Here is a 57,245-nt window from a genome sequence, read left to right as displayed (position 1 = left end):
TTTGGACACGGCCAAATCATTAACCGCGCTGCGACGACAAGATCGCACATAAACGATCCAGTTCATCAAGATCCTTGTAACTGATCGTCACCGAACCAGTTTCACCGCCAGTCTTGTGATCAATCGATATCTTCATCCCCAAATTAACCGACAGATCAGTTTCAAGTGCGCGTGTATCGCTATCCTTTGAGGGCGCAGAAAGTTTCAACGCGTTTTTTGGTTTTAAACCCTTTTTCGCCAACGCTTCCGCCTGACGCACCGACATGCTTTTCTTGATTATTTCGCGCGCCATTGCGCTTGCGTCATCATTGCCAACCAAGGCGCGCGCATGACCTGCCGACAATTGACCTTGGCGCAGATATGTCAACACATCCGCGGGCAAGTTCAACAAACGCAACACGTTCGCGATATGGCTTCTGCTTTTGCCAAGCGCGCTGGAAACTTGTTCTTGTGTATGGCCAAACGAATCCATCAAGGCACGATAGCCAAGCGCTTCTTCAACCGCATTCAAATCTGCACGTTGTACGTTTTCGATGATCGCCACTTCCAATACTTCGCGATCGGACATCTTGCGCACAAGAACAGGAATTTCATGAAGCTGCGCTTTTTGCGATGCACGCCAGCGACGTTCACCCGCAACGATTTGATAATCACCTTGGTGCAACGGATCATCACGCACGATGATCGGCTGGATCACGCCGCGCTCTGCAATCGACGCAGCTAGATTTTCCAATTCCTCGGGATCGAAATCGCGGCGCGGCTGATCTGGGTTTGGATGAATGCGTTCAATTGCAACACGCATTTCACCAACGCGTTGTGGCGGTGCGTTTTGAACATCTGATGCGGTTGCTGGCTCAATATCGGCCATTAATGCGCTTAACCCACGGCCAAGGCCTCTTTTTTCTGGTTTTTTAGACATTTATTCAACCTTTCCAATGGGTTAGTACTATTTTTGGCCTGCGAGAAATTCATGCGCCAGCGAAACATAGGCGCGCGCACCTTTTCCGTATTGATCATAATGCACGGCGGCCTGTCCATATGATGGTGCTTCTGAAATACGGACGTTTCGTGGAATAATCGCCTCATAAACCAAACCACCCAAATTTTCGCGGGCATCTTTTTCAACCTGTTGCGATAGCTTGTTCCGACGATCAAACATCGTCAGCAAAACGCCTTCTACCCGCAAGGTTGACCCCAAGCTTTCGCGCACATCTTTGATGGTCAGCAATAATTGCGATAGTCCTTCCAGCGCAAAAAACTCGGATTGCAGCGGTACCAATACCGTGTCACTCGCAACAAATGCATTTACCGTCAGCAACGACAATGATGGCGGGCAATCGATGAAAACATAATCAAAGTTTTCTTTGGCAAGGATTGGATCCTGTAGGGCCTTTTTCAGACGCATAACACGCGCCTTATCCTCGATCATTTCAATATCAGCAGAGCTAAGATCCGTTGTCGATGGCACCAAACACAGGTTATTCACCTGGGTCATCACTGTCGCTTTGGACAGGGGCTCATTGTCGACCAACACATCATAGAGCGTCAATTTGCGATCTGGCGCCAAGTGCCCCAACCCAGTTGATGCGTTACCTTGCGGATCAAGGTCGAGGATCAAAACCTTTTTCCCAAGATCCGCCAGCGCCACGGCAAGATTGATAGTGGTGGTAGTTTTCCCCACGCCACCTTTTTGGTTTGCGACAGAAATAATCTTCATTTTTGGGCAATCCCTGTTATTTTTACGATCCGCGCCTCTTGTTGGGTCACGCTTGGAAAAGTCTCGGCACTGAATGAATGACTCTGCCGTGCCGCTTCCAATTCTGTATCACAGCCTTGGCCTTTCAAAAACAAACAATTACCGTTTGAAGCTAAGATTTTGTCACAATAGGTCAGAAGCTGTGAAATCGACGCCAAGGCGCGTGCGGATACAACATCGAATTGCTGATTTTCGACGGCCTCTATGCGCTGTGTCAAAATGTGAACATCAACACCAACCGCTCTTGCGGTATTTCGCAAAAACGCACATTTACGTGCATCACTCTCAATGAGCGTTATCCGCAACTCTGGCCGTTTTTCGCTGGCAACAATAGCAAGAACCAGCCCAGGAAACCCGGCGCCAGAACCGATATCAGCCCAAGATGTAGTGGTTGACGGCACATGAGCCCATATTTGTGCCGAGTCCAAAAAGTGCCGTTGCCATTTTTCGCTCAGCGTCGTTTTTGACACCAAGTTGATTGTTGGGTTCCACTTTTCAAGCAACGTCGCATAGGTTTCCAATTTGCACATTGTTTCACGTGAAACATTTGTCAAAGATGTTATCAGTTCTTTCGCATCAGCCTCGCTCATGCACGTTTCTCCGCAACACCGCGGCGAAGACGCGCCAAAATCAAAACCAGCGCGGCAGGTGTCATGCCATCAATCCGACCAGCTTGGCCAACTGTTGCGGGGCGGGCGTGGGCAAGCTTGGTCTGTAACTCTTTTGACAGCCCAGAAATTCCAGCATATTCAAAATGATCTGGAATCGACATGTTTTCATCTTTGCGCAATGCCGCGACATCGGCCTTCTGGCGATCAATGTACTGCGCATATATTGCGTCGCGCTCAACTTGAACCGCTATATCCAGATCAATACCGGCTAGTTCTGGCCAAACCTTGGACAAGGATTGCAGTGTTACATCTTTGTAAGCAAGGAAATCATTCCCATTGCGCCGAACGCCGTCCTGATTAATCGCGATGCCGTTTTTCTTGGCTTCGGTTGGTGTCATCACCAACGCGCCTAACGTTTCTTTGGCATTTGTCAGTTTGTTCATTTTGGCGTCGAACGCCTTTTGGCGGGTATCCGAAACACAGCCCAATTCAATTCCAATCGGAGTCAGCCGCTGATCGGCATTATCAGCGCGCAAACTTAATCGATATTCAGCGCGGCTCGTAAACATGCGATATGGTTCCGAAACGCCGCGCGTAGTTAGATCGTCTATCATCACCCCGATATAGCTTTCCGCACGACTGAAAGTAATGGAATCCGCACCCTTGGCACGACGTGCAGCGTTTAATCCAGCCACCAGGCCTTGTGCCGCTGCTTCCTCATATCCTGTGGTTCCGTTGATCTGACCCGCAAGATATAGTCCCGAAACGTCTTTCAATTCCAACGTAGGGCGCAAAGCGCGCGGATCGACATAGTCATATTCAATCGCATAACCCGGCTGTAAGATCGTAACGTTTTCCAAACCCAGCATCGAATGTACATAATCATGCTGCACATCTTCGGGTAGGCTGGTTGAAATACCGTTTGGATAAACAGTGTGATCGCTCAAGCCCTCTGGCTCCAAAAACACCTGATGGCTGTCTTTATCAGCGAAACGCACGATTTTATCTTCGATGGATGGGCAATAGCGGGGGCCAACCCCATCAATGTGTCCGCCGTACATCGCACTGCGTGACAGGTTTTTTTCGATGATCTCGTGTGTTTTCGCGTTTGTATGCGTGATGCCACAAGAAATCTGTTTGGGGTGCTCGCCTTTTTTCGCCAAAAACGAAAACAGCGCAGGATCTTCATCTGGCCCTTGGCTTTCCAATATGTCCCAATTTATTGTACGCCCATCCAAACGCGGGGGTGTGCCCGTTTTTAATCGACCCATTGGAAGGTTAAAGCCATCCATCCGTTCCGCCAATTTGATCGACGCATCATCACCCATGCGACCACCAGAATGGCTTACATCGCCAATATGGATCAAACCGCGCAAGAATGTACCCGTTGTTAAAACAACTGCTGGCGCTGAAATTTGTGATCCATCACGCAGGACAACACCCTTACAAGTGTCAGAATCCATCATTAGATCCGCAACTTCGGCCTCGATGACATCCAAACCGTCACGATTTGTAAATTCGCGCTGCATTGCTGCACGGTATAATGCACGGTCCGCCTGGGTGCGTGGACCCTGTACCGCGGGACCTTTGCGGCGGTTAAGAAGTCGGAATTGAATGCCCGCCTGATCGGCCACTCGTCCCATGACGCCATCAAGCGCATCGATTTCGCGTACAAGGTGGCCTTTACCCAGACCGCCAATCGCTGGGTTACACGACATTTCGCCGATGCGGTCAAAACGGTGAGTGATCAACGCGGTGCGCGCGCCACTGCGCCAAGCAGCCTGAGCCGCGTCGGCACCTGCGTGACCGCCTCCGATAACGATGACATCAAAATGTTTCACGTGAAACAATCCTATTGTTGTGGTTGCGTTGTCTATACGTCGAAACACGCCTCCAATGGAAGGGGCGAAAAATGTTTCACGTGAAACATTTGCGATTACTTGCCGAGGCAAAAGCTCGAGAAAATTTCATCAAGTAGGTCTTCTACATCAACCTTGCCAATGATTCCGTTTAAACATCCGATACCTTGGTGAAGTTCTGCTGCTGCGATCTCTGAAACTTCGGGGCCCTCTAAAATCAGGCCTCGGCCAGTTTTGAGGAACACCAATGCCTGTTCCATGCCGATTCTATGGCGTTCACGAGTCGCAGTCTGTGCAAAAGCGGCTTTGTTTGAAAGTGAAGAATCGATGATTTTGATAAGTTTATCAATACCTTGGCCTGATTTTCCCGAAATTTGCAATCCCTCAGAGCTTGCTGAGATATCAGACTTGCCTATTGCTACGATATCATCGACGAGAGGCGTCATTTTTAGATCATCGATTTTACCATTTTCTGTCAAAAACACGCGAAGGTCCGCCGCTTCGGCACGTTGCCGCGCCAAACCAACACCGAGCTGTTCGACCTGATCTTGGGTTTCGCGAATACCAGCGGTATCAAGTAGAGTGACCGCAAGTCCGTTAATGTCCATGCGCACCTCGATCACATCGCGGGTGGTTCCCGCAATTTCAGATGTGATCGCTGCTTCGCGACCCGCAAGCGCATTGAGGAGGGTTGATTTACCAACATTTGGTTTTCCAACAATTGCGACCTCGAATCCATCACGAATCCGTTCAGCGGCAAAGCTACCTCTAATTTCTGATTCTAAATCCGCGCTCACGCCATCGATCAAGGATAGGACTTCTGGGCTGACATCGGTTGGGATATCTTCGTCGGCAAAATCAATCGTCGCTTCGATCAACGATACGGCGCGAATCAGATCGCGGCGCCATCCGTTAACCTTGTCAGACAAAGCACCCGTCATCACATTAGATGCAAGTTTTCGCTGTGCCTCGGTTTCAGCATCAATCAGATCGGCGAGCCCTTCGACTTGAACCAAATCAAGGCATCCGTTTTCCAATGCCTTGCGTGTGAATTCACCGGGTTCAGCCATACGTGCATTTTGGTGGTTTCCAAGAATGCGAAGCAGGGCGGATACCACCGCCGTTGATCCATGACAGTGGATTTCAACAACCTCTTCACCAGTAAAGCTCGCACCTTTGGCAAAGGTTAAAATCAGAACCTCGTCTATAAGTTCACCACCAGATTTAAATTTACGCAATGAACGATCTGGGGTTTTTAACCCGTTTCCGACAAATTCTTCGACCAGTGCCACAGCACCACGACCAGACAGGCGCAACACCGCGACACCAGCGCGACCCTTGGCGCTGGCGAGTGCAAAAATAACATCTGACATAATATTAACCCGTTGTTTTAAAACGAAATTATGTATTCATCGAATCAAAGAATTCACTGTTTGATTTTGTTTGTTTTAACTTACCAAGCAAGAATTCGATCGCATCTGTTGTCCCCATTGGGTTCAAAATACGACGTAAAACGAAGGTTTTTGCCAGATCCGCTGGATCGACCAACAAGTCTTCCTTACGCGTACCAGATTTCAAAATATCAATCGCTGGGAACACGCGTTTATCTGCAATCTTACGATCCAGAACGATTTCAGAGTTACCAGTGCCTTTGAATTCTTCAAAGATGACTTCGTCCATGCGCGAACCCGTATCGATCAACGCGGTCGCGATGATCGTCAACGAACCGCCTTCTTCGATATTACGCGCCGCACCAAAGAAACGTTTTGGGCGTTGCAATGCGTTGGCATCCACACCACCGGTCAAAACCTTGCCCGACGATGGCACCACGGTGTTAAAGGCACGACCCAATCGCGTGATGGAATCAAGTAAGATCACAACATCACGTTTGTGTTCAACCAGACGTTTTGCTTTTTCGATAACCATTTCCGATACAGCAACGTGACGAGTGGCGGGTTCATCAAATGTAGATGACACAACCTCGCCCTTTACAGAGCGCTGCATGTCGGTCACCTCTTCTGGGCGCTCATCGATCAACAATACGATCAGATAGCATTCAGGGTGGTTCTTTTCGATGCTCGCGGCAATATTTTGCAAGATAACCGTTTTACCCGTGCGCGGGGGTGCCACGATCAACGAACGCTGTCCTTTACCAATCGGAGAAACCAGATCGATAACGCGTGCCGATTTATCCTTGATCGTCGGGTCTTCGATTTCCATCGTCAGACGTTCATCAGGATAGAGCGGGGTAAGGTTATCAAAATGAACCTTGTGTTTCACCTCTTCTGGATCGGAGAAGTTAATCGATGTAACCTTTGTCATCGCAAAATAACGCTCGGCGTCTTTGGGTGAACTGATCCAGCCCTCGACCGTGTCGCCTGTGCGCAATGAATGGGTGCGGATCATTTCAGGGGAAACATAAATATCCTCTGGTCCCGCAAGATAGTTTGCTTGTGGTGAACGCAGAAAACCAAACCCGTCTTGCATGACTTCTAAAACGCCATCACCCGATACTTCTGCGCCTTCTTCTGACATTTCTTTCAGAATGGCGAACATCATTTCGCCCTTGCGCATCGTGCTCGCGTTTTCGATTTCCAGCTCTTCTGCTTGTTTCAGCAAATTCGCCGCTGATAACGCTTTTAGCTCTGACAGGTTAATTTTATCGTTTTCCATTAGTCACATCCATACAGATCATCACGTACCGTATTGGCACATGGGAATATTTCATTTTTGAGGAACGGTTTATACTTGCGGTGGGAGACACCAAACCGTGTTTCCCAATCCATACGTGAAACACAGGGTCAGAGTCAAACCGTTTAAAACGGACGTACGATCACCATGATAACAATGATTATCATTAACACGGTCGGCACCTCGTTTAACATACGATAGGCTTTGCCAGAATAAGGGCGCTGACCAGCGGCTAACAGCTTTCTTTGTTTACTAAGGAAGCCATGAAATCCTGACATCAAAATCACCGAAATTAATTTGACCCAAATCCAACCTTGGCCCCAATCAATGATCCCAGGCGTCATCAGCATTAATATCCCACAAATCCAAGTGACCGCCATTGCAGGATTAATGATGCGTTTGATTAATAAATATTCCCAACGCACCAATGTTTCATCCGCATTGATATGCGTAGGATCTGTTTCAACATGATACACAAATAATCTGGGAAGATAGAGCATTCCAGCCATCCAAGAAATCACTGCAATTACATGTATCGATTTTACCCAAGGATAAATTGTTGAAAGAATATCCATTTTCTAAGCCTGATTAAGAGAAGGTCTTTCTTCCTATCTATAATAAATAAGAAAGAAAGAGAATTGTTGTTGTTGTAGATACCCATGAATATCGTGGATCAAATTTTATGCACAGTTTTGCGCACAAAATTTGGAATAATACACTATGTGGATTAAATATCTCCATTGGTTTGTAAAATGAACTAAAAAGATTATTTATCAGTAAGTTAAATCATTAATATTTCTGTGGATAAACTTGGGATAAGTCCAAATTTATAAACTATCTACGATTCCATGATTGAAAATATTCAACGTTATTCATTGTGTGTGAAAAACCGAATGTCGGGGAATGGTACGTGGATTATTTTGGATTGTTTAAATCCATTCACGTTGTTCAAATTTCATCTCTGTTTCATACATCGGTTATCCACAGGGTTGTGAGGATAAAACTGTACTTCATCTCTATGATTTCCGTGGCTATAACAGCGCGATGAAACACACTGTTATTCTTGCCTCTGGATCGAAAACCCGCGCTGATTTATTGCGTTCCGCTGGGGTATCTTTTGATGTTATCCCTGCAAAAGTTGACGAAGCCGCAATCAAGGCATCGCTATTGTCAGAGGGTGCAAAGCCAAATGATATTGTTGATGCGTTGGCTGAATATAAGGCGCTTCGTATTGTTGGCAAACATCCATCGGGTTTGGTCATCGGATGTGATCAGGTTTTGGTTTGTGAAAATCAAATATATGACAAGGCAACGACATTGGCCGAGGCGCGCGAAAAACTTTTGTCGCTGCGCGGCAAGCCACATCAATTATTATCGGCGGCTGTGATATTTGAGGATGGAAAACCTGTGTGGCGCACCGTCGGTCGTGCACAGCTTTTTATGCGTGAATTTTCAGATGAATTTCTGGATGGGTATCTTGCACGTGGCGGCGAGGATTTATTGCAATCGGTTGGGTGCTACTTTTTGGAATCCGAAGGTGTTCAATTATTTTCGCGTATCCAAGGTGATTATTTCACCGTGCTTGGCTTCCCTTTATTAGAGGTGGTCGCTTTTTTGCGCACAAGAGGAGTGATCGAAACATGATCAAAGCGGGTGTAATCGGTTGGCCAATATCCCAAAGCAAATCGCCAATTATCCACGGCTATTGGTTGGATAAACACGGGCTTGATGGCAGCTATGAAAAAATTGCGTTATCTCCTGATGAATTTTCAGATGGTATCAAGCGATTGATTGATGATGGTTACGCGGGTGTGAATGTGACCGTACCACACAAAGAATCCGCATTGGCGATTGCGGACAATGTATCAGATCGTGCTGACAATATTGGTGCTGCTAATACGCTGGTTTTTCAGAACGGAAAAATTCATGCAGATAACACCGACGGCGAAGGTTTCATCAATAATGTGATGCAGCGTGCGCCCGAATGGAATGTTGGCGCGGGTCCGGCATTGGTGTTGGGCGCGGGGGGGGCGGCGCGCGCGATCCTATCTGCATTGATCGAGGCAGGTGTGCCGGAAATTATTTTGGTTAACCGCACACGAAGCCGTGCCGAAAATCTGGCGACACATTTTGGGCGCCGCGTGGTTGTGGCGGATTGGGCAGATGCCGCACCTGCGTCGGTTGCTGTTTCAACGGTGGTGAACACAACGTCGCTTGGAATGGTGGGCAGCGATCCGTTGGAATTTTCTTGTGCCAATCTGAACCCATCAACATTGGTGACGGACATTGTTTATAATCCACTGGAAACCGAATTATTAAGAAATGCAGCGCAACAGGGTTGTGCCACCGTGGATGGGTTGGGCATGTTATTGCATCAGGCGGTGCCTGGGTTTGCGGCGTGGTTTGGCGTACGCCCCGTTGTTGATGAAACGCTACGCCAACGTGTATTGGATGCGCTATGAGCAAACTTTATGTTTTGGGGCTGACGGGTTCCATTGGAATGGGAAAAACGACCACGGCGAATATGTTTCGCGATGCACAGATTGCTGTGTGGGATGCGGATGCGGCGGTGCATGAATTATATACATCGCATACTGATACGATTGAAAAGATCGCCGCGCTCGCACCCATTGCGGTGGATGGCGATGGTGTAAACCGTGATCGGTTGCGCAATGTGTTACAGGCGGATACGTCACTATTTGCGAAACTGGAAAAGATCGTGCACCCCGCCATTCGTATGCACCGCGATGCGTTTTTGGATAGATGTCGCGAATTGAACCTACCACTTGCTGTGGTGGATATCCCGCTTTTGTTTGAAGCGGGTGCGGATGAATGGGTGGACGGTGTGTTGGTTGTGTCAACAACTGTGGATGAACAACGCGCCCGTGTATTGAAACGTGGCATGGATGAGAAATCATTCGAAATGATCCTGTCGCGCCAAACCCCCGATGCAGAAAAACGTGAACGCGCAGATTTTGTGATTGAAACGAATTCACTGGAACAGGTTCAATCAGACGTGCATAATTTAATCGAACAATTGACCAAGGATTAATCATGCGCGAAATCGTTTGGGATACGGAAACAACTGGTTTTGATCCAGCATCGGGTGATCGGCTGGTTGAAATTGGTGCGGTTGAATTGCATGAACATTTGCCAACGGGGCGTGTGTATCACCAATATATCAACCCCGAACGCGATATGCCCGATGACGCGTTTCAGGTGCACGGGTTATCGATTGATTTCCTAAAGGATTACCCAACCTTCAAAGAGGTTGGTCAGGCATTTTTGGATTTCGTGGGTGATGGCGTGTTGATTGCGCATAACGCCAACTTTGATATGAAATTTATCAATGCTGAGTTGGGGCGTGCAAATTTGCCAACGATCCCCATGTCGCAATCATTGGACAGCCTTGAATTAGCGCGGAAAAAATTTCCAGGTGCACAAAATTCATTGGATGCGCTTTGTCGTCGCTTTGGTGTTGATAATTCATCGCGTGAAAAACACGGCGCGTTGCTCGATTCCGAAATTTTGGCAGAGGTATATTTGGAACTTATCGGTGGTCGTCAGCCTGATTTTTCACTGAATGTTGTGGCGGGCACCGATACACAAGTGAAGCAATCCGATTGGGTGGCAAAGCCGCGTGAAACCCCATTGCCCAGCAAACTGACGCCAGATGAAATTTCCGCACATGCTGAATTTATCGGCAAAATTGGTGATGGCGCGTTGTGGAATAAGTTTTCAAAATAAAAGGGTGGCCAAATTGACCACCCTTAAAATTCGCAAAACGACTAATTAGTTTTTTGTCGCTTCTTCTGCAGCGCGGCGTTGCAGCTCTGAACGGTACAGCGCCAGATAATCGATGTTGTCCACGTTCAGCGGAGGGTATCCACCATCTGCGGTCACATCGCGCACAATGCGGCGCATGAATGGGAACAACATGCGTGGGCATTCGATCATCAAAAACGGATGAAGCTGATCTTCGGGTACGTTTTGGATCACAAACAGACCCGCATAATCCAATTCCATCAAGAATACGGTTTCGTCATCTGTTTTCGCAGAGACGGTCAGTTTTTGGATAACTTCGTATTGATCGTCGCCACCTTTGCGCGCATCAAGATTAACTTGAACGCTGATTTCAGGCTGAACAGATTTGCCGATGTTTTTTTGGGCTGCGATATTTTCAAAAGACATATCGCGAATGTATTGATTTACGCATTGCATTGACGGTGCTTGTGGCGCCGCCGCTTCTTCATTTTTAGCCATCAGATAAGCTCCGTTTACAAAATTCAGCCTGTGTCTAACAACTATTCAATCAATGGACAATCAGTGTTTCGTCCAACCTGAATTTCCAGGGTCTTGGTCATCGTCAATGACACTGAAATCTCCCTCAACCGTGTTGCTTGGTTCGCGCTGTTGGGGTTGTTCGGGTTGATTGGAATAGATGTGCACATTTGCAGAGTTTAGCATCTTGGCGCCACCCCATTTGATGATCGCGGCGCGAACAGGTGGGATCAACAACAAGATACCAACTGCATCTGTGAAAAACCCTGGGGTTAACAACACGACGCCTGCGACTAGGATCAGCGCACCATTGACCATTGGGTTTACGGGACTTTCGCCGCGCGCCATGCTGTTTTGCAATTGCCCCATGACGGCAAAACCTTGGCTTCGTAATAATGCAGTACCTGCAAAAGCAGTTAAAATCACGATCGCAAGAGTTGGCCACAGCCCCAAAAACCCGCCAACTTGAATAAACAGAGCGATTTCAATGATCGGAACCAGCACAAGGATTAAAAATAGCCACATGGGACACCTCAATTTTACGTCAGTTTAGTGGACTAAGCCCGCTATGTGACTTAGATAGGAGCAAAGGGCGCGATGCAACAGGGTGATTGCGCAAATGTGAAGAGGTTAAAATGGGCTCTGCAAGTACACAACTGATTGTATTGGCGATTATCGCAGTGTTTCTGATACTGAAATTGCGCAGTGTTTTGGGCACGCGGGATGGATTCGAACCAAAAAAGGATCCAACGGCAAAATCAGCCGCGGCTGATCGCAAAGGTCCAAACCTGACGGTTTTGGATGGCGGTGTCGATGCCGATATCGCGGATCATGTTGATGTGAAATCAATGGCCGGCAAGGCATTGGCCGCAATGAAACGCGCAGAACCATCATTTACCGTTGATGAATTTTTGGCAGGGTCACGCCAAGCCTATGAAATGATCCTGATGGCATTTGAGAGCGATGATTTGGAAACATTGAAAATGTTCCTGTCAGAAGACGCCTATGAAAGCTTTAAGTCCGTGATCGATGCCCGCCAAGAACAAGGGCTAAAGGTTGACGCGCAATTCGTTGGCATTCGTCAAATGGAACTCAAAGACGCAAGTTTCGATGGGTCCACCAAAACGGGTGAAATCACCGTGTTCTTTGAATGTGAATTGACGTCTGTTGTTAAAAATGAAGCGGACGAAATTATCGAAGGCGATAAAACCTCAATCAAACGCCAGCGTGATGAATGGACATTTGCACGCGCCATGGGCAGCGATGATCCCAACTGGGAATTGGTTGAAACGGGCGGATGATTGTTGCGCGCCTGATCGTTGGACTGGCGTTGGTTTTCACGCCAGCAAGTGTTCACGCAGACACGCCCGCTGATGGCGCGTCATTTCGTAAGGTTCCGTTTTCCGCGCTGAAAGGCTGGGAAACGGATAACCACACTGCCGCACTTAAGGCATTTCAAAAAACATGTTCCAAGGCACGCACAGCGCATTTTTTTGATGCTGATGTTTGGAAACCGATTTGCCATATCGCAAAATCAAATCCAAATGCGAAACAGTTTTTTGAAACCCTGTTTCACCCTGTGCTTGTCGGCGAAGACGCGGCAACAATGTTCACAGGATATTATGAACCTGAAATTGCGGGGTCGCGCACGCGCGGGGGTAAATTCCAACATCCGATTTATCGCATACCTCCCGAAATCAAACAGGGCATGGTGTGGAAAACACGCGCGGAAATCCAAGCGGGAATTTTGGATGGGCGGGGTTTGGAAATCGCCTATCTTGCCGATCCTGTCGAAGCGTTCTTTTTGCAAATCCAAGGTTCGGGGCGGATTAAGTTCCCCAATGGCAACGGCATCCGCGTTGGCTATGCTGGGTTTAATGGGCATAAATACAAATCGATTGGCAAAGAATTGGTGCGTCGTGGTACGATGAATATTCATCAGGTTTCTGCGCAAAAAATCAAAAACTGGGTGCGCAAAAACCCCGCCGCTGGGAAAGAGTTGTTGGCACATAACCCAGGCTTTGTGTTTTTTCGCGAAATTAAATCGTTGAACAAAAACGATGGGCCCATCGGTGCTATGCAAGTGTCGATCACGCCAGAACGATCTGTTGCGGTTGATCCGATTTATACTCCGCTTGGCGCGCCTGTATGGATTGATAAGCGCGGGCGCGATCCGATGCGCCGCTTGATGATCGCCCAAGATGTCGGTTCCGCAATCAAAGGTTTGCAACGTGCGGATATTTATTATGGCACGGGCAAATCTGCGGGAACAATCGCGGGGCGCACGCGATCAAGCGGACGGATGTTTGTATTATTACCGCTAGAGGCCGTGCGCCGTCTGTTCCCAGAGGGTTAGAAATGGCGCGGGGGAAAAACAAAGGGTTAAGTAACGATGACATCGCGATCTGGAAACAGATTGCAGACGGTGTGAAACCCCTGTCACCGCGCAAGGTCATTCCAAAACCGATAAAAACGGCCAAAACATTGCGGTCAACAACACCCATAACGCAATCACCAATTCAGCCGTTTCACATTGGTGATAAGGTTGTGGAAACACGCAAGGGTTCTGGTCCCGATTTTCGCGAGGCGCCCGCCAAAACATCTCCCAATATGGACAAGCGCAATTTTCAACGCTTGTTGAAAGGTAAAATGGAAATCGAGGCAACGCTTGATTTGCACGGCATGACATATGATCAGGCGCAAAAGCGCATCACGATGTTTATCCGCCAAAGCCATGTCGCGGGGTTGCGGATGATATTGGTGATTACGGGAAAGGGGCGCACGCACGGCGTTGATGAATTCAACCGACCAAAGGGTGGCGTGTTACGTCAGAGCCTGCCTGATTGGTTGCGTAGCCCTGCATTGAACCATTTGGTGTTACAGGTGACACCCGCACAACAACGTCACGGTGGTGCGGGTGCTTGGTATGTTTATTTGCGTCGGCTACGCTAACTGTTAGCCACGCCCAAGTTTTGAAAACCGCGGCAGCATTGCGGAAAAATCCATGCCAAGCCCATCTTCGTTATCGACAAATTGCGTATAAAGATCGGTTGCTGCTTGTCCCAGTGGCGTTGCGGCGTCTGCACTTTCTGCCGCTTGTTGTGACAGGCGTAAATCTTTCAACATCAATTCAGCGGCAAAGCCAGGTTTGTAATCATTGTCGGCGGGGCTGTCTGGGCCAACACCTGGTGCGGGACAATATGCGTTCATTGACCATGAATACCCAGATGATGTGGAAACAACATCAAACATTTTTTGACGATCAAGGCCAAGTTTATCGGCCAACGCAAATGCCTCGCAGGTGCCGATCATGGTGATGCCAAGGATCATGTTGTTGCAAATTTTCGCCGCTTGGCCCGCACCGCTTTCGCCGCAATGCACAGATTTCTGCCCCATGATTTCCAACAATGGGGCCGCCGTGGCAAACGCATCTGCGCCACCACCCGCCATGAATGTAAGCGTGCCGTTTGTTGCACCACCAATGCCACCCGAAACAGGCGCATCAATCGCGCCAAGCCCTGCGGCATTTGCCTGATCTGCAACTGCGCGCGCGGAATCAACATCGACTGTGGAGCAATCGACAAACACAGCACCTGATTTCATCGCAGGGATAATTTGATCCGCAACCGCACGCAAAATTGCACCGTTGGGCAACATGGTGATCACCACATCAGCACCGTTTGCGGCATCTGTAGCCGTATCAACCGATGTTACGCCATCAATTGTAACACCTGCCGTGTCAAAGCCAGCCACATCATGCCCAGCCACCGCCAGATTATGCGCCATTGGTCCGCCCATGTTGCCAAGCCCAATAAACCCGATTTTCATGTTAACCTCTCCCATAAATTTGAGAGAACCTTAGGCTTTGAAATCAGTTTGGCAAGATGGCGATTGACGCAGGGTTACAAAACATACCGTGAAACATCGGTGGCCTTGGCCAGTTCGCCCAGATGCTCTTCGACATATGTCTTATCAACGGTGACGGTTTCGCCTGATCGATCTGGTGCGGTAAAACCCAATTCTTCGAACACGCGTTCAATGATTGTGTACAATCGACGCGCGCCGATATTCTCAACTGATTGGTTTACATCGGCGGCGATTTTGGCGATGGCCTCGATACCGCTTTGATCGAACTTTACATCCACGCCTTCGGTTTTCATCAAGGCTTCGTATTGACGCGTTAATGCGTTGTCGGTTTCGGTTAAGATACGCACGAAATCCTGTTCGGTTAAGGCGCGCAGCTCGACACGGATCGGCAATCGACCCTGTAATTCTGGCAACAGATCAGATGGTTTTGCAATGTGAAACGCACCCGATGCGATGAACAAAATGTGGTCGGTTTTCACAGGGCCATGTTTGGTTGAAACTGTTGTGCCCTCGATCAACGGGAGCAAATCACGTTGCACGCCTTCACGTGATACATCTGCACCGCGTGCATCTGCGCGTGCACATACCTTGTCGATTTCATCCAAGAATACGATACCGTTTTGTTCAACGGCTTCGACGGCCTCTTTCGTGACGGTTTCTTGATCGACCAATTTGTCGGCCTCTTCGGTGATTAACAATTTATATGATTCCGAAACAGTTAATTTGCGACGTTGTGTACGCCCGCCACCGATTTTGCCCAACATATCGCCAAGGTTCATCATGCCCATATTGGCACCGGGTTGCCCCGGGATTTCAAACATCGACATCGGATTTGCGTTATCTGCAAGATCCAGTTCGATTTCTTTGTCATCCAACATGCCATCGCGCAATTTTTTGCGAAACATATCGCGGGTTTTATCACCAGAATCTTCGCCACAAATCGCATCCAAAACACGCTCTTCGGCGTTGCTATGGGCGTTGGCCTTTACGGTTTCACGTTTGTCTTCGCGGATCATAATGATGGCTGCATCGATCAGATCACGTACGATCTGTTCCACATCGCGGCCAACATATCCTACCTCTGTGAATTTGGTCGCTTCTACCTTGAGGAATGGTGCCTTGGCCAGTTTTGCCAAACGGCGGCTGATTTCGGTTTTACCAACACCCGTTGGCCCGATCATCAGGATGTTTTTTGGATAGACCTCGTCGCGCAGATCGTCATCCAACAATTTGCGGCGCCAGCGATTGCGCAGTGCCACAGCAACGGCGCGTTTGGCATCGTTTTGTCCGATGATAAAACGATCAAGTTCAGATACGATTTCACGTGGTGTCAGGTCGGTCATTTGTTTATTTTTTCCACTGTCATATTGCCATTGGTGTAAACACAGATTTCTGCGGCGATTTCGAGCGCACGTCGTGCGATTGTTTCAGCGTCTTTGTCGCTGTCCATTTGGGCGCGTGCAGCGGCCAAGGCAAAATTGCCACCAGATCCGATTGCAGCAATATCGTTTTCGGGTTCCAAAACATCGCCCGCACCCGTGATTACAAATAAATCGGAACCATCGGTGACGATTAACATGGCCTCTAGATTGCGCAGATATTTATCCATGCGCCAATCCTTGGCCAATTCAACAGATGCCTTTGCCAATTGCCCTGGGGATGCTTCTAGTTTTGCCTCGAGACGTTCCAACAGGGTGAATGCATCGGCGGTTGATCCTGCGAACCCACAGACCACATCAAACCCACCAGGCGAAATACGGCGCACCTTGCGTGCGGAGCCTTTGATAACGGTTGGTCCAAGGCTGACTTGGCCATCGCCTGCTAAAACGACTTCGTTTCCCTTTTTCACACCGACAATGGTTGTGCCGTGCCAGCCCGGGAATTTAGTTTCTTCGCTCATAAGATTGCCTTTCGTTTGGCCAAGTTATACGAATCCTTACAAGCGAAAACAACGCCTGTTGCAAAGGGGCATATTCACGTGGATTTGGTAAACCTGCAATTGCCACCCAACACAGATATGGATTCAGTGCCATTTCTCAAGACCTGTCGCGATGTGTTGCGTGATGCGGGGCTTCACGTTTTGGTGTCTGATGGGGGTTTGGGCGATGGGCTTAACCTAAGAATTAGTCACGCTTTTGGTGGGTTTTGGTTGATTGATCGTTGTTTGCCGCGTGGCGAAACCACATTGTCAAACACCGCATTTGATCATCATTCGATTGATTTTGAAACGGCGTCAAAGTTTTATGAAATGCAATGCGCAGAAACGATCAAACCATTCAAACACCCTTTTGGATTTGATGATTTTGTGTTGGCGGTCTTGGGTGAAAATCTGGGCCTGATTGACAGTGGTGCCGCCGTTGATACCGCGCGCATTATTTCAGATGTGTTGGAAATGGAACCAGAGCGACAAGTGGTTATTCACGGTGTCACAGGCAGTGAACTGGATCATGAAAAATACACATCCATTCGCCAGTTTGATTTGAATGATCGGGTCAGCTTTTCCAACGCGCCAATTGATCGGTTGTTGGATGCCTGTCGATATGTGGTAACCCAAAACCACGCCGTGAATTTACAGGCGATGTTTCACGCCAAACACACGGTGCAATACGCAAGGTCTGCGTTTCACCACATTAGCCGCAAGGTTTATGAGGATGAGCGTTTGCGCAAAACGTATAACCGTGCGCGTCGTGATCGGCCAGAATATCAAAAATATATTTACTGGCTGTGTCATGAACATCTGACAAATGAAAATGACCCACACATTGTGCGGGCCATTTTAGATCGTTGTCGTACGTTTGGCTGATGTCCAGCGTTACAGTGAACGTTCGATTTCTTCGGTTTCGAAAATTTCGATCACGTCGCCTTCGCGAATGTCTTCGTAGTTTTCAAATGCCATACCACATTCTTGGCCACCTTGAACCTCTTTCACTTCGTCTTTGAAGCGTTTCAGAGTTTTCAATTTACCTTCGTGGATCACAACGTTATCGCGCAACAGGCGAACACCTGCGGAACGACGTGCGACACCTTCGGTAACTTCACAGCCACCGATTTTGCCAACGCCCGTGATTTTGAACACCTCTTTGATTGTCGCATAACCAATGAATGTTTCTTTGATTTCTGCTGACAACAAACCAGATGCGGCCGCTTTGATATCATCGACAAGGTTGTAGATGATTGAATAATAACGGATTTCCACGCCTTTTTGGTTCGCCGCGTTTCGCGCTGGTGCATTTGCACGAACGTTAAACCCGATGATCGGTGCGCCAGATGCCTCTGCCAAAGTGACATCGGATTCTGTGATCGCGCCAACACCTGAATGCAATACGCGAACGCGGACTTCATCGTTGCCGACTTTTTCCATCGCTTGCACGATTGCTTCGGTTGAACCTTGTACGTCGGCCTTTACCACCACTGGCAATTCGGAGACGTTTTCGTCTTCTTTTGCTTTGGCCATCAATTGATCAAGCGTTGTACCGGCACCAACAGCGGCGCGATTATCTTTGGCAACACTTGCGCGATAATCGGCGATTTCGCGTGCTTTGGCTTCTGATTCAACCACGTTCAAAACGTCACCCGCTTCTGGTGTGCCGTTTAAACCCAGAACCTCGACAGGAACAGATGGGCCAGCTTCGTCAACAATGTCACCTTGATCATTGATCAGTGCGCGAACGCGACCGAATTGTTCACCAACAACGAAAATGTCACCTTTGCGCAATGTACCCGTTTGCACCAATACGGTTGCAACAGGGCCACGGCCAGTGTCCAATTTTGCTTCGATCACGGCACCTTGCGCATCGCGATCTGGGTTGGCGTTCAGTTCCAGAATTTCGGCTTGAAGCGCGATAGCTTCTAGCAGTTTGTCCAAACCAGTACCCTGCAAGGCAGATATTTCAACGTCCTGTACGTCACCAGACATTTCCTCGACGATCACTTCGTGTTGCAATAATTCTGTGCGCACACGGTTTGGATCGGCACCGACCACGTCCATTTTGTTGATCGCAATGATCATTGGAACGCCAGCGGCCTTGGAGTGGGCAATCGCTTCGATTGTTTGGGGCATAACACCATCGTTTGCGGCAACAACCAGAACAACAATGTCCGTTACTTGGGCACCGCGCGCGCGCATGGATGTAAATGCCGCGTGACCAGGGGTATCAAGGAATGACAGCAATGTGCCATCATCGGTGGTGATTTGATACGCACCAATGTGTTGTGTAATGCCGCCTGCTTCGCCAGATACAACATTGGTTTTACGCAATGCGTCCAACACAGATGTTTTACCGTGGTCAACGTGGCCCATGATTGTAATCACAGGTGCGCGTGATTGTAGCGTTTCTGGCGCATCTTCGATGGCCTGAATTGCGTCTTCTACATCGGCGTCAGAAACACGCACCACTTTGTGGCCGAATTCTTCGATGATCAATTCCGCAGTATCCGCATCGATCGTTTCGTTTTGCGATGCCATGATGCCATTTGTCATCAAGGCCTTTACCACAGCGTTGGTTTTTTCCGCCATGCGGTTGGCCAATTCTTGGACAGTGATCGCTGGTGGCAATTGCACGTCGCGAACAACCTTTTCGCGCTCGGTCTGACCACCGGCCATTTCGCGGCGTTGGCGTTCTTGTTTACGCTTGATTGATGCCAATGAACGTTGACGTCCACCATCACCACCGCGCAATGCTTGGTTGATTGTCAGTTTACCTGAACGACGACGGTCATCGCCACCTTTGGCAGGGCGTTGTTGTTTTTTGTCGTCACGCGGCGCTTCGCGTTTTGCGGCGGGTCCACGTGCGGGGCCGCGTGCTTCGGCAGCTTGTGCAGCGGCTGGATCTGCGGGCGCTGGCTCTGCTTTTGCAGGGGCGGCTTTTTCCTCGGCCTTTGGCGCAGGCTTTGGTGCGTTTTTCTCTTCTTCGCGTTCACGTAACAAACGTGCAGTTTCTTCTTCTTCGCGTGCTTTTTCGTCGCGTTCACGGCGACGTGCTGCGCGTTCTTCTTCGCGTTCTTTTGTTTCGGCAGCCTCTTTGGCGGCGCGCTCTGCCTCTTGGGCTTGCGCGGCTTCTAGTGCCTTGCGGCGGCGTTCCATTTCGCCGTCAGAAATGCCCGCAGCTTTCTGTGCTTGCGCACCTGCTGGGCCACCTTTGCCTGGTACGATAACGCGTTTGCGTTTTTTCTCGACAACCACAGATTTGCTGCGGCCGTGGGAAAAGCTTTGCTTTACGCGGCCCGAAGACGGGCGTCCACCGCCAAGGCCCAATGGTTTTTTATCGTCGCTCATTCGTACTTTAACCTTTCAATGCTGAAAAAATTCAGCTTTCACCTGATTTATCGCTAGCGCGGATACCTGCGAGGCGAATTGCATCGGCGACAACTCGTTTACTGAGTCCTCTGCCTGTTAGCGCCGCGTGTATCGCATAGTCTCGTCCAAATGCCAAACCCAATTCGGGGGAAGTCAGACAAGAGATGTAAGTATATCGCCCTTCGGGTGGGCGTAATTTCTGTTTCTGGCCATCAGAGCCATCAAATGCTTGGATTAAAACCCGTGCTTTGCCTGATACCAGCGCACCCTTGACGGTTTCAAAACCCATCATTGCATCACCGCTGCGCCGTGCCAATGATATAAGATCTGCAATACGCTTTGCCAACAGTTGATCCACCAATGATAGCAGGTTTTCAGGAACTGTTGCTTGTGCTTTTGCGCCGCGCGAGAACAATTTTTTGTCAACTGCCTTTTGCAACGCGTCGCGTTTCGCAGATACCCAAATGCCGCGTCCAGGCAACCGTTCTGCCAGATCGGGTGTCACCACACCATCGGGTGACAATACAAATCGGATCATTTCCGATTTAGGCAGATCAGCCGCGGTGCTTATACAGCGCCGCGTCTGTTCTGGTGTTTTATGTGTCCGAGCACCACGTCCCATAGGGCGTTACCGAAGCCTGAAAAATCAGGCTTCAGTCTCCTCTGAAGTTTCGCCTTCGCCATCTTCTTCGTCAGTGGCGGCATCCTCGGCCAGTTGTTCTTCTGTGACCCAACCAAGTTGCAGGCGTGCAGCCATAATCAATTCTTGGGCTTCTTCCAGATTTACATCGAGCTGTTCCAAGATGCCGTCATCCTTGTGACGTTCACCGTTGATGGTTGTGAAACCACCGGCCAATTCCCAATCGGCACAGGTTGCGAATTCTTCGACAGTTTTCACACCGTCATTACCAAGTGCGACCAACATTTGTGGTGATAGACCTTCAAAGTCGATCAATGATTGTTCCACACCCATTTCGCGTGCTTCTGCAATTGCTTTGGCGTTCAATTCGTCCAAGCTTTCACGGGCACGCGCTTGCAATTCTTCTGCGGTATCTTGGTCGAACCCTTCGATCACCAACAGTTCGTCGATTTCAACATATGCAACTTCTTCCAGTGATGCGAAACCTTCGGATACCAACAACTGTGCGACAACTTCGTCGACGTTCATTGTGTCCATGAACAATTTGGAACGTACTTCGAATTCTTTTTGGCGGCGTTCTGATTCATCCGCTTCCGTCAGAATATCAATATCCAAACCAGTCAACTGTGATGCAAGACGTACGTTTTGACCACGACGGCCAATTGCCAATGACAATTGTTCGTCTGGTACAACAACCTCGATGCGTTCAGCGTCGTCATCCAAAACAACTTTGGTTACTTCGGCAGGTTGCAATGCGTTGACCAAGAATGTTGGCGCATCTTCATTCCATGGAATGATGTCGATTTTTTCGCCCTGCAATTCGTTTACAACGGCTTGTACGCGTGAACCGCGCATACCCACACAGGCACCCACTGGATCGATGGAGTTGTCATATGAAATAACACCGATTTTTGCGCGTGAACCTGGATCGCGGGCAACCGCCTTGATTTCGATGATACCATCGTAAATTTCAGGCACTTCCATTTTGAACAGTTCGGCCATGAATTCAGGCGCCGTACGTGAAAGGAAAATTTGTGGGCCGCGTGTTTCTGAACGTACCTCTTTGATATAGGCACGAATACGGTCGCCATTGCGGAACATTTCGCGGTTGATCAATTGATCGCGGCGGCACACTGCCTCTCCGCGGCCAACGTCAACGATGACATTGCCGTATTCAACACGCTTGACCAAACCATTGATGATTTCTCCTTGGCGGTCTTTGAATTCTTCGTATTGGCGATCGCGTTCTGCTTCGCGTACTTTTTGCAAGATAACTTGTTTCGCAGATTGTGCAGCGATACGACCGAAATCCATTGGTGGCAATTCGTCGATAATGAGGCTGCCCACTTCTGGGTTGTCGATATGCGCTTTGGCTTCTTCGACGGTCATCTGTGTTGAAAAATCTTCGACTTCTTCCACAACTTCGCGCACGCGTGTCATTTGAAGCTCGCCAGATTTGCGATCAATATTGGCACGAATATCAAGATCGGCGCCATATTTTGATTTTGCAGCCTTGGCATAGGATTCTTCCATTGCTTGCAAAACCAGATCGGGATCGATCATTTTTTCGCGCGCAACAGAATCTGCAATTTGCAGCAGCTCCAAACGGTTTGCACTGGTGATAGCCATGGGATTAATCCTCTTCTGTCTCAATCGTATCGAAATCGCTTTCGACAATGTCTTTGCGCCCCTTAAGGGTTTGCGCAACCAATTCATCTGTCAGAACCAATTTGGCATCTGACAGCCATTCAAAATCTAATCCGATTGTACCCTGTTGGATTTCAATCAGTACTTCGTTGCCTTCGACACCGCGCAGGATGCCCTTGAAACGACGTTGGCCGTCGATCAATTCTGTTGTTTCGATTTTGGCTTCGTGGCCTTGCCACATTTCAAAATCTTTAAGCCGTGTGAGTGGGCGATCAATGCCAGGGCTTGAAACTTCGAGCGCATAATCGGCTTCGATCGGGTCTTCGACATCCAAAACCGCGCCGAGTTCGGTGCTGATCTTGGCGCAATCGTCAACCTCGATCCCGCCATCGGGGCGTTCGGCCATAACCTGAAGCGTTGTTGATTTACCCGACATCAATCGGATGCGCACCAATTCGTAACCCATGTCTTCGACGATGGGTTGCACGATGGATGCCATGCGTTTGTCTATCGCTGCTTTTGCAATCAAATCTGACATTATTCTACCATTCCCAAATTCTGGGCACAAAAAAACGGGCGCGCGGCCCGTCGGATATTTTCGATGGAAGCTTGGGGTTGGAAGCCAAACTTGCCGCTGTTGATGTGCATATAGGGGGATTGTTCATAAACTGCAAGCGGATTCGAAAACGCGTTCCTTTCTAGACAGATTTGCAATGTTGCGGTTAGGGTGAGGTATATCAAACAAACAAGCTGAGCATGTGATGAACAGATTGAAGTTGATTTTGGCAATTCCAATCCTTGCGGTGATCTGTGTCGGCGTGTGGATGATTGTGTCAGAGCTAAGCGCACCTGAAATTTCGGGAAACATATCGTCGGAACCAAACACTGGCGGCATGCCACCGCCCCCTCTGCCCGCACCTGCGACAAAGAATGATTTCCCAATGAGCGCACCATCAGAACCGATGTCTGATCCAGTTGTGACGCTAGAGCCACCCATTGTCGTTATGGAACCAAGTGTCGAAGCAAATCTTGATCCCGAAGAAACCAGTTCAATTGTCCAACTATATTACGCAACAAATCGGAATTTGGTGCCAGAGGATCAACGCGACGCGGATGATCAAACAAGCCAATACGGAAATTTTGACGGCGATTTACGCTACGGCGTGGCAGAGGTATCAATCCCACGCGATCACGAAATGGGCGAACTCGAATCGCCCAATTGGTTTATCGAAAAAATATTTGGCTTTGACGAAGAAAAGCATGTCGTTCTGCAATGGATTGCCGAGGATGGCAAAGAGGCCGTTATGGCAGGCGTGCGTGATGATCTGAGCCAATTGGATGATCGTGCCATTTTAGCGTTTGTGCATGGATTCAACACCAGTTTTGAAAAGGCCGCGCGCCGCACCGGACAGTTAAAATATGATTTGGGGTTTGCTGGCCCCACGTTTTTCTTTAGCTGGCCATCCAAAGCATTGGGCAGCGCATATACTCATGACAGCCAAGTCGCGGAAATTACATATACGGATATGACCGCGTTTTTAGGCGAGCTCACCGCGCAGGATGCAGAGCGTGTGATCGTGATCGCGCATTCGATGGGGACACGGATTTTATCCCAAGGGTTGGCCGATTTAATCGTCGAAGATCCCGATGCAGCTGCGAAAATCACAACGGTGGTTTTGGCAGCACCCGACATTGATGCCAAGGTTTTCAAAGAACGGTTAGCGCCAAAATTTCGCACCCTTTCGCGCCCCGTCACACTTTATGCGTCTGACAACGACACAGCGTTGCGCATGTCCGAAACGGTTAATGGGTTGATCCGCATTGGAGATGCATCAAACGGGCTTAATCCTGTGGAGGGCATTGATTTGATTGATGCGTCCAATGTTAAATCAGATTTCTTCGGGCATACGTATTTTGGCGATAATAAATCGATCCTATCAGATATGAAAAACCTATTTGAATTGAACGAGCCTGTGGACATACGCAAAGGGTTAGAGCGGGTTGAAACACCCCTTGGTCCTTATTGGCGCATTACGGGAAATTAAGCCAAAGAATTGGTTGTGCCCGATGTGCGAAAAATTTAGCGTTGCAGCGTGAGTGACTACCAACAGAAAGATCGAATGTGGACCATCTGACCGAAATGCAAGCCTTTACCAGCATCGTTGAAAACGGCGGCTTTACAGAGGCGGCGCGAAAGCTGAAAATTTCAAAATCTGCGATTTCCAAACATATTTCCGCACTTGAATTCCGATTGGGTGCGACACTGTTAAACCGCACAACGCGGCGCGTAAGCCCAACGGAAATCGGACAGCAATATTACGATAAAGTATCGAAAATTTTGGAAGACGTGCGTTTTGCGGATGAACAGGTGCAGTCGATGCAATCTGCGCCAAAAGGTACGATAAAAATCTCTGCCAGTACGGATTTTGGTGGCAATCAAATTTCACGCGCGATGGGTGCATTTTTGGCGCAATATCCGGAAATTCGGGTGAATATGGAGCTTACAAATCGGTTTGTCGATTTAACTCAAGACAACATCGATTTGGCCATTCGCATCGGAAAGTTGGTTGATAGCTCGCTAAAGGCGCGCAAATTGGCCACAGCACGCTTTTATATTGTTGCATCGCCTGAATATATTAAAAAATTCGGCGAGCCACGCACCATTGATGAATTAACCGAGCATCGCTTGATGCATTATTCGCAAGGTTCGGTAAATCAGGTTTGGAATCTTACCGCGACAAGTGGAGAAGAACGCCAAATTCGCACACCGGGAAATTTTGCCGTTAATGACGGCCTGTCATTATTGACCGCCGCCAAAGAAGGCATAGGTTTAACGATACTGCCAAACTTTTTGGTGTCCCCTGCGCTCAAGGATGGTTCATTGGTTCAGGTGTTAGAACAGCTTCCCGTGCTCGAAGCAGGAATTTACGCTGTATACCAACCTGCAACATACACACAGCCAAAATTACGCGCCTGTATTGATTTTTTGGCCACGTATTTTAAAGATAGTGATGCGACTGATTGGGCATAAGTCATTTATTACATTAATTATTATTCTGATTTCATGTGGGGGTTATTGAAGCGATACATTTGAGGTACAAATGAAGATCAAGGATTTTACCAAGAAATACGCGTATGCCGATAATAAACGGGCAGCGCGTGAATTAATTTTGACCATTGCATTTTATGTTGGATCGTTTTCACTCGCCTATTTGTTTTACAACAATTGGTTCTTAAGCAGCGTGTTTGTTTTGTTGACCGGTGTTGGCACTATCCGTCTCTATATGTTGCAACATGACTGTGGACATTATTCGTTTTTTCATGGATCGCGGGCGAACAATGTTGTTGGCACGTTATTGTCTGGGATAACATGGACCCCGTTTCGATCATTGCGATATAATCACGGGCTACATCATGCGCATATTGGAAATCTTGATGAACGTGATGCGTCTGAAATTTACACAATGACAGTGGGGGAATATGAAGCAGCGACACCTGTGCGACGAATGGGATATCGCATTTATCGCAGCGCCTTTACGCTTTTCTTGGTTGGACCAATCATAATATTTTTCTTTCGCTATCGCTGGCCCAAAAACATTAATCGTTCGGGTGTGTTGGATGCGATGATAACGAATGCGTTGTTGTTGGGTCTGTGGGGTGCGGTTTATTTGTTGTTGGGGTTCAAAGGCGTTTATATCATGCTTTGGGCGTCGATTTTTGGTGCGACGGCTGGATCTGTAATTCCTTATGTTCAGCATAATTTTGAAAATACGTATTGGGAACGCCACCCAAATTTGGATTTTCAAACGGCTGCATTGACGGGAACAACAATTTTGGATTTTGGCCGCGTGTTTGATTTGGCAACCGCCAATATTGCATATCATGATTTACATCATTTGAATGCGCGAATTCCATCATACCGTTTGCAAGAATGTCAGAATGACATCGCGCATATGTTGAACCCAGTCAAAGTTGGCTGGGTTGAGGGATTATCCTGTATCCGCTGGAAATTGTGGGATGAAGAATTGGGAAAAATGGTTGGCTTTCCCACAGCAAGTTTAGCCACCACTGACATAAGTGAAAAACCGTTGGTTTAACGCTTGATGCGATAATGGTATTTGCCAACTTCAACCAATCCCATCTTTTCATACATGGTTTTAGCGCCATGATTTGCGGCGACAACAAGGATACAAACCGTATGCGCTTTGTTTTGCGCGGCCCATTCGGCCACCGCTTGCATGATTTGTTTTCCCAATCCTTGGCGGCGCATGGATTCAATCACCTCGACACAATGCACCATACACACCCCATCATGAATGGCGGCAAATGCTGCGGCTTTGTTTTGGATGGACAGGCATGCCTTGGGCACAGATACGCGACGCATGACATCAAGCCGTTCTGAATTGACGCCACCAGCGGCCCAAATTTCAGCCTGTGTTTTCGACGGATCTTGCGAAATATCAACGGGATGCTTTGCGGCGATTTTGGTTGTTTCACAGGCCATAATCAATGTCGCATCCAATATCGAATACTGCCGCCGCGCCAGTTGAATTTCCAGCGTTGGAAACCCTGCGCGGATCATGAACATGCGTTGTTGTTCCAATGCATCCATTGCACGTTCGGCGTTTTCTATGCTTGCGTTCGCCTCGGTTTGGGTGGCCGCGCTTACACGTTTGCCGCCACCACGGCCCTCGCGGATGATCCAACCGTTTTCTTCGCGCATTTCAAACGGTGCCCATGTTGCATCAATGGCATCATAGAGCGTTTCAATATCGGGTTTGGTCCAGCTCATGCGATGCGCCCTGAGAATACGGATTTGATACGATCCATTGCTTGTGCAACCAATGATGCGTCCGTTCCGCGCACAACCAAATTTGCACCGTGTTTTCCATCTTCAAAAAACGGATATGACCCAACGGATAAATCGGCAAATGCATCTGCGATTTCACCCAATGGCCCTGCGATCACACTTTCAGGTAGGTCAGCGCGATAACTGTCGGATACGACCGCCGCGCCATGTTCCAATTGTGGCAATAACCATGCGACCATTGCGGTAAATACGCTTGGCACACCCGCCATAACATGGACGTTTTCAATGCTGAACCCAGGGGCGCGTGACACCGGATTATCAATCAGCGTTGCGCCATCGGGGATGCGTGCCATGCGCAATCGTGCCGGGTTTAGATCCGCCTCGCCATTTTCATAATTCATCGCCAATACGGCGCGGGCGTCTGCGCGCACATCAATGCCAACACCAAACGCGGCGGCAATACAATCGGCGGTGATGTCATCATGCGTTGGTCCAATACCGCCACTGGTGAAAACATATGTGACGCGTGCGCGCAGATCATTTACGGCACGCACGATATCGTCTGGTTCATCCGCAACCACGCGCACCTCTGTCAGGTTAATCCCAATCTTGGTCAGTTCGCCCGCCAAGTGGTGCATATTCGCATCGCGTGTGCGCCCCGACAAAATTTCGTCGCCAATCACCAGCATCGCCGCGGTAGGGTTTTTCATTGGTATTGTCCTTTGTTCAACATATTCGTAAATCTGCTAGCATGAAATTTACCAGACCCCTAGTTCCCGCGATATTAGAGCGAAGATATAAGCGATTTTTGGCAGACATAATATTGCCAGATGGCAGCGCCGTAACCGCGCATGTGGCCAATCCTGGTTCCATGCTAGGGATGAACGCAAGCGGACTCAAGGTTTGGGTTGAATCAAATGACGACCCAAAGCGAAAATTAAACTATTCTTGGAAATTGGCAGAGCTGTCGGATGGCACGCTGATCGGTGTTGATACGGCGCTGCCCAACAAAATTATCGCAGAGGCGTTGGTGAACAACGCCATTCCAGAATTAACCTTTGATCATTTTAAGGCCGAGGTAAAATATGGTGAAAATTCTCGGGTGGATTTTTTGTTGTCAGCAAACGATGAACCTGATCATTACCTAGAAGTGAAAAGCGTGACGTTGTCGCGTGAAAAAGGGATCGTTGAATTTCCAGATAGCGTGACCGTGCGTGGGGCCAAACATATGGCAGAGCTGGCAAATATGGTTGCCAGTGGGAACCGCGCAACAATCCTGTATTTGGTGCAGCGCGATGATGCGACATCGTTTCGCGTGGCGGGCGACATTGACCCAACCTATCTTGCGGCCTATGAAAACGCGCGCGGCGGCGGAGTGAATGTTTTGATTTACGATACCGTACTGTCCGCTAACGAAGTTTTCATCGGCAAAAGACTACCCTTGGCATCGGGCCGCATTTCGGTCTAAGGATGCAATCAGTATTAAAACAGGCATATGACGTGATCAGCAAACCCAGAATTAATGTCGATGGCATTACCATTCATTCCCCCGAAGAATTCGAAGGCATGCGCCGCGCTGGGCGTTTGGCCGCCGAAATCTTGGACAACGTCGCCCCGATGATCGAGGTTGGTGTAACCACCGCCGCGCTTGATAAGGCCGTTGAGGATATGGTGAATGATGCGGGGGCAAAATCGGCAACGATTGGGTATCGCGGGTATCAACACGCCACCTGTATTTCCATAAACCACGTTGTGTGCCACGGCATCCCATCGGATAAAAAACTGCGTGAAGGTGATATTCTAAATATCGATGTCACTGTTATTTTGGACGGCTGGTTTGGCGATAATTCTCGCATGTATGTCGCGGGCAAGCGGAGCCGAAAGGCAGAGCGCTTGATTGATGTGACACACACCGCATTGATGTTGGGTATTGATCAGGTGAAACCTGGCAATACATTTGGCGATATTGGTGCCGCGATCCAAACCTATGCAGAAGCGCAGCGTTGTTCGGTTGTGCGTGATTTTTGTGGTCATGGTTTGGGGCGCGTGTTCCATTCCGCGCCAAACGTTTTGCATTATGGTCGCTGGGGCACTGGCCCCGTTCTGGAAGAGGGCATGTTTTTCACCATTGAACCAATGTTGAATCTTGGCCGTCCAGAAACCAAAATTCTGGCCGATGATTGGACAGCGGTAACACGCGATAAATCGCTGTCTGCGCAATTTGAACATTCGGTTGGTGTGACATCCGATGGCGTTGAAATTTTTACCCTGTCACCAGCGGGAAAATTTCACCCGACTTGGGATTGATTTAACATTCGTTAACCAAGTCGCGCCACTGTCAACATATGGACAGTAAACGCAATAGCTTTCAAGAATCACCCTTACCTGATCTTTTCACGGGCAAACCCATGGTGGTGGAAGATTTTCGCAAAAACCACCGCGCGCGGTTGCGAGATCGATTTTTTAAGGGCGGCGCTGCGGCAATGCCCGATTATGAAATTTTGGAATTGATTCTGTTTCGCGCAATACCACGGCGCGATGTGAAACCATTAGCGCATAAATTGATCAAGGAATTTGGCGACTTTAATCGCGTGCTGGCTGCACCGATTGGGCGGCTTGCTAAAATCAAAGGGATCGGCCCCGCTGTTGCGCAAGAATTAAAAATTATCGAGGCTGCGGGCCATCGCATGGCACAGGCGCGGGTATTGGGACAGGATGTTTTATCATCGTGGGATGCCTTGATGGCATATTGTAAAACGGTCATGGCACATCGTGACACGGAACAATTTCGTATTCTGTTTTTGGATCGTAAAAACACGTTGATCGCCGACGAAGAACAGCAACGTGGCACCGTTGATCATGTCCCTGTTTACCCACGAGAGGTCGCCAAACGCGCGTTGGAATTAAACGCGAGCGCAATTATTTTGGTGCATAACCACCCATCGGGCGACCCATCACCGAGCCAAGCAGATATTGATATGACGCGGCGGATCGAAAATGCATTGCAGGCGTTAAATATTACGCTTCACGATCACATTGTGATCGGCAAAGAATCCGACGCGAGCTTTCATTCCTTGGGGTTATTGTGATTAATCACGCACCCATAATTCTACGCGGCGATTCAATGCTTGGCCGTGTTCTGTATCGTTACAAGCAACGGGTGCGATTTCACCAAATGCCATTTCTGCGACGCGATCTGGATCAAGGTCTTCGATTAATGTGTCGGTAAAAACTTGGCGCAACACCTGATTGGCACGCGCAAGTGACAATGTTTGGTTGCTGGCGTGGTCACCACGGTTATCTGCAAAGCCTGCAAAAATCAGTTGTTGGTCATCATAAACCCCCGATTGAATTGCTTGACGTAAAACCCGCGCTTGTGCGGTTGACGCCAAATCCAGCTTGCGCCCCGTTGAGTCAAACCGAAACGTCATGGACAAGCGGCGCGCATTTGAGAGGGCGCCAACCATATCTTGCAAATATCCTAAGCCTTCTTTGGTGGAAATGTTTTGCAATGCGTATGCAAGCCGATCACCTTGATATGAAAATGATCGCGCGGTTGGCCAAAGGCTAAGATACCCTTGTTTTTCCAAAATGCTCTGGCTGATCGGGGAATAGATTTCAGCTAAAAAAGCGCGTGCTGTGCGTGGTAATCGTTTTGCCGGGCGAAACAAATGATATTGATATGTCAGCGGATATTCACCAGATTTGATGGTGAAATAATCGGCATGAAACATCAAATTGCACTGTGTGGTTATGGGCAATCCCTGTGAATTTTTCATGCTGGAATAGGGTATAAACCCGATCGCATTTTCATCTTGATCAACCAAGTCTTCGACCTGTTCGATGGTTTCACTGATCACCAGATGAGTATCAGATTTCGTGGGCTGTGCATCGGACAGCATTCGGGGCCAGTCAGTTTGAGACTGTAAAATCCGCTTGGGTAGATGGAGCGAAATTGGAATATCCTGCCCTCCCAACTTTTTCCAATTCGTCACCTGTCCGCGCATGATTTTGCGCACCATTTCCACACTGATTGATTCAACGGGGTTTGTTGGATTAACGATTGGAACTAAACCTTCGTTTGCAATGACAGATCGGCGATGTTCATTTTGTGTGTGCGGCGTTTGCCCGATGAACAATGTCGGTTGGCGCACACTTGTTTGTTGATCTGGTGTCAGGGCGCGATTTGTCAGCGTTATTTCCAAGGCGGGTGTTTGGCTGACGTCAATCGGATCATCGCCAGGTTCACTGATTTTTACGTTCTCACCACCAAGCGCGACGGTACTGTCCACCAGTTCAGGAACAAAGCTGGAAACCAAATTGCTCGGCCCAGCGAAACCGATACGTGCAAGGCGTTGTTCGGGTTTTGGGCAATTGTACCCCTCGCACATCAAGCCATCAGCATGAAGCGTTATCGGCCCTTGCGGTGTTTGCAGGCGAATATATTCGTCATTAAAAAATAGGATTTTTCCTGTGATCGACAGGGATTTATTTTCGGTTGAAACCGTAACATCCTGTGCGTTCACGGGTAATGCGGCCACATAATTGAGCGCCATAAAAATGGATAAAACACGCAACAATTTGGACACTGATAAATTCATAGCCGCAGGTATTCACAAGGTTTGACAATTGATCAATCAAAACCGAGCACGAAATGCGATTTTAGCTAAACCTGTTGTTCAAATGTAGGAAAGGCACCCGAAGGTGCCCATGCTACAGTTTGCCGTGGCAATGTTTGTATTTTTTACCCGATCCGCATGGGCACGGATCATTTCGCGCAACAACGGGCCATTCGGATTGATCGACATCGTCAGCATCATCCATACCATTTGGCACAACACCAGCGGCGGCCATTTGTTCCATGATCATTTGCTGTTGTTCTTCTTCGGTAGGTTTGCGGATCAATGACAATGTGCGGGTTACATCGGTGCGCAATGAATCAAGCATGGATTCAAACAATTCGAACGCTTCTGTTTTATATTCGCTCAACGGGTCGCGCTGCGCGTAGCCACGCATGCCGACAACAGAACGCAAATGTTCCAGCGTAACCAGATGTTCGCGCCATTTGCCATCAATGATTTGCAACAAGAAATGTTTTTCTGCTTGGCGCATTTGATCGCCGCCAATGTCGCGTGTTTTTGCGGCCATTGCTTCGTCTGCTTTTTCAGACAGGCGTTCGCGGATGTCTTCGTCATCGATGCCTTCTTCGGCGGCCCATTTTACAACGGGCAAGTCGAGACCAAGGATTTCTAGAACCTTGCCATACAATCCTTCGACATTCCATTGATCGGCATATGCTTTTGCGGGGATATGTTCATCGACCAGATCGTCGATTACCTCGTCGCGCATGTCTTTGACGATTTCGGATAAATCTTCGGCTTTCATGATTTCGAGGCGTTGTTCAAAAATTGCCTTACGTTGATCATTCATCACATCGTCGAATTTCAACAATTGTTTACGAATGTCAAAGTTGTGGCCCTCGACCTTGGCCTGTGCTTTTTCAAGCGATTTGTTGACCCAAGGGTGAATGATTGCTTCGCCTTCGGCCATACCAAGTTTGCCCAGAACGGAATCAAGCCGTTCGGAACCAAAGATGCGCATCAAGTCATCCTCTAGCGACAGATAAAATGCAGAGCGACCCGGATCACCCTGGCGCCCAGAACGCCCGCGTAGCTGATTATCGATCCGTCGGCTTTCGTGGCGTTCCGTTGCCAAAACAAACAGTCCCCCCGCATCAAGCGCGGTTTGTTTATCTTTGGCAATGTCTGCTTGGACATCTTTGCGCAATTGCACCGGATCTGCGTCATCGCCCAGTTCGGTCAATTTGGCGTTCACGACCATATCGACGTTACCACCCAATTGAATATCTGTGCCGCGACCCGCCATATTGGTGGCGATTGTTACCGCCCCAGGTTTACCCGCATCGGCGACGATCTGTGCCTCTTGTTCGTGGAAACGCGCGTTTAAAACATTATGGGGAATGCCATCTTTGTTTTTGGCAAATTTTTCCAGCGCTTCGGCACCGTTCAAGAAAGATTCCTTTTCGGAATCCTTTTTGAAATTATTCGCCGTTTGGCGAAGCCGCGTTGCGATTTCTGTCAATGTTTTTGCATTGGACAACATTTCCGACAGATATTCGGATTTTTCAATTGATGTCGTGCCCACCAATGTTGGCTGACCTTTGGCATGTGCAATCGCGATTTCGGAAACAATCGCGCGGTATTTTTCAATTGCGGTGCGATAAATTGCATCGTGTTCGTCAATACGTGCGATGGGACGGTTTGTCGGAACTTCGACAACGCCCAGCCCGTAAATTTGTGCAAATTCTTCGGCTTCGGTTTGTGCCGTACCTGTCATGCCCGCCAACTTGTCGTACAAACGGAAATAGTTTTGGAATGTCACCGATGCCAAGGTCACGTTTTCAGGCTCGATTTTTGCGCCTTCTTTGGCCTCGATTGCCTGATGCAACCCTTCGGACAGGCGACGACCCGCCATCATGCGGCCTGTGAATTCGTCGATCAACACAACCTTGTTGTCACGCACGATGTAATCTTTGTCTTTCTTAAACAAAACATGCGCGCGCAGGGCGTTGTTGATGTGGTGAACGATTGTTGTGCTTTCGGGATCATACAGCGATTGACCCTCTGGCAACACGCCCATCCCCAACAAACGTTGTTCAACAAAATCATTGCCTTCGTCCGTCAGGTTGGATGCACGTGATTTTTCGTCAATCGTGTAATGTTCCTCGGTCAATTCGGGAACCAATTTATCCATTTGGATATAAAGTTCCGAATTATCCTCGGCGGGGCCAGAAATGATTAAAGGTGTCCGCGCTTCGTCGATCAGGATACTGTCCACCTCATCCACAATCGCGAAATAGTGATCGCGTTGCGCCATTTGGGTAAGATCAGATTTCATATTGTCGCGCAAGTAATCAAAGCCAAGCTCGTTATTCGTGGCATATGTCACATCGGCGGCATATGCCGCGATTTTGTCGGGTTCTGGCATGTTGGGAACAACAACACCCGTTGTCATGCCAAGGGCGGTATAAACCTTGCCCATCCATTCCGCGTCACGCGTTGCCAGATAATCGTTCACGGTCACAACGTGAACACCCCGACCTGTCAGCGCATTTAAATAAACTGGGAAAACACCCACAAGGGTTTTACCTTCGCCTGTTTTCATTTCGGCGATGTTACCTTGGTGCAAAAAGATACCGCCCATAAGTTGGGTATCATAGGCGCGTAAGCCAAGCGCGCGTTTGGCTGCTTCTCGCGCATTTGCAAATGCCTCGGGCAATAATGCGTCTAGCTTTTCACCACCTGCAAGGCGGTCTCTGAATTCTTGGGTTTTGGCAGCGATACCAGCATCCGTTAATTTCGCAAAATCATCCTCTAGGGCATTGATTTTATCCACCAATGGGCGAACCGAATTAATCGTGCGATCATTATGTGTGCCAAAAACTTTTTTTGACAATGTGCTAAAGCCAAGCATAGCTGCTCCGTTTTTTTCGTCGAACGCCAGTTTCCCAGCCTGAAAATTTAACGCAAGCGTGAAGGGAACTTGATTGCTATCACTTGCCCGTCGTGACCAATGGTCATAAGAAGATGCAAAAGCATTTGATCCATACGCGAATACGCCGATTAAGGCATGTAAGCAGGGAAATCGGTGCTGTCAACTTCGCCCCATCTGGTGCGCAACAAATTTGGTTAACAGTTGCGTGACAGAAATACGCTTTATTGGAGACTACGCATGAACTTTATTCAAAAAACTGTTGCCACTTTTGGTTTGATCGTGGGCGTTGCCGCGCCTTCATTCGCCGAGGACATCAATGGCGATACGGTGTTGGCAACCGTGAACGGCACCAAAATTACAGCCGCACATGTGGTGACATTGGTTGATCGTTTGCCGCCAAACTATTCCGCGCTAGAGGATAAGGTTCTGTTTGAGGGCATCTTGGATCAATTGATTCAACAAACCCTATTGGCTGAAACTGCTGACATCGACAGCAAGCGTGTGAAATTGGCGCGCGAAAACGAAGAGCGTGCGTTGCTGGCAACGGTTGCATTGGATGCGCTGGGTGATACCGCAATTACCGAAGAGGCATTGGCCGCGGAATATGACGCCGAATTTGGCGATCTGCCAGAGGAACCAGAATTCAAGGCCGCGCATATTTTGGTCGAAACCGAAGAGGCAGCCAAAGAATTGATTACTGCAATTGAAGGTGGTGCCGAATTTGGTGAATTGGCCAAGGAAAAATCAACAGGTCCTAGTGGCCCAAACGGTGGTGATCTGGGTTGGTTCGGTCAGGGTCAAATGGTTCCTGAATTTGAAGAAGCCGTTGCCGGAATGGAAGTGGGCGGTGTATCAGCCCCTGTCAAAACGCAATTTGGCTGGCACGTAATTCAGTTGAACGAAAAGCGCAATAAACCCGCCCCTACAATGGAAGAAGTGAAAGAATCACTCGAAGATTCATTGCGCAGCAAAGCAATCGATGCCGAAATCAAGCGTTTGGAAACCGAAGGCGAGATTGATAAATTGGAAATGTCAGATGATTATTCATTCATCCGTAATTCCACCTTTTTGGACGATTAAGGTTTAACGCAAATGGCATCACAAAAAGCAAAGAACAAAGCCGCCAAGCTGAAAAAGAAAATCAAGAAATTGAAAAAAGAGGTCGCGGCGCATAAAACAACTGCGCCGATGGTTTCGCCACTGGCCCCTGTTGGTGGTTTTCCTGATTTACCCGTAATCGCGGGTGTTCGGTTCAGCGCAATCGCGGCGGGTGTGAAATATCAAAACCGCGATGATGTGATGCTGGCGGAAATTACAGCGGGCAGCGCGATTGCAGGGGTGTTCACACGATCATCCACGCGCTCTGCCCCTGTTTTGGATTGTCAGGAAAAACTGGCGAAACCGTTACCCGCGGACAAACCAATCGCGATTTTGGTGAATTCGGGCAATTCAAATGCCTTTACGGGTGGCGCTGGGCGTGATTCCGTAAACGCAATCACAACGGCAACGGCGGATATTATGAACACCATTCCTGAATGTGTGTTCACCGCATCAACGGGGGTTATTGGCCAGCCATTGCCCCATGAACGTATCGTTGCGAAAATTGAAACCCTGCGCGACACATTGTCCAAAGATTCTGCGCGCGCCGCTGCCAAAGCGATCATGACAACGGATACCTTTGCCAAAGGCGCAAGTGGCGAAATCACGCTGGGTGGGAAACCCGTGCGCATTGCTGGTTTTGCCAAGGGTTCGGGTATGATTGCACCCGATATGGCGACGATGTTGGTGTATATTTTCACCGACGCCAATATCGACCAAGCAGTGCTGCAGGCGATGGTTTCAAATATCAACGACACATCGTTTAATGCAATCACAGTTGATAGCGACACTTCAACATCAGACAGCTTGATGGTTGCCGCAACAGGCCAAAGCGGTGCGCCGCGCATCACCGATTTAACAAGTGATGATGCCAAAACTTTTGCGGCGGCTTTGAGTGATGTGATGCTAGAGCTTGCGCATCTAGTCGTAAAAGACGGCGAAGGTGCGACCAAATTCGTGACCGTAAATGTAACGGGCGCGGACAGCGATGCATCGGCCAAAAGGATCGGTTTGGCGATTGCAAATTCACCGCTGGTGAAAACCGCAATCGCGGGGCAAGATCCCAATTGGGGTCGTGTTGTGATGGCGGTTGGTAAATCTGGTGAACCCGCAGATCGTGATAAGTTGGCGATTTGGTTTGGTGATATTTTGGTCGCCGAAAAAGGTTGGGTTGCAGAAAGCTATACCGAGCAAGCGGGTTCAGATTACATGAAAAATGCGGAGCTTTCGATCACTACAGACATTGGTGTTGGTGATGGGCGCGCCACCGTTTGGACCTGTGATTTGACACATCAATATATCACCATCAACGCTGATTATCGTTCATGAAAACGGTTCTGGTTGTTGCGGTTGCCTTGATCGATACCGATGGGCGCGTGTTATTGGCACAGCGCCCCGAAGGTAAATCAATGGCGGGTCTTTGGGAATTTCCAGGGGGCAAGGTGGAGTCGGGTGAAAAACCAGAGGATGCATTGATCCGCGAGTTGAACGAAGAATTGGGCATCGATACATGGGCGTCTTGTTTGGCGCCCCTGACATTTGCCAGTCATTCATATGATGATTTTCACTTGCTGATGCCCGTGTTTGCCTGTCGCAAATGGGATGGGATCGTCACCCCGCAAGAGGGCCAAAAATTGGCATGGGTGAAACCAAACGCGCTTAAGGATTATCCAATGCCAGCGGCGGATATTCCATTGATTGCTGTGATGCGCGATTGGCTTTAAATTAAATCCAGCCTGACAATTCGTTTCGAATGATGTCCGACATCATGCCCACATGATCAGCATTGTCATTCAGACACGGGATATAGGTGAATGTTTCGCCGCCCGCCTCTTTGAATGCATCTTGAATCTCTTCTTGGATTTCCTCGAGCGTTTCGATGCAATCGGCGGAAAATGCTGGTGATATTATTGCAATGTTTTTCTTACCTTGGCGCGCCAACTCGGCGACATGTTCTACTGTGTATGGCCCCAACCATTCTTCGCGCCCGAACACGGATTGAAATGTGGTAGTGATGTTATCATCGCTCCAACCCAGCGCCTCCTTCAACAGGCGCGTGGTTTTTTGACAATGGCAATGGTACGGGTCGCCTTCCATCAAATAGCGTTTTGGCATGCCGTGATATGAGGCCACCAATAAATCTGGTTTCACGGCAAGGTTTTCATATGCTGCCTGCACCGAATTTTTCAACGCGTTGATATATTTTGGATGATCAAAATACGCAGGCACCGTGCGCAGGGCTGGTTGCCAGTTTAGCTTCATCAATGCGCGAAACGCTTCGTCATTCGCGGTTGCTGTTGTGGGGGCCGCGTATTGGGGATACAGCGGGAAAAACACGATTTTTTCGACACCCTGATCGCGCATCTTGTTGATCACAGATTCAACCGATGGATTGCCATAACGCATGGCGAAATCAACGATGACATCGTCGCCGTAAATTTTGGCCATCTCTGTTGAAACCGCATCACATTGATCGCGCGTGATTGTTAACAATGGGCTTTCGTTGCGGTCGGTGTTCCATATGCTTTGATACGCTTTGCCCGCGCTGAACGGGCGTTTGGACAGGATAATCAACTGCAAGATCGGCTGCCATTTCCAATTTGGTGTATCGACAACGCGCTTGTCTGACAAAAATTGCCCAAGGTAGCGGCGCATCGACCAATAATCGGTAGCATCGGGCGTGCCGAGATTGGCCAATACCACACCAATTTTGGCGGGTTTGATGGCGGGGTGATCTTTGCCTGCAAAAGCAAGCCTGTCTGTTTTTGTCTCGATTGGCATAAGATGTTTTCGCTGATCGTTAATGTTTCAATGACCAAATAGCATTGGTCAGTCGTTATCAAGGTTACGTTCTGCCACACCCAATGCTTGCGCCAATCGGGATTGAGCGGAACCGGGACGCAATGGTTTTTGTTGCGTATCGGAATGTGCCCAGCCTGTCAGGAATACAAATTCCATCGTTGCATTCACGCGTCCATCAGGCGTGGAAAATGCGGATTGATATTCATCCAACATTGCGGCCAGAACATCGCGGCGCATCATGCGCTTTTGTCGTTGTTCCAGCACATTCGTTTCACCCATATTACGCAATTCGTGCATCAACTGCAGCGGTGATTGATAGCTGAGATTTACATCCATGCTATCGGCCACAGGCAACGCATATCCTGCGCGCTGTAATAATCCACCCAGATCGCGAATTTCGCCCATCGGGGTGATGTGGGGGCTGATCCCGCCCAAAACGCGGCTTTCGGCCTGCGCAAACGCAATGCGCAATTCTTGTAATGTTTGCCCGCCAAACATCACCGCAATCATTAACCCATCTGGACGCAAGGCGCGGCGCATTTGCACCAACTGTCCAACGGGATCGTTTGACCAATGCAAAGACAGGGCGTGAATGATCAAATCACAACTGTTTTGCGCGAGATCGAGCGTTTCATTATCTGGTACCACCGCCGCAGATAGCCCTAGCTTTTCATTCCATTGCGCACCCTGCCACCCAACAATTGCTGTGTCTGTAAAGGTTCTGTTAACCTCTTGCAGTCTTTCTTGAACCACATCGATGGCATAGTCGTGCAAAAACCAATCGTCTTGGGCGCCCAACTCGGCGCGACGTCGGTGCATTGCCAACGCGTCGGTATCAAATAATTTTGGTGGTGATTGCATGAACGACTCCCTTCGCAACGATTTAACGCCCCTCACGCCAAAGGAAAAGGGTATGTTCGCAAACCTGTTCAACGGTTTGATACGCGCTGCATACCCACCGTTATGTGTGTCTTGCGGTGCGGAAACCGAGGCGGAACAGGGGCTTTGTGCGAATTGTTGGGGTGATACATATTTTATCGACGGGGCAATCTGTGATTCATGTGGCACACCATTGATTGGCGAAGATATGGGCGATGTTTTGATTTGCGATACCTGCACCCATTCACCCCCGCCCTGGATTCAAGGGCGTGCAAGCGTGGTGTATGATGGTGGTGGGCGGCGTATTGTGTTGGCGCTAAAACATGGTGATCGGTTGGATGTGGTCATTCCATTGGGCGAATGGATGATCAAATCGGGCGCTGAGTTGTTACGTAAAACCGATATCATTATTCCAGTTCCCTTGCATCGCTCGCGTCTTTTTTCCCGCAAATATAACCAATCATCCGCATTGGCGAACCAGATTGCAAAACGCACCAATATTCAAACAGTCCCTGATTTATTGATAAGAAACAAAAAAACCAAGATGCAAAAAGGCATGTCACGCGTCGAGCGCATTGAAAACCAAAGCGGGGCAATTGAAATGAATCCACGTTTTACAGAATTGATTGGTGATAAAAATGTTCTGATCATTGACGATGTGATGACCACGGGTGCCACCATGTCCGTTTGTGCCGACACGTGTATTTCAGCGGGTGCCGCAACTGTGAATACGCTTGTTTTTGCACGCGTTGCACGCGACGAATAAAAGATTATATTCAATATGAAATATTGGAGAAACCAAGATGAAAAATGTCGTGATCTATACGGGCAACCTTTGTGGATTTTGTTCCGCGGCGAAGAACTTGTTGTCAAATAAGGGTGTGAATTTCACAGAAATAAATGTGCATTCAAATCCAGATAAACGCGCTGAAATGATGCAGCGTTCAAATGGCGGGCGAACCGTACCGCAAATTTTTATTGATGATTTGCATGTTGGCGGATCGGATGATTTGCATATGTTGGAACGCGCGGGAAAGCTTGACGCGTTGTTATCCGCCTAAATCCAAAACGCCGGTACAGATGAATGTTTTGGATTTATACCATTGTTTGCTAGACAGTGCGGGCAGGTGCTAGCCTATTCGTCAACATGAACGTGAGTATAAGAAACCAAAACATGCCTGACCCATCCGAAGCCGACCCAATCGCCATTGCGTTATTCTCTGAAATTTTGATGGCGGAACAAATGATGCGTGCACGATTATCCAAGGCGTTGCCTAAGGGGATGGAGCTGTCGCATTTTACGGTACTGAATTTTTTGGCCAATCAATCAAGCGAAAAATCACCAGCACAATTGGCGCGTGTTTTGCATTTGACCAAGGGTGCGATGACAAACACGCTCACGAAACTTGAAAACTACGGACACATACATGTGCGCCCGGATTGGGATGATGCGCGTCGCAAACGTGTGGCGATATCCGATGCGGGATTGTTGGCGCGTCTTGATGCAATTCGCGCCGTACGACCCGTGTTCGATAAGGTTATGAATGAGGTTGGGCACGAAAAAGTTCGTGCAGCGCTGCCATTTTTGCGCGATCTGCGCGGTGCGCTTGATTAACCCGCCTTAACGCTCGCGGTGACGTAATTCACCGATAAATCACGATCAGAAATCGACCATCCCCATGTCAGCGGGTTGAACACAAATCCCTTGCGATCGACGTTTTGCAAGCCAGCGTCTTCGATCAGCGAAACCAATTCATCTGGTGTGATGAATTTATCGTATTCATGGGTGCCCTTCGGCAACCAGCGCATGATGTATTCTGCACCAACGATTGTCATCAAAAATGATTTTGGATTGCGATTGATGGTTGAACAAATCATCAATCCGTCTGGTTTTAATAATTCCTGACAGGCGGTTAAATATGCCAGTGGATCGGACACATGTTCGACCACCTCCATATTCAAAACGATATCAAATTGTTCACCGTCCGCCGCGAGTGATTCAGCCGTGCAATTGCGATAATCTATTTCAAGGCCTGATTGACGAGCATGAATTTGTGCCACGGGGATGTTTCCCGCCGCCGCATCCGCGCCAACAACCGTGGCGCCAAGGCGTGCCATGGGTTCGGATAACAATCCACCACCGCAACCAATATCCAGCAATCGCAGGCCGTCAAATGGTTTTGGCTGTGTTGGATCGCGGTTAAATTCGGCGCAGATTTGATCCACGATGTAATCCAGCCGCGTTGGATTCAACATATGCAACGGTTTGAATTTACCCTCGGTGTCCCACCATTCAGCGGCCATTGCCTCGAATTTGGCGACTTCGTCAGGATCGATTGTTGTATTTACAGCCATTGCATTGCCTTTTGAAATGCCCCACGATGGGCGTTGCGATACATATATAGGTTCTACATGCGAAATGCCGAAGGTCAAATTGGCGCAGCCCGCCGACCATACCCCGTAATTCAGCCCTATCATTACGAAATGATAGATGTCGGCGAGGGGCACACCATTTACATGGAAGAATGCGGTAACCCTGATGGTATCCCCGTGGTGGTGCTGCATGGTGGGCCAGGTGGTGGATGTTCGCCAGGGATGAGGCGATTTTTTCACCCCGACCAGTATCGCATTATTCTGTTTGATCAACGCGGCTGTGGCCGTTCCCGCCCAACGGCATCGGTTGAGGCGAATACAACATGGCATTTGATCCGCGACATTGAGTTGATCCGTGAAAAATTAGGCATCGATCAGTGGATTGTTTTTGGCGGTTCATGGGGCGCGACATTGTCGTTGATTTACGCACAAACGCACCCTGATCGTGTGCGCCATTTGGTGCTACGCGGCGTGTTTTTGATGACGCAAACTGAACTTGATTGGTTTTATGCGGGCGGCGCGGCGCGATTTTTTCCTGAGGAATGGAAACAATTTTTGACACCGCTCCCTGAATCCGAACATGACAATATCATGCAAGGGTTTCACGATCGATTATTTGGAGATGACGAGGTCGAACAAATCAAATTCGCGCGGGCTTGGACAGAATGGGAAACGGCACTTGCCTGTTTAAACCCACGATCGATTTCGGGCACGACCCCTGCTGCGTACGCCAAAACATTTGCGCGGATTGAGAATCACTATTTTATTAACAAAGGATTCTTGGACGCGGATAACAAAATCATGCGTGACATGGATCGTATCGCGCATATTCCAGGAACGATTGTGCAAGGGCGATATGATATGATTTGCCCGCCCGTATCGGCGATGAACCTGTCAGAGGCATGGCCAGCATCAAGGTTGGTAATGGTTCCAACAGCGGGTCATTCGCTGTCGGAACCGGGTATAACATCGGCACTGGTGTCGATTATGGATGAATTGGCCTAGATCGCGGCGGCCAATTCAGCACCCTGTTTGATGGCGCGTTTTGCGTCCAATTCGGCGGCGACATCTGCACCACCAATGACATGGCAATTGATACCCTGTTCGATCAGTTGATCGGCCAATGTGCGATTTGGAACCTGCCCAGCGCAAAGAACGATTGTATCCACATCCAAAATTTTCGCATCCGTGCTGTCTTCACCAAAACTGATGTGCAAACCTTGGTCAGAAATCGCATCGTAATTCACACCTGATAGCATTTCGACCTGTTTCATACGCAACGCAGAACGGTGAATCCAGCCCGTTGTCGGCCCAAGATTTTTACCCAGTTTTTGCGCCTTGCGCTGCAACAGGTAAATTGTGCGTGGTGATGGTTCGGGTTGTGCGCCCTCTGGTGCCAGACCGCCGCGATCGTCCTCTGGATCGCCAACACCCCATTCGCGTTTCCACGCTTCCAAATCTTCTGTGGGGCTGACACCTTGGTGTGCCAGATATTCAGCAACATCAAATCCGATGCCGCCCGCGCCAATCAATGCCACGCGTTTGCCAACATGTGCCTTGCCGCGCAACACGTCGATATAGTTTAGAACCTTGGGGTTATCTTGGCCGTCGATCTGTGGATCGCGTGGGGTAACGCCCGTTGCAACGATTACCTCGTCAAAACCAGACAGGTTATCGACATTGGCCTCTGTATTCAGGTTCACCTTGATCTGGTGCAGTTCAAGCTGGTGTTTGTAATATTCAACCAAACCTTTGAATTCTTCTTTACCAGGGATGGTTTTTGCCATGTTCAACTGGCCGCCAATTTCCGGTGATTTATCGAAAATCGTAACCTTGTGCCCACGTTCCGTTGCCACCAACGCTGTGGATAATCCCGCTGGCCCCGCACCAATAATCGCAATGGATTTTGGTGCGTCTGTTGGTGTGTAAACCAATTCTGTTTCAGCACATGCACGTGGGTTCACCAAGCACGATGTCAATTTCATTTTGAACGTGTGATCCAGACAGGCTTGGTTACATGCGATGCATGGCGTGATTTGTTTTGAAATGCCTTTGTCGGCCTTTGCCACAAAATCGGCATCCGCCAAAAATGGGCGCGCCATCGACACCATATTTGCGCTACCATCTGCCAAAATGTTTTCGGCAACCCCTGGTGTGTTGATGCGATTTGATGTGATGATCGGGATATTCACAGACCCCATCAATTTTTTCGTCACCCATGTGAATGCGCGCCGTGGTACGGATGTGGCGATTGTTGGAATGCGTGCCTCGTGCCAACCGATACCAGTATTCAGGATTGTGGCACCTGCGTCTTCAACGGCTTTGGCTAATTGAACGACCTCTTCCCATGTGGAACCTTCTGGAACCAAATCAATCATGGATATGCGATAGATCACGATGAAATTTGGGCCGACTGCCTCGCGCACACGGCGGACGACTTCGACGGGCAGGCGCATACGATTTTCATATGATCCACCCCATTCATCGGTGCGTTTGTTTGTGCGCGTGACCAAGAATTGGTTCAGAAAATAACCCTCTGAACCCATGACTTCGACACCGTCATAACCCGCTTTTTGGGCTTGAGTTGCGGCCGTGACCATATCTGCGATTTGCTTTTCGATGCCATCGCTATCCAGCTCGGCTGGTGGAAAAGGTGAAATCGGTGATTTGATCGCAGATGGTGCAACACATTTTGGCGAATAAGCATAACGCCCAGCATGCAAAATTTGCATCGCAATGCGACCACCCGCGTCATGCACTGCATCTGTTACGATTTTGTGGTTGGCAATGTCGGTGTCGTTATAAAGACCCGCCGCACCTGGTAATACCGCTCCCTCTTCGTTTGGCGCCATGCCGCCAGTGACAATCAATGCGACACCACCCGCGGCGCGATCAGCATAATATTTTGCCGCACGATTCCAATCGCCCGTTTCTTCTAGGCCAGTGTGCATTGATCCCATCAAGACGCGATTGGGTAATGTGACAAATCCAAGATCAAGGGGTTCAAACAAATGTGGGTAATGTGCGTGTGCCATGTTTCCTCCAAAACTTTGTTGAACTTGTATTACAAAGCTAAGGCATGTCACCTAAAACGCAACGTCAAATTGCAGCGCGTCGTCTGCGAAAACAAGTGAGATCGTGCAAAACAATGGTTTGGTTTTCTGGATTGTCAAAACTGACATCAATCCACGATTTGTCGATAACGCGAACCTGCGTGATATGACCAACCAAATCGAAGTTTACTAAATGGCCCAAATCCGTGGGATCAAATGTACGGATTATTTGTTGTGTTCCTGATTTTGATTGCAGGTTCAAACGCGCGTAAATATCCATGGATGGATCGCAATCAATCAATAGATTTGATTGCAAAATATGATTGGGCGACAAATCGATTATCGCATCATTTGGCAGCGTCACCACCAAGGACAAATACGACCCTTCGAATTTCCCCACCTTGATCGATAGGGCAAAATTCGCGGTGGTTTCATTTTGCGACGACGTTGTCTGTTCCAACTGAATATTGCCCAACGGGCAGTCATGAAACAAAATCACAGAATCGCAAATTTTTTGAGTTTTTTCCGCATTCGCGATGGGCAAACGAGATTGACTCGCTGACCATGTTTTGGGTCGTTTGCACCAATCTGTTTTGCTGGGTGCATTAAGCGCGATTTGGTCGGTCAGTGTTGTTGATAATTGTTCAACCGCGCCTGCGTTCATTTTTGACCGTTCAAATGCGATGCGGCGCAATCTGCGTTGGATGTCTTCGATATCATTTGTATTATGTTTTGTCGCATACCGAAGCTTGCGGCGCCAAATACGCTGGCTGATCCGCAGGCGGGCGTGACGAAACATGGCAGTCAGATAAGAAAACATATTGCTCTGATATTCACGAAAGGACGTTTGAAGAGGATATAGATACTGATGTGGCATATACCAGCTTTTGATCGAAACAATTTAAGATTGTATCAATGAAATGCAGAAATGCATTAGCGCGCGTTCTTTAGCTTGATCGCATAGCGTTGCAATGCGCTGAAACTTTGTTCTGAACTGATTTTTTGATTGGCGAGCGGATGAAAGGTAATTGAAAACAAGCGACCATCCTTGGTAAAAAATCCGCGCCATGTTTTGGGTGCGGTAAGCGGGATTTCGGGTGTGCCAGCATTCAACACTTCAACATAAAAAATGCCGTTGCGGGTTTTGGTCCCTGTGATCTTGGCAACATTTGTATTTGCAGGAATGCCCAAGCTTTGGCGGCCTTGTGGTGTTTCGAAATAGTGTTGAAACTCTTTTGGGTAAATTTCTGAATCTGTTTTGAGTGCAGAGACGGAATAAAAACCCATTTTTGCTTTGGCGTTGCAACTGTGTAGCAAGACAATTGTGGTGTCCGATGTGCGCACGCTGTGTTTTGTGCTGAAACAATAACCATCTGGGATCGCAAGGTTGAAATCGCTTTCTGGCTGGCTGTCGCCGCGCGATGCATATTGATTTGCATCCACATCCGATGGGATGGGCGTTGAACAGGCGCTAACGCTGAAAATTAACGCCAGCAATATGGCCATATAAATGCGCAATTTTGTCCCCTATTGGCAAAAGTAATGCCGTTGTCTTTCTGCCACAATTAAGGCCAAGGTGTTAGTGAACTTGTTCCATACTAGCAAGCCCTGACACCCCTTGTTATGTTGAAACACCGTATCAATAGGCGAAAATATGCACATTCCCGAGCAATCAACGGCCAGCCGTAACAAAGCAGCCTTTTTATTCCCCGCAAAACAACGAAACGAAATTTGGCGCATCGTTGCGGTGTTGGTGTTGGGATTTGTGGTGTTGCAATTGATCACTGCGGTCATTTTTGTGGCGGCGGGGCAATTCATGAGCGCGGATGAATTTTTGCAGATGACAACAGAGCTTCGATTCACGACCCCCAAAATGGTGGTCACGATTTTAACCACGTTTGGGGGCTGGATTATTGCAATCATTGTAATGCTGTTTTTGTTTCATCGGCGCAGCGTATTTACCTTGTTTGGCGGGAACGTGAAAACATTTCTGCGCAATTTTGTGTTGGGTTTAATCGCGGTTGTATTGTTCTTTGTGGTTTCTGGTTTGCTGGAACCAAACGATTTGTTGCCAGAGGCGAACCTAAATTACGACATTTGGTTATCGTGGCTACCCGTTGCGATACCGCTGATCTTGATGCAAGTCAGCGCAGAGGAACTTGTTTTTCGCGGATATATTCAACAACAACTGGCTGTGAGGTTTGATCATTTTGCGGTATGGATGATCCTGCCGTCACTGATTTTCGCAATTGGGCATTATCAGCCCGCGACGTTTGGATCAAACGCCTGGTTGGTTGTGGCACAAACGTTTTTAATCGGTATCCTAGCGGCGGATATGACGATGCGCACGGGAAACCTTGGCGCGGCGATTGGATTGCATTTTGCCAATAATTTCATGGGTATGTGCGTTGTGGCGACCAAAGGATACATGGATGGTCTGTCGTTATACGTGTCCCCAATCGATTTGGGTGATGTAGAACAAATGCGCCCATTGTTGATGTCACAGGTTGGATTTACCGCATTCATAATTTTGATCTACTTTTCGGTGGTTCAACGCTGGTATCGCTATTGATTGCAATCCATCGCTGGCAAAGTTAAAAGCAAAGAAACACTAATACAGGCGACAGAGCGCAGATATGAACTGGATTTCCAACTACGTCAGACCCAAGATTAATTCATTGTTTTCGCGTCGCGAAACACCGGATAATTTGTGGACCAAATGTGACGAATGTTCCACGATGTTATTTCACCGTGAATTGGCTGATAATTTGAACGTGTGTGTGAATTGTGGGCACCACATGAACATTATCCCACGCGAACGATTTGCCAGCCTGTTTGACGGCGGCACATTTGCCGAATTCGAAGCCAAAGCACCAAATGCCGATCCGCTTAAATTTCGCGACCAGAAAAAATACCCTGATCGATTGAGGGCTGCTCAGAAAAAGACGGGCGAAAAGGATGCGATGTTGCTGGGATACGGTGATCTGGGTCGTACCAAGGTTGTGATGGCGGCACAGGATTTTGGATTCATGGGCGGATCCATGGGCATGGCCGTTGGCAACGCGATTATTGCGGCGTGTGAACATGCGGTAAATATGAAATGCCCGCTGATCCTGTTTTCCGCGGCTGGTGGTGCGCGTATGCAAGAGGGGATTTTATCCCTGATGCAAATGCCGCGCACAACGGTTGCGTTACAAATGTTAAAAGAGGCTGATTTGCCATTTATCGTTGTCCTCACGCACCCAACCACGGGTGGTGTGACTGCATCATATGCGATGTTGGGCGATGTGCATATCGCCGAGCCAAACGCATTGATCGGTTTTGCGGGTGCGCGTGTGATTGAACAAACCATTCGTGAAAAATTGCCAGATGGTTTTCAGCGCGCGGAGTATCTGTTGGATCACGGCATGATCGACCGCGTGACAAAACGTCAAGATATGCGCGATGAATTGATTTCCATCGTGCGCATGTTGATGAAACTGCCCCCTGCGATTGCCGCCGATTTGGAACCACCAGCGAAAATCGAAGACAAATCCAAAAAGACCGAGGCTACTAAAAAGTGACCTCTGACCAAAGCGATGTCATCCTTGAACGGTTGATGTCGCTTCATCCTAAAATCATTGATCTGACGCTTGATCGGATGCATCGGTTGCTTGATGCGCTGGGCAATCCAGAAAGCGATATCCCTCCTGTGATTCATATCGCGGGCACAAATGGTAAAGGTTCCACGCAGGCGATGTTGCGCGCGGGGCTGGAAGGTGCGGGAAACACCGTTCACGCATATACATCGCCCCACCTTGCGCGTTTTCACGAACGCATTCGTCTTGCGGGTGAATTGATTTCCGAAACTGCGCTGGCGGAAATGTTGGCCGAATGTGAATCGAAAAATGGCGGTGTGCCAATCACCTATTTCGAAATCACAACCTGTGCCGCGTTTTTGGCATTCGCCCGCTCCCCCGCCGATTATACTTTGCTAGAGGTCGGGTTGGGCGGTCGCCTTGATGCGACCAATGTGATTGATGCGCCCGAAATGGCGATCATCACACCCGTGTCCATCGATCATGAACAATATTTGGGTAACACACTGGCTGCGATTGCGGGTGAAAAGGCGGGCATCCTAAAACGCAATTGTTTTGGCGTGGTCGGCCCCCAACCCGATGAAGCATTAGAGGTAATCGAAGCCACGGCGGCCAAGGTTGGCGCGACCCTGAAAATTCACGGCCAACATTGGCATGTTTGGGAGGAAAACGGACGCCTAATTTTCCAGGACGAATACGGTTTGGTTGATCTGCCTATGCCCGCGCTGATTGGCGCGCATCAGGTGATGAACGCAGGAATCGCGATTGCGGCATTGCGATTGCTCGGCAAAGATACGGATGCATGCGAAGCGGCGATGGTGAATGCCGTGTGGCCAGCACGGATGCAAAAGCTTCGCACAGGGCCATTGGTGGATGCAGCTAGCGGCGCGGATTTATGGCTGGATGGCGGACATAACGCGGCGGCTGGTTTGGCACTGGCAGAGGCAATGGGGCGATTGCCCAAACGCCCATTGCACCTAATTGTTGGCATGTTGAACACCAAAGATATCGCAGGATACCTACGCCCCTTGGCGGAAATATCTGAAAGCTTGCACGGCGTTTCAATCCCAGGCGAAGCAGCAACGCTGAGCGCCGAAGAAACAGTTCAGGCCGCCAGCGCCGCTGGAATTGACGCCGTGGTCGCCGATGATGTTTTATCAGCGGTGAAAGATATCACCGCCAAAGACCCAACCGCACGCATACTGATCTGTGGATCGCTATATCTAGCGGGTGGTGTGTTGCGTGAAAACGGGTGAGGTTCAAGTGGGATAGACACCCTGACAAGAAAAATTCCCAACAATTCCCCTGATCGAAAATGAACAAGTGGCGCATTCTGACGAGGGGCAGGTCTTTCCAACGCTCATCGCTACTATTTTTATTTGGTTGTTAAAACACCCGCTTGGATCATCGCGCCGATGTTGGTGATTCACCAAATTTTCGATCCGTCCAATATGTGGTTACAGGCAATAGGTAGTGTTCCATCAGCCTCGCGGGCTGGTTGATGTCATTGATAAAGCTACTTAACGCGTGGGTTGGTGGAAGAATGCATATTTGTTGAAAATTGATGCATCTTGTTGGTCGAAAAGGCAGTTTCGGCACAATTTTGCCATTTTTCCTTGAACATCGGCGAGAATCTGCTAGTTTAATAGTAATATTTTATTAAATTTTTTCGGGGGTATTATGATTATCCGTAATTTTGTAGCCGCAACTGCGCTCTCTTTGGCTGGTATTACTGGCACCGCTTTCGCAACAACTTATACATTTGATGCAGGCTCTTCGAGCATTACATTCGATGAACGCCGCAACGCATGTGATTGTACGATCAGTGCTGAATTTGTGGGCGATATTCCAATTGTTGGTCGCACCAGCGCCGATACGATCCCTACTGTTTTGATCGATTGGACAGCAACAGCCGCAGCTGATGCAACACCAGAGGTTGCCGTTTTCCGCGTTGCGATCGATTTGACATATGAATCAGACACTGGTGAATCCGTTACAGGTGGAACACGTGGACGTGTTCGCATCGTTGCACGCGAAAACAGCCATGTGCACACAACCGTCACATTCGCTGACAATCCGGTATTGAACTTTGCAAATGGTGATACGCTTACCGTTGATCTGGTAGACACATTTTTCTGGGCGTTTTATAACACAACATCTGGAACCAGCGGTTCAACAATTACTGTGACCGAAGGCCAACAGCCATCACCGGTTCCAGTTCCAGCTGCGGGTCTGTTATTGCTAACAGCACTTGGCGGTTTGGGTTTTGTTGGACGTCGCCGCAAACGTAGCGACGCGTAAGCGAAACAAAATATACAAAAATTGGGCTCTTTATGAGCCCTTTTTTATGTGGATCATTGGTAATCGTAATCATATCCGTAAGCGCCAGTGTGATAACGGCTTTTGTTTAAAACCACTCCCATCACGTTTGTTAATTCCGCCAACTGGCGTTCGGCGACATCAATTTGCGCGATCGTGGTTTTTTCCGCCTCTGCAATCAGAATTGCGCAATCAACATTTGGCAGAAAGCCATAGTTATCATCCGTCGACATCAACGGTGGCATATCAAACAAAACGATATCCGGGCGAAGCTGATTTTCGATGTTTTCCAACACAGATTTGGTGCGCATGTTTTGCAAAATTTCAGATGCGTCATGCACGCTAGTTTGGTTTAGCCCGAGCGCGACATTCTCATCTAAAACCATACCATGATCCAAAAAATCCGCATTTCCTTGCAACACGTCCGCCATATTTGCGCTGCGCGGTTGGCCCAAAATACGGCTTAGTCCGACGCGTCGTAAATCCAAATCAAGCACCAATGTGCGCAAATCACGTTGGCGGGAAAAACTGAATGCGAGGTTGGCGCATGTGGTGGATTTTCCGCAACCCGAATGGGGGGAAACCACCGCAACACGGTGCCATTTGTTGACGCTGGCCTGTTGTAAAATTCGGGTGCGCAACATGTCATAAGGTGCCGCATCTTTGCCGCCGCCGATAGATGACAATCTGTTCACAGCCGATTGTTTTTCGTCCATAACAATTGGCGTTAATCGTTCCCAATTTTCGACCAGCTTTTTATCAGTGGTTTTGCTTTGCACATGTTCAGTGGCAGCAACGCCGGTTTTGCGTTGTGCGCGGGCCTTGTTAATTGCGGCCTGTAAACGTTCCATAAATCACGCCCTCCTTGGGCAACCGTGGATTAAATCCCCAGTTTCGACAGCAAATTTTCCATCAATAAATCAAGCGGTAAATAATAAGTATGCACGGCATAAATAAGCGACGGCACCCCAACAAGAATGGCCAAAATTACAATGATCTTTCCACTGCGTTGCGCAATCATTTGTTGGCGCGAACGAATATAAGGGATCGTTGCCAGCGGTGTAATTCCCAACTTGGCGACCAAATCCTCGGGTCGGCGGATAGATCTGTTCAACATTTCCAACGCCACCACCAATACAATACCCGCCATAATCCCAATGAATGTGCCCCCACCCGCAATCAACATGCGATTGGGTTTTGTGGGTTCGTCGGGCAGTGCTGGGGGTTCGATGACAGAAATTTTCTGACCTTGGGATAATAATTCAATCCGTTCACCCGTGCTGGCACTGCCGAACCGATTAACGGCGGCGGTATACTGAGTTTGTAAATTACCCAAATCCAATTCCAATTCATCCAAGCGAATGGCGTTGGCGGGGGTTTTCGACAGAGTGGTGACGATGTTATCTAATAATTCTTCGGTTGCATCGCGTTGGTCTTCTAAGATTGCTAAACGCGTGTCCATTTCGGACAATTGAATGTCCAACATCATGTTACCAGTCGAATCCACATTGGTATTTGCGACGGGGTTTTCGGCAGACTTACGTCTGGCAATTGCATTTTCAGTTTGTCTAATCCGCGATTCCAACACTTTTACGTTTGGGTTATCTGGCGAATAAACCGCAAGCGCATTTGCCAGATCGGCGCGTAGTTTTTCTAGCCACTCTTCGTCGCGTGATAATTCTTTTGGGGTGACATCCCTTACCTTGCCCGTTTGCGCAAATATCACCATCAATTTTTCACGCTGCTGGGTGAACTGTGATATGTCACGGTTGATCTGCGCCAAGCGTTCCTGGGCGCGCGTTTGTTGCCCTAGACGGAAATCCAAACTATCTGGTAGCGCATCAGAATTATCCAATTTGAATTTCAAAATATCGGCAGATTTTCTTGCCAATTCTTCGGACAAACGGGTCACTTCTTGTTCAAAAAACTCAAGCGTTTGGGTTGCACGTCCGGTACGGCTTTCGACGTCTTCTTTTTGGATCAGGGTTAAATATTCGTTCACCACGCTGGCTGCTTTTTCGGGTGTTGCGGCCTCGAACGCGATGGTCATTAATGCCGCTTCGTTGTGATTGGCGGACTTGCGAATCGTGGTGCGTTTTAACATTGCCTCGACCGTGCGATCAGGCGTCATCTCATCTTCGACATCAAACAGTTTAAACCGTGCAGCAATGTCCAACAAATTATTGCGTGTCATAAGCCGTTGTTCAACAATTTGAAGCTGTTCCATCGCGGGTGTTGAAATTGTTGGCGTCGCCAATTCCGTTGGAATTTGCGGCGATTCCACAATTAATTTCATTTGCGATTCATAGGCAGGCGGCAATGCTTTTGCGATGATAATGGCAATTGCAGAGATCAGACATGACACTAGCAAAAAATAAGGCAAGCGACGCAAAAATATTGAAAAGAAATACTTAATATCCATTACATTAACTCTTCTCTATCATGGAGTGCATGACCACCAAAAAACACGCCATCAGACAAAACCTTGCGCACAGTGCGGATGCCGACAAATTTTTCCTCTTTGCCCCACGCATACAATAAACATAGTTCGCAAAGTTGGTTTACCAAGCGTGGCACACCATTTGTTGATTCATAAATAATCTTGGTCGCGGATTTGGTGATCTCACCACCTGTACCGCCGGATTTTTTTAACCGATGTTCGATATATTCACCCACCGTTTTTTGATCCATTTCACCCAAGTGGTAGCTGCCTGCCACACGTTGTGCGAGCTGTTTCATTTTTGGGCTGAGCACCAGATCTTTGAGTTCAGGCTGGCCAACCAAAATTAGCTGAATCAATTCATCCTTGTTGGAATTGATATTGGTTAACATGCGCAATTCTTCAAGCCCTTCGATCGACAGGTTTTGCGCTTCGTCGATGATCAAAACCACGCGGCGGTTGGCGGCGTATTCATCGATAATGAATTCTTGTAATTTTTGGAACATTTCAACATAGCTGGCGTTCGATCCAAACCGAATGCCAAGCGCATTTAGAACCCATTGCAATAATTCACCGCGCCCGCCCTGCGCATTGGACACCAATCCAACGGTGACGTCATCGCGCAATGATGCCAACAGTTTTTGCACCAAGGTCGTTTTCCCTGACCCAATTTCGCCGGTTAACAATGTGATTGGCGCACGCGACATAATGCCAAATTCAAGCACGGCATATGCGCCGCTATGTTGTTTTGACCAAAACAGAAAATCCGGGTCAGGAACCAGATTAAATGGCCGCTCGGAAAATCCGAAAAAGCTCGCGTATAAATTTTCTGTAACCATTATTTTTAACCTAAACCCTGATCGAAATTATCCAAAATGTTTATTTGTCGCTGTCCAAAAAAATTGACAGATTCGCATCGCGTACAACTATTGATTGTTTGGCGAAAACTTTACCAGCGCATGCGGTGAGTGCCATTGAAAATCCGTAACGAATCCTTAAATTGTAATAAATGTTTACTGAACCTAAATATCTGATATATCGAATGGAATTTCACAATATGACGTAATAGTGGCATTTTTTTGTTGGTAAAGTGATGTATATCACTATTACGCTTTCGAATTTAGTGGCAAGATGCATCTGCAATCAATATGCTTATGAACATTACATTAACACCTTTTTATTTTTGTTACTTTTTTAAGCTAAACGAGCGCCAATAAAAAAACAAAATTGGAGATTTTTTTAACGCCCAGCTGTTAGGGCAAAACTTATATGGAAGTACTGCAATGTCCCTGCATACTGATGATTTTAATAACCGATTGAAACGGCAACATGCTGTTTATATTTATACCGATACTTCGATTTACGAAGCATTTCTGAAACGCTTGTTTGATATTGCATTCATCGTTTTGGCTGCGCCTATTATTTTGACCATCGTTGGCATTTCTGCCTTTTTGGTTTGGTTGGATGGCGGGCAACCGTTTTACAGCCAAATGCGTATTGGTTTGAACGGCAAAGAATTTCGCATGTGGAAAATCCGCACCATGGTGCGTGATGCTGACAAGGTTTTGGAACAATATTTGTCAGATAATCCTGATGCGCGTATTGAATGGGATCGCGATCAAAAATTGAAAAACGATCCGCGTATCACCAAGGTTGGTAATTTTCTGCGCCGCAGTTCAGTTGATGAAATGCCACAGTTTTGGAATGTTTTGATTGGCTCTATGTCTGTTGTTGGGCCGCGCCCAATGATGACGGACCAACGTAGCCTGTATCACGGAACCGAATATTTCCGTTTCCGTCCCGGATTGACTGGGTTGTGGCAAGTGTCTGATCGCAATGAAACAACGTTTGCTGCGCGGGTACAGTTTGACAATGACTACGCCGATTGTGTTTCATTCAAACAAGACGTGTCGATCATTTCACAAACCCTTAGCGTGGTACTACGCTGCACGGGGCGCTAACGGCGCCCCTTTTCGCCAAAGAAAACGAATGTTAAATTCAAAAATATTGGGCTGCTTGGCTATTGTTTGTCTGTTGTTTCTGGCAGGGTGTGAATCCGCCGAAGAACGTGCAGAAAAACATTACCAAGCGGCCCTTACCTATTTGGCCGATGGCGACGAAGATCGCGCTATTATTGAATTTCGCAATGTATTTCAATTAAACGGCCTGCACAAAGACGCGCGCTTGGCCTATGCACGGTTGTTAAATGTGCGCGGTCCTCGGACCGAGGCTTACGGCCAATATTTGCGACTAGTCGAACAATTCCCTGATAATTTTGAAGGTTTGCGTGCGGTTGGTGAAATTGCACTCGAAACCAAAAATTGGAATTCACTGCGCCGCCATGCAACACGCGCCGCGGCAATTGATGGCAATGACCTTGTGGTCAAATCCTTGGTCGCGAATTTGCAATATTACGATGCGCTGGTCGAAAAGAACGAGCGCGATGTATTGGCAGCCACCGCCATTGGTAAAGATTTGATCGCACAAGATCCAACATTGGTACATGCGCATCGTCTGGTCATTGGCGATCATTTGCGCCAACAAAATTGGGAACCAGCATTGCGCGCGATTGATGATGCCTTGGCCCATAATCCCGATATGACGGATCTATTTTCGCTGCGCCTTGGGGTTTTGATTCAACTTGATCGCAAAGATGATGTGGAACAGCAGTTGAAAAACATTGTCGCGCGTTATCCAAATGACCCTGAATCAAAGTTGCGGCTGATCCGTTGGTATATCGCACAACAGGATTTGCCAGCGGCGGAATCTTATTTTCGCACGGTGATTGCGGGTGATCCAGATAATCAAAATCTACAGGTCGATTTAATTAACTTTATCGCAAAAACCCGTGGTGACGGTGCCGCGTTGGATGAAATCAACAGCGTGCTGGCGACAGCGCCAGCAAACGCAAAGCTGTTTCAATCGCTCAAGGCATCACTGCAATTTGAATCGGGTGATAAAATGGGTGCAATCGACCAAATGCGTGACATTTTACAAGATGCCCCAACAACAGCGAACACCAACACATACCGTTTGATCCTGACTGATATGTTGATCGCGACAGGCCAAACAGACGCTGCGCGCATTTTGGTGAACGAGGTGCTTAGCATTGATAAATACAATGCCAGCGCCACCAAGCATAAGGCGCGTTGGCAAATCGCGGCGGATCAAACCGCAGAGGCCATCGTGAATTTGCGTGGTGCGGTCGGCCAACATCCAAATGATGCGGAACTGTTGACCCTGATCGCAAGCGCACATGATCGCGAGGGGAGTCATGAGCTGAAATCCGAAATGCTGTCTTTGGCGGTAAAGGCGTCCGATAACGCACCAGATGAGTCGCTGCGTTATGCGGGGGTTTTGATGGCAAGTGACAAGGTCATTGCGGCCGAGGATACATTATTAAACGCACATCGCCAAAATCCTGAACATCCCCAGTTATTGATTGCCCTTGGCAATTTATATGTGACAACACAAAACTGGCGTCGGTTGGAAGACATCATTCCAAAACTGAACGCATTACAAACCCCCGGCGCCGTATCGGCGGCCAACAACCTGACCACCACCATGTTGCGCGCTCAGGATCGTTCTGCGGAGTTGGCGCAATTTATGCAACAGCTTGCCGCGACCACGGATGATACCAGCGCACAAGCAAATGCGACGATTATTGATACGTTCATTCGCCAAGAAAACTATCCCGCGGCGTTAGCGCATGCACAAAAACTGGAACAGA

57 protein-coding genes (2 of these 57 running past the window's edge) are annotated in these 57,245 nt (G+C 48.4%); 28 read left to right on the top strand and 29 right to left on the bottom strand.

Annotated features, from left to right (window positions below; all coding sequences use genetic code 11):
• Positions 1-23, top strand: the final stretch of a protein-coding gene (locus IE094_RS05890; RefSeq protein ID WP_189639658.1) for a YbaN family protein. Its footprint begins 331 nt before the window's first position; 23 of the gene's 354 nt are visible here — the last part of the coding sequence; its start codon lies off the left edge, out of view; it ends in the stop codon at positions 21-23.
• Here the strand turns inward: IE094_RS05890 and IE094_RS05885 are convergent.
• The 7 genes from IE094_RS05885 to hemJ form a co-directional block, all read right to left on the bottom strand.
• Positions 20-919 (bottom strand): ParB/RepB/Spo0J family partition protein, encoded by a 900-nt coding sequence (locus IE094_RS05885; protein ID WP_189639657.1) that lies wholly within the window; start codon positions 917-919, stop codon positions 20-22. The two genes, IE094_RS05890 and IE094_RS05885, sit on opposite strands and share 4 nt — an antisense overlap.
• Before the next feature lie 27 nt (positions 920-946).
• Entirely contained in the window at positions 947-1,717 is a 771-nt protein-coding gene (locus IE094_RS05880; protein WP_189639656.1) for a ParA family protein, read from the bottom strand.
• Positions 1,714-2,346, bottom strand: a complete 633-nt coding sequence (rsmG, locus tag IE094_RS05875) for a 16S rRNA (guanine(527)-N(7))-methyltransferase RsmG (protein WP_189639655.1) — start codon at positions 2,344-2,346, stop codon at positions 1,714-1,716. Before rsmG ends, IE094_RS05880 begins: the two co-directional genes overlap by 4 nt.
• A complete protein-coding gene (gene mnmG / locus IE094_RS05870; RefSeq protein WP_189639654.1) occupies positions 2,343-4,208 on the bottom strand; it encodes a tRNA uridine-5-carboxymethylaminomethyl(34) synthesis enzyme MnmG in 1,866 nt (621 codons plus the stop codon). The genes rsmG and mnmG overlap by 4 nt, the downstream gene beginning before the upstream one ends.
• A 95-nt stretch (positions 4,209-4,303) precedes the next feature.
• The gene (gene mnmE / locus IE094_RS05865; protein ID WP_189639653.1) at positions 4,304-5,599 is read right to left on the bottom strand and encodes a tRNA uridine-5-carboxymethylaminomethyl(34) synthesis GTPase MnmE; all 1,296 of its coding nucleotides are present in this window, start codon (positions 5,597-5,599) and stop codon (positions 4,304-4,306) included.
• Between the two features lie 28 nt (positions 5,600-5,627).
• Complete coding sequence (gene rho, locus IE094_RS05860) at positions 5,628-6,899, bottom strand: transcription termination factor Rho (RefSeq protein ID WP_189639652.1); 1,272 nt, start codon at positions 6,897-6,899, stop codon at positions 5,628-5,630.
• Positions 6,900-7,042: 143 nt separating this feature from the next.
• Positions 7,043-7,492: a protoporphyrinogen oxidase HemJ gene (gene hemJ, locus IE094_RS05855; RefSeq protein WP_189639651.1), complete on the bottom strand. Its 450-nt coding sequence runs from the start codon at positions 7,490-7,492 to the stop codon at positions 7,043-7,045.
• A gap of 469 nt (positions 7,493-7,961) precedes the next feature.
• On the opposite strand from hemJ, the gene IE094_RS05850 reads away from it, so the two are divergent.
• From IE094_RS05850 to dnaQ, 4 genes are read left to right on the top strand one after another with little or no spacing between them, the layout of a single operon-like run.
• On the top strand, positions 7,962-8,561 hold the full coding sequence (locus IE094_RS05850; protein WP_189639650.1) for a Maf family protein: 600 nt from the start codon (positions 7,962-7,964) through the stop codon (positions 8,559-8,561).
• The gene (locus tag IE094_RS05845) at positions 8,558-9,379 is read left to right on the top strand and encodes a shikimate dehydrogenase (protein WP_189639649.1); all 822 of its coding nucleotides are present in this window, start codon (positions 8,558-8,560) and stop codon (positions 9,377-9,379) included. The genes IE094_RS05850 and IE094_RS05845 overlap by 4 nt, the downstream gene beginning before the upstream one ends.
• Positions 9,376-9,969, top strand: coding sequence for a dephospho-CoA kinase (coaE, locus tag IE094_RS05840; protein WP_189639648.1), 594 nt, complete (start codon positions 9,376-9,378; stop codon positions 9,967-9,969). The genes IE094_RS05845 and coaE overlap by 4 nt, the downstream gene beginning before the upstream one ends.
• Positions 9,970-9,971: 2 nt before the next feature.
• Positions 9,972-10,664 (top strand): DNA polymerase III subunit epsilon, encoded by a 693-nt coding sequence (gene dnaQ, locus IE094_RS05835; protein WP_189639647.1) that lies wholly within the window; start codon positions 9,972-9,974, stop codon positions 10,662-10,664.
• A gap of 45 nt (positions 10,665-10,709) precedes the next feature.
• On the opposite strand, the gene secB is transcribed toward dnaQ, so the two are convergent.
• Both secB and IE094_RS05825 read right to left on the bottom strand, forming a co-directional pair.
• Entirely contained in the window at positions 10,710-11,180 is a 471-nt protein-coding gene (gene secB / locus IE094_RS05830; RefSeq protein ID WP_189639646.1) for a protein-export chaperone SecB, read from the bottom strand.
• A gap of 60 nt (positions 11,181-11,240) precedes the next feature.
• Positions 11,241-11,723: an FxsA family protein gene (locus IE094_RS05825; RefSeq protein ID WP_189639645.1), complete on the bottom strand. Its 483-nt coding sequence runs from the start codon at positions 11,721-11,723 to the stop codon at positions 11,241-11,243.
• Between the two features lie 110 nt (positions 11,724-11,833).
• Between IE094_RS05825 and IE094_RS05820 the strand changes: the two genes are divergently transcribed.
• Genes IE094_RS05820 through IE094_RS05810 form a run of 3 tightly spaced genes read left to right on the top strand, consistent with a single transcriptional unit; the run spans position 11,834 to position 14,150 of the window.
• Positions 11,834-12,499 (top strand): Tim44/TimA family putative adaptor protein, encoded by a 666-nt coding sequence (locus IE094_RS05820; RefSeq protein ID WP_189639644.1) that lies wholly within the window; start codon positions 11,834-11,836, stop codon positions 12,497-12,499.
• Complete coding sequence (mltA, locus tag IE094_RS05815; RefSeq protein ID WP_189639643.1) at positions 12,496-13,554, top strand: murein transglycosylase A; 1,059 nt, start codon at positions 12,496-12,498, stop codon at positions 13,552-13,554. The genes IE094_RS05820 and mltA overlap by 4 nt, the downstream gene beginning before the upstream one ends.
• Positions 13,555-13,556: 2 nt before the next feature.
• Positions 13,557-14,150 (top strand): Smr/MutS family protein, encoded by a 594-nt coding sequence (locus tag IE094_RS05810; protein ID WP_189639642.1) that lies wholly within the window; start codon positions 13,557-13,559, stop codon positions 14,148-14,150.
• A 3-nt stretch (positions 14,151-14,153) separates the two neighbouring features.
• On the opposite strand, the gene mmsB is transcribed toward IE094_RS05810, so the two are convergent.
• The 3 genes from mmsB to hslV form a co-directional block, all read right to left on the bottom strand.
• Entirely contained in the window at positions 14,154-15,026 is an 873-nt protein-coding gene (mmsB, locus tag IE094_RS05805; protein ID WP_189639641.1) for a 3-hydroxyisobutyrate dehydrogenase, read from the bottom strand.
• A gap of 74 nt (positions 15,027-15,100) precedes the next feature.
• The gene (gene hslU, locus IE094_RS05800; RefSeq protein WP_189639640.1) at positions 15,101-16,408 is read right to left on the bottom strand and encodes an ATP-dependent protease ATPase subunit HslU; all 1,308 of its coding nucleotides are present in this window, start codon (positions 16,406-16,408) and stop codon (positions 15,101-15,103) included.
• Positions 16,405-16,965 (bottom strand): ATP-dependent protease subunit HslV, encoded by a 561-nt coding sequence (gene hslV / locus IE094_RS05795; protein ID WP_189639639.1) that lies wholly within the window; start codon positions 16,963-16,965, stop codon positions 16,405-16,407. Before hslV ends, hslU begins: the two co-directional genes overlap by 4 nt.
• A gap of 78 nt (positions 16,966-17,043) precedes the next feature.
• Between hslV and IE094_RS05790 the strand changes: the two genes are divergently transcribed.
• Positions 17,044-17,868: a hypothetical protein gene (locus IE094_RS05790; protein WP_189639638.1), complete on the top strand. Its 825-nt coding sequence runs from the start codon at positions 17,044-17,046 to the stop codon at positions 17,866-17,868.
• A gap of 9 nt (positions 17,869-17,877) precedes the next feature.
• Here IE094_RS05790 and infB read toward each other — a convergent pair whose 3' ends face one another.
• From infB to rimP, 4 genes are read right to left on the bottom strand one after another with little or no spacing between them, the layout of a single operon-like run.
• Positions 17,878-20,340, bottom strand: a complete 2,463-nt coding sequence (gene infB, locus IE094_RS05785; protein ID WP_189639637.1) for a translation initiation factor IF-2 — start codon at positions 20,338-20,340, stop codon at positions 17,878-17,880.
• A gap of 31 nt (positions 20,341-20,371) precedes the next feature.
• A complete protein-coding gene (locus IE094_RS05780; RefSeq protein WP_189639636.1) occupies positions 20,372-20,983 on the bottom strand; it encodes an RNA-binding protein in 612 nt (203 codons plus the stop codon).
• Between the two features lie 24 nt (positions 20,984-21,007).
• Positions 21,008-22,630, bottom strand: coding sequence for a transcription termination factor NusA (nusA, locus tag IE094_RS05775; protein WP_189639635.1), 1,623 nt, complete (start codon positions 22,628-22,630; stop codon positions 21,008-21,010).
• Positions 22,631-22,634: 4 nt separating this feature from the next.
• A complete protein-coding gene (rimP, locus tag IE094_RS05770) occupies positions 22,635-23,186 on the bottom strand; it encodes a ribosome maturation factor RimP (RefSeq protein ID WP_189639634.1) in 552 nt (183 codons plus the stop codon).
• 223 nt (positions 23,187-23,409) lie between these two features.
• On the opposite strand from rimP, the gene IE094_RS05765 reads away from it, so the two are divergent.
• From IE094_RS05765 to IE094_RS05755, 3 genes are all read left to right on the top strand, one after another.
• Complete coding sequence (locus IE094_RS05765; RefSeq protein WP_189639633.1) at positions 23,410-24,693, top strand: alpha/beta hydrolase; 1,284 nt, start codon at positions 23,410-23,412, stop codon at positions 24,691-24,693.
• A gap of 77 nt (positions 24,694-24,770) precedes the next feature.
• On the top strand, positions 24,771-25,679 hold the full coding sequence (locus tag IE094_RS05760) for a LysR family transcriptional regulator (RefSeq protein WP_189639632.1): 909 nt from the start codon (positions 24,771-24,773) through the stop codon (positions 25,677-25,679).
• Between the two features lie 70 nt (positions 25,680-25,749).
• Positions 25,750-26,745, top strand: coding sequence for a fatty acid desaturase (locus IE094_RS05755; protein ID WP_189639631.1), 996 nt, complete (start codon positions 25,750-25,752; stop codon positions 26,743-26,745).
• On the opposite strand, the gene IE094_RS05750 is transcribed toward IE094_RS05755, so the two are convergent.
• Complete coding sequence (locus tag IE094_RS05750; protein WP_189639630.1) at positions 26,742-27,440, bottom strand: GNAT family N-acetyltransferase; 699 nt, start codon at positions 27,438-27,440, stop codon at positions 26,742-26,744. The two genes, IE094_RS05755 and IE094_RS05750, sit on opposite strands and share 4 nt — an antisense overlap.
• On the bottom strand, positions 27,437-28,168 hold the full coding sequence (locus tag IE094_RS05745; RefSeq protein WP_189639629.1) for a competence/damage-inducible protein A: 732 nt from the start codon (positions 28,166-28,168) through the stop codon (positions 27,437-27,439). Before IE094_RS05745 ends, IE094_RS05750 begins: the two co-directional genes overlap by 4 nt.
• 41 nt (positions 28,169-28,209) lie before the next feature.
• Here IE094_RS05745 and sfsA point away from each other — a divergent pair, with 41 nt between their 5' ends.
• The 3 genes from sfsA to radC are packed head-to-tail and all read left to right on the top strand — an operon-like array spanning position 28,210 to position 30,547.
• A complete protein-coding gene (sfsA, locus tag IE094_RS05740; RefSeq protein ID WP_189639628.1) occupies positions 28,210-28,926 on the top strand; it encodes a DNA/RNA nuclease SfsA in 717 nt (238 codons plus the stop codon).
• 2 nt (positions 28,927-28,928) lie between these two features.
• Positions 28,929-29,765 carry a type I methionyl aminopeptidase gene (map, locus tag IE094_RS05735; protein WP_189639627.1) on the top strand — a complete coding sequence of 279 codons (837 nt, stop codon included), beginning with the start codon at positions 28,929-28,931 and terminating at the stop codon, positions 29,763-29,765.
• Between the two features lie 38 nt (positions 29,766-29,803).
• Complete coding sequence (gene radC / locus IE094_RS05730; RefSeq protein WP_189639626.1) at positions 29,804-30,547, top strand: RadC family protein; 744 nt, start codon at positions 29,804-29,806, stop codon at positions 30,545-30,547.
• Here the strand turns inward: radC and IE094_RS05725 are convergent, their stop codons facing one another.
• Together IE094_RS05725 and secA are read right to left on the bottom strand one after the other, a co-directional pair.
• Complete coding sequence (locus IE094_RS05725; RefSeq protein WP_229802081.1) at positions 30,548-32,059, bottom strand: substrate-binding domain-containing protein; 1,512 nt, start codon at positions 32,057-32,059, stop codon at positions 30,548-30,550.
• Between the two features lie 112 nt (positions 32,060-32,171).
• Positions 32,172-34,952, bottom strand: a complete 2,781-nt coding sequence (gene secA / locus IE094_RS05720; RefSeq protein ID WP_189639624.1) for a preprotein translocase subunit SecA — start codon at positions 34,950-34,952, stop codon at positions 32,172-32,174.
• Between the two features lie 258 nt (positions 34,953-35,210).
• On the opposite strand from secA, the gene IE094_RS05715 reads away from it, so the two are divergent.
• The 3 genes from IE094_RS05715 to IE094_RS05705 are packed head-to-tail and all read left to right on the top strand — an operon-like array spanning position 35,211 to position 37,795.
• Positions 35,211-36,053: a peptidylprolyl isomerase gene (locus tag IE094_RS05715; RefSeq protein ID WP_189639623.1), complete on the top strand. Its 843-nt coding sequence runs from the start codon at positions 35,211-35,213 to the stop codon at positions 36,051-36,053.
• A 12-nt stretch (positions 36,054-36,065) separates the two neighbouring features.
• Positions 36,066-37,400, top strand: coding sequence for a bifunctional glutamate N-acetyltransferase/amino-acid acetyltransferase ArgJ (gene argJ, locus IE094_RS05710; RefSeq protein ID WP_189639622.1), 1,335 nt, complete (start codon positions 36,066-36,068; stop codon positions 37,398-37,400).
• Positions 37,397-37,795, top strand: coding sequence for a (deoxy)nucleoside triphosphate pyrophosphohydrolase (locus IE094_RS05705; RefSeq protein ID WP_189639621.1), 399 nt, complete (start codon positions 37,397-37,399; stop codon positions 37,793-37,795). The genes argJ and IE094_RS05705 overlap by 4 nt, the downstream gene beginning before the upstream one ends.
• A 1-nt stretch (position 37,796) precedes the next feature.
• Here the strand turns inward: IE094_RS05705 and hemH are convergent, their stop codons facing one another.
• Together hemH and IE094_RS05695 are read right to left on the bottom strand one after the other, a co-directional pair.
• A complete protein-coding gene (gene hemH / locus IE094_RS05700) occupies positions 37,797-38,852 on the bottom strand; it encodes a ferrochelatase (protein ID WP_189639620.1) in 1,056 nt (351 codons plus the stop codon).
• Between the two features lie 48 nt (positions 38,853-38,900).
• Positions 38,901-39,734: a methyltransferase domain-containing protein gene (locus IE094_RS05695; protein WP_189639619.1), complete on the bottom strand. Its 834-nt coding sequence runs from the start codon at positions 39,732-39,734 to the stop codon at positions 38,901-38,903.
• Between IE094_RS05695 and IE094_RS05690 the strand changes: the two genes are divergently transcribed.
• From IE094_RS05690 to IE094_RS05680, 3 genes are all read left to right on the top strand, one after another.
• Complete coding sequence (locus tag IE094_RS05690; protein WP_189639618.1) at positions 39,733-40,518, top strand: ComF family protein; 786 nt, start codon at positions 39,733-39,735, stop codon at positions 40,516-40,518. The genes IE094_RS05695 and IE094_RS05690 overlap by 2 nt on opposite strands.
• A 37-nt stretch (positions 40,519-40,555) precedes the next feature.
• Entirely contained in the window at positions 40,556-40,813 is a 258-nt protein-coding gene (grxC, locus tag IE094_RS05685) for a glutaredoxin 3 (RefSeq protein ID WP_189639617.1), read from the top strand.
• 113 nt (positions 40,814-40,926) lie between these two features.
• Entirely contained in the window at positions 40,927-41,367 is a 441-nt protein-coding gene (locus tag IE094_RS05680; protein WP_189639616.1) for a MarR family winged helix-turn-helix transcriptional regulator, read from the top strand.
• On the opposite strand, the gene ubiG is transcribed toward IE094_RS05680, so the two are convergent.
• Positions 41,364-42,107: a bifunctional 2-polyprenyl-6-hydroxyphenol methylase/3-demethylubiquinol 3-O-methyltransferase UbiG gene (gene ubiG, locus IE094_RS05675; RefSeq protein ID WP_189639615.1), complete on the bottom strand. Its 744-nt coding sequence runs from the start codon at positions 42,105-42,107 to the stop codon at positions 41,364-41,366. The two genes, IE094_RS05680 and ubiG, sit on opposite strands and share 4 nt — an antisense overlap.
• Before the next feature lie 57 nt (positions 42,108-42,164).
• On the opposite strand from ubiG, the gene pip reads away from it, so the two are divergent.
• Complete coding sequence (gene pip / locus IE094_RS05670) at positions 42,165-43,130, top strand: prolyl aminopeptidase (protein ID WP_189639614.1); 966 nt, start codon at positions 42,165-42,167, stop codon at positions 43,128-43,130.
• On the opposite strand, the gene IE094_RS05665 is transcribed toward pip, so the two are convergent.
• The 3 genes from IE094_RS05665 to IE094_RS05655 form a co-directional block, all read right to left on the bottom strand.
• A complete protein-coding gene (locus IE094_RS05665; RefSeq protein WP_189639613.1) occupies positions 43,127-45,160 on the bottom strand; it encodes an NADPH-dependent 2,4-dienoyl-CoA reductase in 2,034 nt (677 codons plus the stop codon). The two genes, pip and IE094_RS05665, sit on opposite strands and share 4 nt — an antisense overlap.
• Positions 45,161-45,224: 64 nt before the next feature.
• On the bottom strand, positions 45,225-45,977 hold the full coding sequence (locus IE094_RS05660; protein ID WP_229802080.1) for a DUF6478 family protein: 753 nt from the start codon (positions 45,975-45,977) through the stop codon (positions 45,225-45,227).
• Positions 45,978-46,111: 134 nt separating this feature from the next.
• Positions 46,112-46,684, bottom strand: coding sequence for a hypothetical protein (locus IE094_RS05655; RefSeq protein ID WP_229802079.1), 573 nt, complete (start codon positions 46,682-46,684; stop codon positions 46,112-46,114).
• A gap of 148 nt (positions 46,685-46,832) precedes the next feature.
• Here IE094_RS05655 and IE094_RS05650 point away from each other — a divergent pair, with 148 nt between their 5' ends.
• From IE094_RS05650 to IE094_RS05635, 4 genes are all read left to right on the top strand, one after another.
• Complete coding sequence (locus IE094_RS05650) at positions 46,833-47,750, top strand: CPBP family intramembrane glutamic endopeptidase (RefSeq protein ID WP_189639610.1); 918 nt, start codon at positions 46,833-46,835, stop codon at positions 47,748-47,750.
• A 64-nt stretch (positions 47,751-47,814) separates the two neighbouring features.
• The gene (accD, locus tag IE094_RS05645; protein WP_189639609.1) at positions 47,815-48,741 is read left to right on the top strand and encodes an acetyl-CoA carboxylase, carboxyltransferase subunit beta; all 927 of its coding nucleotides are present in this window, start codon (positions 47,815-47,817) and stop codon (positions 48,739-48,741) included.
• A gap of 35 nt (positions 48,742-48,776) precedes the next feature.
• Positions 48,777-50,012 carry a bifunctional folylpolyglutamate synthase/dihydrofolate synthase gene (locus IE094_RS05640; protein WP_189639812.1) on the top strand — a complete coding sequence of 412 codons (1,236 nt, stop codon included), beginning with the start codon at positions 48,777-48,779 and terminating at the stop codon, positions 50,010-50,012.
• A gap of 424 nt (positions 50,013-50,436) precedes the next feature.
• Positions 50,437-51,057 (top strand): VPLPA-CTERM sorting domain-containing protein, encoded by a 621-nt coding sequence (locus IE094_RS05635; protein ID WP_189639608.1) that lies wholly within the window; start codon positions 50,437-50,439, stop codon positions 51,055-51,057.
• A 53-nt stretch (positions 51,058-51,110) separates the two neighbouring features.
• Here IE094_RS05635 and IE094_RS05630 read toward each other — a convergent pair whose 3' ends face one another.
• From IE094_RS05630 to IE094_RS05620, 3 genes are all read right to left on the bottom strand, one after another.
• Positions 51,111-51,926 (bottom strand): CpsD/CapB family tyrosine-protein kinase, encoded by an 816-nt coding sequence (locus IE094_RS05630; RefSeq protein ID WP_189639607.1) that lies wholly within the window; start codon positions 51,924-51,926, stop codon positions 51,111-51,113.
• 29 nt (positions 51,927-51,955) lie between these two features.
• The gene (locus tag IE094_RS05625) at positions 51,956-53,371 is read right to left on the bottom strand and encodes a GumC family protein (protein WP_229802077.1); all 1,416 of its coding nucleotides are present in this window, start codon (positions 53,369-53,371) and stop codon (positions 51,956-51,958) included.
• 125 nt (positions 53,372-53,496) lie between these two features.
• Entirely contained in the window at positions 53,497-54,354 is an 858-nt protein-coding gene (locus IE094_RS05620; RefSeq protein ID WP_189639605.1) for an ExeA family protein, read from the bottom strand.
• 444 nt (positions 54,355-54,798) lie between these two features.
• On the opposite strand from IE094_RS05620, the gene IE094_RS05615 reads away from it, so the two are divergent.
• Together IE094_RS05615 and IE094_RS05610 are read left to right on the top strand one after the other, a co-directional pair.
• Positions 54,799-55,476, top strand: a complete 678-nt coding sequence (locus tag IE094_RS05615; protein WP_229802075.1) for a sugar transferase — start codon at positions 54,799-54,801, stop codon at positions 55,474-55,476.
• A 28-nt stretch (positions 55,477-55,504) separates the two neighbouring features.
• Positions 55,505-57,245, top strand: partial view of a tetratricopeptide repeat protein gene (locus tag IE094_RS05610; protein ID WP_189639604.1) — the 5' portion only. Its footprint extends 689 nt past the window's final position; the window shows 1,741 of its 2,430 coding nt (coding positions 1-1,741); it begins with the start codon at positions 55,505-55,507; its stop codon lies off the right edge, out of view.

This window comes from Paramylibacter ulvae (assembly GCF_014652655.1).
Lineage (GTDB): Bacteria > Pseudomonadota > Alphaproteobacteria > Rhodobacterales > Rhodobacteraceae > Amylibacter > Amylibacter ulvae.
The sequence above is the reverse complement of the archived record's forward strand: the minus strand, read 5'-3'. Positions and strand labels throughout refer to the sequence as shown.

Excerpts from the sequence above, each read along its gene's own strand:
- ubiG (WP_189639615.1), bottom strand. The coding sequence starts at position 42,107 with ATGGCTGTAAATACAACAATCGATCCTGACGAAGTCGCCAAATTCGAG.
- argJ (WP_189639622.1), top strand. The coding sequence starts at position 36,066 with ATGGCATCACAAAAAGCAAAGAACAAAGCCGCCAAGCTGAAAAAGAAA.
- IE094_RS05620 (WP_189639605.1), bottom strand. The coding sequence starts at position 54,354 with ATGGTTACAGAAAATTTATACGCGAGCTTTTTCGGATTTTCCGAGCGG.
- mltA (WP_189639643.1), top strand. The coding sequence starts at position 12,496 with ATGATTGTTGCGCGCCTGATCGTTGGACTGGCGTTGGTTTTCACGCCA.
- IE094_RS05780 (WP_189639636.1), bottom strand. The coding sequence starts at position 20,983 with ATGGGACGTGGTGCTCGGACACATAAAACACCAGAACAGACGCGGCGC.
- IE094_RS05715 (WP_189639623.1), top strand. The coding sequence starts at position 35,211 with ATGAACTTTATTCAAAAAACTGTTGCCACTTTTGGTTTGATCGTGGGC.
- nusA (WP_189639635.1), bottom strand. The coding sequence starts at position 22,630 with ATGGCTATCACCAGTGCAAACCGTTTGGAGCTGCTGCAAATTGCAGAT.
- IE094_RS05680 (WP_189639616.1), top strand. The coding sequence starts at position 40,927 with ATGCCTGACCCATCCGAAGCCGACCCAATCGCCATTGCGTTATTCTCT.
- IE094_RS05810 (WP_189639642.1), top strand. The coding sequence starts at position 13,557 with ATGGCGCGGGGGAAAAACAAAGGGTTAAGTAACGATGACATCGCGATC.
- secB (WP_189639646.1), bottom strand. The coding sequence starts at position 11,180 with ATGGCTAAAAATGAAGAAGCGGCGGCGCCACAAGCACCGTCAATGCAA.
- rimP (WP_189639634.1), bottom strand. The coding sequence starts at position 23,186 with ATGTCAGATTTGATTGCAAAAGCAGCGATAGACAAACGCATGGCATCC.
- sfsA (WP_189639628.1), top strand. The coding sequence starts at position 28,210 with ATGAAATTTACCAGACCCCTAGTTCCCGCGATATTAGAGCGAAGATAT.
- IE094_RS05825 (WP_189639645.1), bottom strand. The coding sequence starts at position 11,723 with ATGTGGCTATTTTTAATCCTTGTGCTGGTTCCGATCATTGAAATCGCT.
- hslU (WP_189639640.1), bottom strand. The coding sequence starts at position 16,408 with ATGACCGACCTGACACCACGTGAAATCGTATCTGAACTTGATCGTTTT.
- hslV (WP_189639639.1), bottom strand. The coding sequence starts at position 16,965 with ATGAGCGAAGAAACTAAATTCCCGGGCTGGCACGGCACAACCATTGTC.
- dnaQ (WP_189639647.1), top strand. The coding sequence starts at position 9,972 with ATGCGCGAAATCGTTTGGGATACGGAAACAACTGGTTTTGATCCAGCA.
- rho (WP_189639652.1), bottom strand. The coding sequence starts at position 6,899 with ATGGAAAACGATAAAATTAACCTGTCAGAGCTAAAAGCGTTATCAGCG.
- hemH (WP_189639620.1), bottom strand. The coding sequence starts at position 38,852 with ATGCCAATCGAGACAAAAACAGACAGGCTTGCTTTTGCAGGCAAAGAT.
- rsmG (WP_189639655.1), bottom strand. The coding sequence starts at position 2,346 with ATGAGCGAGGCTGATGCGAAAGAACTGATAACATCTTTGACAAATGTT.
- accD (WP_189639609.1), top strand. The coding sequence starts at position 47,815 with ATGAACTGGATTTCCAACTACGTCAGACCCAAGATTAATTCATTGTTT.
- mnmE (WP_189639653.1), bottom strand. The coding sequence starts at position 5,599 with ATGTCAGATGTTATTTTTGCACTCGCCAGCGCCAAGGGTCGCGCTGGT.
- IE094_RS05635 (WP_189639608.1), top strand. The coding sequence starts at position 50,437 with ATGATTATCCGTAATTTTGTAGCCGCAACTGCGCTCTCTTTGGCTGGT.
- IE094_RS05655 (WP_229802079.1), bottom strand. The coding sequence starts at position 46,684 with ATGGCCATATTGCTGGCGTTAATTTTCAGCGTTAGCGCCTGTTCAACG.
- IE094_RS05660 (WP_229802080.1), bottom strand. The coding sequence starts at position 45,977 with ATGTTTCGTCACGCCCGCCTGCGGATCAGCCAGCGTATTTGGCGCCGC.
- IE094_RS05880 (WP_189639656.1), bottom strand. The coding sequence starts at position 1,717 with ATGAAGATTATTTCTGTCGCAAACCAAAAAGGTGGCGTGGGGAAAACT.
- IE094_RS05750 (WP_189639630.1), bottom strand. The coding sequence starts at position 27,440 with ATGAGCTGGACCAAACCCGATATTGAAACGCTCTATGATGCCATTGAT.
- grxC (WP_189639617.1), top strand. The coding sequence starts at position 40,556 with ATGAAAAATGTCGTGATCTATACGGGCAACCTTTGTGGATTTTGTTCC.
- IE094_RS05850 (WP_189639650.1), top strand. The coding sequence starts at position 7,962 with ATGAAACACACTGTTATTCTTGCCTCTGGATCGAAAACCCGCGCTGAT.
- IE094_RS05745 (WP_189639629.1), bottom strand. The coding sequence starts at position 28,168 with ATGAAAAACCCTACCGCGGCGATGCTGGTGATTGGCGACGAAATTTTG.
- hemJ (WP_189639651.1), bottom strand. The coding sequence starts at position 7,492 with ATGGATATTCTTTCAACAATTTATCCTTGGGTAAAATCGATACATGTA.
- IE094_RS05615 (WP_229802075.1), top strand. The coding sequence starts at position 54,799 with ATGTCCCTGCATACTGATGATTTTAATAACCGATTGAAACGGCAACAT.
- IE094_RS05705 (WP_189639621.1), top strand. The coding sequence starts at position 37,397 with ATGAAAACGGTTCTGGTTGTTGCGGTTGCCTTGATCGATACCGATGGG.
- mmsB (WP_189639641.1), bottom strand. The coding sequence starts at position 15,026 with ATGAAAATCGGGTTTATTGGGCTTGGCAACATGGGCGGACCAATGGCG.
- IE094_RS05765 (WP_189639633.1), top strand. The coding sequence starts at position 23,410 with ATGAACAGATTGAAGTTGATTTTGGCAATTCCAATCCTTGCGGTGATC.
- IE094_RS05755 (WP_189639631.1), top strand. The coding sequence starts at position 25,750 with ATGAAGATCAAGGATTTTACCAAGAAATACGCGTATGCCGATAATAAA.
- IE094_RS05820 (WP_189639644.1), top strand. The coding sequence starts at position 11,834 with ATGGGCTCTGCAAGTACACAACTGATTGTATTGGCGATTATCGCAGTG.
- IE094_RS05665 (WP_189639613.1), bottom strand. The coding sequence starts at position 45,160 with ATGGCACACGCACATTACCCACATTTGTTTGAACCCCTTGATCTTGGA.
- secA (WP_189639624.1), bottom strand. The coding sequence starts at position 34,952 with ATGCTTGGCTTTAGCACATTGTCAAAAAAAGTTTTTGGCACACATAAT.
- IE094_RS05625 (WP_229802077.1), bottom strand. The coding sequence starts at position 53,371 with ATGAAATTAATTGTGGAATCGCCGCAAATTCCAACGGAATTGGCGACG.
- IE094_RS05630 (WP_189639607.1), bottom strand. The coding sequence starts at position 51,926 with ATGGAACGTTTACAGGCCGCAATTAACAAGGCCCGCGCACAACGCAAA.
- IE094_RS05885 (WP_189639657.1), bottom strand. The coding sequence starts at position 919 with ATGTCTAAAAAACCAGAAAAAAGAGGCCTTGGCCGTGGGTTAAGCGCA.
- IE094_RS05690 (WP_189639618.1), top strand. The coding sequence starts at position 39,733 with ATGAACGACTCCCTTCGCAACGATTTAACGCCCCTCACGCCAAAGGAA.
- IE094_RS05640 (WP_189639812.1), top strand. The coding sequence starts at position 48,777 with ATGTCGCTTCATCCTAAAATCATTGATCTGACGCTTGATCGGATGCAT.
- infB (WP_189639637.1), bottom strand. The coding sequence starts at position 20,340 with ATGAGCGACGATAAAAAACCATTGGGCCTTGGCGGTGGACGCCCGTCT.
- coaE (WP_189639648.1), top strand. The coding sequence starts at position 9,376 with ATGAGCAAACTTTATGTTTTGGGGCTGACGGGTTCCATTGGAATGGGA.
- IE094_RS05650 (WP_189639610.1), top strand. The coding sequence starts at position 46,833 with ATGCACATTCCCGAGCAATCAACGGCCAGCCGTAACAAAGCAGCCTTT.
- pip (WP_189639614.1), top strand. The coding sequence starts at position 42,165 with ATGCGAAATGCCGAAGGTCAAATTGGCGCAGCCCGCCGACCATACCCC.
- IE094_RS05695 (WP_189639619.1), bottom strand. The coding sequence starts at position 39,734 with ATGCAATCACCACCAAAATTATTTGATACCGACGCGTTGGCAATGCAC.
- IE094_RS05725 (WP_229802081.1), bottom strand. The coding sequence starts at position 32,059 with ATGAATTTATCAGTGTCCAAATTGTTGCGTGTTTTATCCATTTTTATG.
- radC (WP_189639626.1), top strand. The coding sequence starts at position 29,804 with ATGGACAGTAAACGCAATAGCTTTCAAGAATCACCCTTACCTGATCTT.
- IE094_RS05845 (WP_189639649.1), top strand. The coding sequence starts at position 8,558 with ATGATCAAAGCGGGTGTAATCGGTTGGCCAATATCCCAAAGCAAATCG.
- map (WP_189639627.1), top strand. The coding sequence starts at position 28,929 with ATGCAATCAGTATTAAAACAGGCATATGACGTGATCAGCAAACCCAGA.